This is a genomic window from Nocardioides pocheonensis, from assembly GCF_003725535.1.
GTDB classification, from domain to species: domain Bacteria; phylum Actinomycetota; class Actinomycetes; order Propionibacteriales; family Nocardioidaceae; genus Marmoricola; species Marmoricola pocheonensis.
The window spans coordinates 57,263-113,496 of sequence record NZ_RJSF01000049.1 but is presented as its reverse complement, the minus strand read 5'-3'; the positions used below and the strand labels follow the sequence as shown (position 1 = coordinate 113,496).

56 protein-coding genes and 3 rRNA genes (2 of these 59 running past the window's edge) are annotated in these 56,234 nt (G+C 70.9%); 6 read left to right on the top strand and 53 right to left on the bottom strand.

Going from position 1 to position 56,234, the window contains the following annotated elements:
* On the bottom strand, positions 1–454 hold the 5' portion of the coding sequence (locus EFL26_RS23355) for a lysophospholipid acyltransferase family protein (protein WP_183408349.1). Its footprint begins 284 nt before the window's first position; only the first 454 of its 738 coding nucleotides appear in the window; its start codon is at positions 452–454; its stop codon lies off the left edge, out of view.
* Complete coding sequence (gene cmk, locus EFL26_RS23350; RefSeq protein WP_123225424.1) at positions 451–1,167, bottom strand: (d)CMP kinase; 717 nt, start codon at positions 1,165–1,167, stop codon at positions 451–453. Before cmk ends, EFL26_RS23355 begins: the two co-directional genes overlap by 4 nt.
* Before the next feature lie 222 nt (positions 1,168–1,389).
* Between cmk and EFL26_RS23345 the strand changes: the two genes are divergently transcribed.
* Positions 1,390–3,078 (top strand): ABC1 kinase family protein, encoded by a 1,689-nt coding sequence (locus tag EFL26_RS23345; RefSeq protein WP_246000358.1) that lies wholly within the window; start codon positions 1,390–1,392, stop codon positions 3,076–3,078.
* 2 nt (positions 3,079–3,080) lie between these two features.
* Here EFL26_RS23345 and EFL26_RS23340 read toward each other — a convergent pair whose 3' ends face one another.
* The 26 genes from EFL26_RS23340 to EFL26_RS23220 all read right to left on the bottom strand — a co-directional run bounded on the left by EFL26_RS23340 (position 3,081) and on the right by EFL26_RS23220 (position 31,529).
* Entirely contained in the window at positions 3,081–4,148 is a 1,068-nt protein-coding gene (locus EFL26_RS23340) for a prephenate dehydrogenase (protein ID WP_123225325.1), read from the bottom strand.
* Entirely contained in the window at positions 4,141–4,524 is a 384-nt protein-coding gene (gene aroH / locus EFL26_RS23335; RefSeq protein WP_123225324.1) for a chorismate mutase, read from the bottom strand. Before aroH ends, EFL26_RS23340 begins: the two co-directional genes overlap by 8 nt.
* 43 nt (positions 4,525–4,567) lie before the next feature.
* Complete coding sequence (locus EFL26_RS23330) at positions 4,568–5,308, bottom strand: pseudouridine synthase (protein WP_123225323.1); 741 nt, start codon at positions 5,306–5,308, stop codon at positions 4,568–4,570.
* Positions 5,298–6,077 (bottom strand): SMC-Scp complex subunit ScpB, encoded by a 780-nt coding sequence (gene scpB / locus EFL26_RS23325; RefSeq protein ID WP_123225322.1) that lies wholly within the window; start codon positions 6,075–6,077, stop codon positions 5,298–5,300. Before scpB ends, EFL26_RS23330 begins: the two co-directional genes overlap by 11 nt.
* Positions 6,074–6,970: a segregation and condensation protein A gene (locus EFL26_RS23320; RefSeq protein WP_123225321.1), complete on the bottom strand. Its 897-nt coding sequence runs from the start codon at positions 6,968–6,970 to the stop codon at positions 6,074–6,076. Before EFL26_RS23320 ends, scpB begins: the two co-directional genes overlap by 4 nt.
* A 25-nt stretch (positions 6,971–6,995) precedes the next feature.
* Positions 6,996–7,376 carry a hypothetical protein gene (locus tag EFL26_RS23315; protein ID WP_123225320.1) on the bottom strand — a complete coding sequence of 127 codons (381 nt, stop codon included), beginning with the start codon at positions 7,374–7,376 and terminating at the stop codon, positions 6,996–6,998.
* Positions 7,361–8,272, bottom strand: coding sequence for a ParA family protein (locus EFL26_RS23310; protein ID WP_425464129.1), 912 nt, complete (start codon positions 8,270–8,272; stop codon positions 7,361–7,363). The genes EFL26_RS23315 and EFL26_RS23310 overlap by 16 nt, the downstream gene beginning before the upstream one ends.
* 448 nt (positions 8,273–8,720) lie before the next feature.
* Positions 8,721–9,707, bottom strand: a complete 987-nt coding sequence (locus EFL26_RS23305) for a site-specific tyrosine recombinase XerD (protein ID WP_123225422.1) — start codon at positions 9,705–9,707, stop codon at positions 8,721–8,723.
* A gap of 53 nt (positions 9,708–9,760) precedes the next feature.
* A complete protein-coding gene (gene ald, locus EFL26_RS23300) occupies positions 9,761–10,891 on the bottom strand; it encodes an alanine dehydrogenase (RefSeq protein WP_123225319.1) in 1,131 nt (376 codons plus the stop codon).
* A gap of 123 nt (positions 10,892–11,014) precedes the next feature.
* Positions 11,015–11,620: an NUDIX domain-containing protein gene (locus EFL26_RS23295; RefSeq protein WP_123225318.1), complete on the bottom strand. Its 606-nt coding sequence runs from the start codon at positions 11,618–11,620 to the stop codon at positions 11,015–11,017.
* Positions 11,613–13,304 (bottom strand): CTP synthase, encoded by a 1,692-nt coding sequence (locus EFL26_RS23290; protein WP_123225317.1) that lies wholly within the window; start codon positions 13,302–13,304, stop codon positions 11,613–11,615. The genes EFL26_RS23295 and EFL26_RS23290 overlap by 8 nt, the downstream gene beginning before the upstream one ends.
* A 136-nt stretch (positions 13,305–13,440) precedes the next feature.
* Positions 13,441–14,388, bottom strand: a complete 948-nt coding sequence (locus EFL26_RS23285; RefSeq protein ID WP_183408348.1) for a copper transporter — start codon at positions 14,386–14,388, stop codon at positions 13,441–13,443.
* Positions 14,385–15,542, bottom strand: a complete 1,158-nt coding sequence (gene steA, locus EFL26_RS24425; RefSeq protein ID WP_183408347.1) for a putative cytokinetic ring protein SteA — start codon at positions 15,540–15,542, stop codon at positions 14,385–14,387. Before steA ends, EFL26_RS23285 begins: the two co-directional genes overlap by 4 nt.
* A 183-nt stretch (positions 15,543–15,725) precedes the next feature.
* Positions 15,726–17,453 (bottom strand): DNA repair protein RecN, encoded by a 1,728-nt coding sequence (gene recN / locus EFL26_RS23280; RefSeq protein ID WP_123225315.1) that lies wholly within the window; start codon positions 17,451–17,453, stop codon positions 15,726–15,728.
* Complete coding sequence (locus EFL26_RS23275) at positions 17,450–18,439, bottom strand: NAD kinase (RefSeq protein WP_221177124.1); 990 nt, start codon at positions 18,437–18,439, stop codon at positions 17,450–17,452. Before EFL26_RS23275 ends, recN begins: the two co-directional genes overlap by 4 nt.
* Positions 18,440–18,442: 3 nt before the next feature.
* Positions 18,443–19,300, bottom strand: coding sequence for a TlyA family RNA methyltransferase (locus EFL26_RS23270; RefSeq protein ID WP_183408346.1), 858 nt, complete (start codon positions 19,298–19,300; stop codon positions 18,443–18,445).
* A gap of 3 nt (positions 19,301–19,303) precedes the next feature.
* Positions 19,304–19,654: a hypothetical protein gene (locus EFL26_RS23265; protein WP_123225314.1), complete on the bottom strand. Its 351-nt coding sequence runs from the start codon at positions 19,652–19,654 to the stop codon at positions 19,304–19,306.
* A 10-nt stretch (positions 19,655–19,664) separates the two neighbouring features.
* Entirely contained in the window at positions 19,665–20,663 is a 999-nt protein-coding gene (locus EFL26_RS23260) for an HAD-IIA family hydrolase (RefSeq protein WP_123225419.1), read from the bottom strand.
* On the bottom strand, positions 20,647–21,033 hold the full coding sequence (locus EFL26_RS23255) for a single-stranded DNA-binding protein (protein ID WP_246000357.1): 387 nt from the start codon (positions 21,031–21,033) through the stop codon (positions 20,647–20,649). Before EFL26_RS23255 ends, EFL26_RS23260 begins: the two co-directional genes overlap by 17 nt.
* A 110-nt stretch (positions 21,034–21,143) precedes the next feature.
* Positions 21,144–22,103 carry a tetratricopeptide repeat protein gene (locus EFL26_RS23250; protein WP_123225313.1) on the bottom strand — a complete coding sequence of 320 codons (960 nt, stop codon included), beginning with the start codon at positions 22,101–22,103 and terminating at the stop codon, positions 21,144–21,146.
* A gap of 88 nt (positions 22,104–22,191) precedes the next feature.
* A 5S ribosomal RNA gene (gene rrf, locus EFL26_RS23245) occupies positions 22,192–22,308 on the bottom strand.
* Between the two features lie 83 nt (positions 22,309–22,391).
* Positions 22,392–25,495: ribosomal RNA gene (locus tag EFL26_RS23240) — 23S ribosomal RNA — on the bottom strand.
* A 357-nt stretch (positions 25,496–25,852) separates the two neighbouring features.
* Positions 25,853–27,374 (bottom strand): 16S ribosomal RNA (locus EFL26_RS23235).
* The 16S, 23S and 5S rRNA genes sit together here, the layout of an rRNA operon.
* A 607-nt stretch (positions 27,375–27,981) precedes the next feature.
* On the bottom strand, positions 27,982–29,244 hold the full coding sequence (gene tyrS / locus EFL26_RS23230; RefSeq protein ID WP_123225312.1) for a tyrosine--tRNA ligase: 1,263 nt from the start codon (positions 29,242–29,244) through the stop codon (positions 27,982–27,984).
* Positions 29,245–29,335: 91 nt separating this feature from the next.
* Positions 29,336–30,889, bottom strand: a complete 1,554-nt coding sequence (locus tag EFL26_RS23225; RefSeq protein ID WP_123225311.1) for a succinic semialdehyde dehydrogenase — start codon at positions 30,887–30,889, stop codon at positions 29,336–29,338.
* Positions 30,890–30,920: 31 nt separating this feature from the next.
* Entirely contained in the window at positions 30,921–31,529 is a 609-nt protein-coding gene (locus tag EFL26_RS23220) for a DNA-3-methyladenine glycosylase (protein ID WP_123225310.1), read from the bottom strand.
* 10 nt (positions 31,530–31,539) lie between these two features.
* On the opposite strand from EFL26_RS23220, the gene EFL26_RS23215 reads away from it, so the two are divergent.
* Positions 31,540–31,887 carry an MmcQ/YjbR family DNA-binding protein gene (locus tag EFL26_RS23215; RefSeq protein WP_123225309.1) on the top strand — a complete coding sequence of 116 codons (348 nt, stop codon included), beginning with the start codon at positions 31,540–31,542 and terminating at the stop codon, positions 31,885–31,887.
* 50 nt (positions 31,888–31,937) lie between these two features.
* Here EFL26_RS23215 and argH read toward each other — a convergent pair whose 3' ends face one another.
* The 8 genes from argH to argC form a co-directional block, all read right to left on the bottom strand.
* A complete protein-coding gene (gene argH / locus EFL26_RS23210; RefSeq protein ID WP_123225308.1) occupies positions 31,938–33,377 on the bottom strand; it encodes an argininosuccinate lyase in 1,440 nt (479 codons plus the stop codon).
* A gap of 109 nt (positions 33,378–33,486) precedes the next feature.
* Positions 33,487–34,035, bottom strand: a complete 549-nt coding sequence (locus EFL26_RS23205; RefSeq protein WP_123225307.1) for an arginine repressor — start codon at positions 34,033–34,035, stop codon at positions 33,487–33,489.
* On the bottom strand, positions 34,032–34,943 hold the full coding sequence (gene argF, locus EFL26_RS23200; protein ID WP_123225306.1) for an ornithine carbamoyltransferase: 912 nt from the start codon (positions 34,941–34,943) through the stop codon (positions 34,032–34,034). Before argF ends, EFL26_RS23205 begins: the two co-directional genes overlap by 4 nt.
* Positions 34,940–36,121: an acetylornithine transaminase gene (locus EFL26_RS23195; protein ID WP_123225305.1), complete on the bottom strand. Its 1,182-nt coding sequence runs from the start codon at positions 36,119–36,121 to the stop codon at positions 34,940–34,942. The genes argF and EFL26_RS23195 overlap by 4 nt, the downstream gene beginning before the upstream one ends.
* Entirely contained in the window at positions 36,118–37,041 is a 924-nt protein-coding gene (gene argB, locus EFL26_RS23190; RefSeq protein ID WP_123225304.1) for an acetylglutamate kinase, read from the bottom strand. The genes EFL26_RS23195 and argB overlap by 4 nt, the downstream gene beginning before the upstream one ends.
* Positions 37,038–38,186, bottom strand: coding sequence for a bifunctional glutamate N-acetyltransferase/amino-acid acetyltransferase ArgJ (argJ, locus tag EFL26_RS23185; protein WP_123225303.1), 1,149 nt, complete (start codon positions 38,184–38,186; stop codon positions 37,038–37,040). Before argJ ends, argB begins: the two co-directional genes overlap by 4 nt.
* A 2-nt stretch (positions 38,187–38,188) precedes the next feature.
* Positions 38,189–38,626: an ACT domain-containing protein gene (locus EFL26_RS23180; protein ID WP_183408344.1), complete on the bottom strand. Its 438-nt coding sequence runs from the start codon at positions 38,624–38,626 to the stop codon at positions 38,189–38,191.
* Positions 38,623–39,678 (bottom strand): N-acetyl-gamma-glutamyl-phosphate reductase, encoded by a 1,056-nt coding sequence (gene argC / locus EFL26_RS23175; protein ID WP_123225301.1) that lies wholly within the window; start codon positions 39,676–39,678, stop codon positions 38,623–38,625. Before argC ends, EFL26_RS23180 begins: the two co-directional genes overlap by 4 nt.
* 146 nt (positions 39,679–39,824) lie before the next feature.
* Here argC and EFL26_RS23170 point away from each other — a divergent pair, with 146 nt between their 5' ends.
* Positions 39,825–40,535: a class F sortase gene (locus EFL26_RS23170; protein ID WP_123225300.1), complete on the top strand. Its 711-nt coding sequence runs from the start codon at positions 39,825–39,827 to the stop codon at positions 40,533–40,535.
* Between the two features lie 8 nt (positions 40,536–40,543).
* Here the strand turns inward: EFL26_RS23170 and pheT are convergent, their stop codons facing one another.
* The 10 genes from pheT to EFL26_RS23125 all read right to left on the bottom strand — a co-directional run bounded on the left by pheT (position 40,544) and on the right by EFL26_RS23125 (position 49,335).
* A complete protein-coding gene (pheT, locus tag EFL26_RS23165) occupies positions 40,544–43,039 on the bottom strand; it encodes a phenylalanine--tRNA ligase subunit beta (RefSeq protein ID WP_123225299.1) in 2,496 nt (831 codons plus the stop codon).
* Positions 43,040–43,205: 166 nt separating this feature from the next.
* Positions 43,206–44,342 carry a phenylalanine--tRNA ligase subunit alpha gene (gene pheS / locus EFL26_RS23160; protein ID WP_123225298.1) on the bottom strand — a complete coding sequence of 379 codons (1,137 nt, stop codon included), beginning with the start codon at positions 44,340–44,342 and terminating at the stop codon, positions 43,206–43,208.
* 133 nt (positions 44,343–44,475) lie between these two features.
* Entirely contained in the window at positions 44,476–45,510 is a 1,035-nt protein-coding gene (locus tag EFL26_RS23155; RefSeq protein ID WP_221177123.1) for a sensor histidine kinase, read from the bottom strand.
* Between the two features lie 35 nt (positions 45,511–45,545).
* Positions 45,546–45,686: a hypothetical protein gene (locus EFL26_RS24420; RefSeq protein ID WP_183408343.1), complete on the bottom strand. Its 141-nt coding sequence runs from the start codon at positions 45,684–45,686 to the stop codon at positions 45,546–45,548.
* A 43-nt stretch (positions 45,687–45,729) separates the two neighbouring features.
* The gene (locus EFL26_RS23150; RefSeq protein WP_123225297.1) at positions 45,730–45,918 is read right to left on the bottom strand and encodes a hypothetical protein; all 189 of its coding nucleotides are present in this window, start codon (positions 45,916–45,918) and stop codon (positions 45,730–45,732) included.
* Entirely contained in the window at positions 45,915–46,700 is a 786-nt protein-coding gene (locus tag EFL26_RS23145) for a TrmH family RNA methyltransferase (RefSeq protein WP_123225296.1), read from the bottom strand. Before EFL26_RS23145 ends, EFL26_RS23150 begins: the two co-directional genes overlap by 4 nt.
* A gap of 8 nt (positions 46,701–46,708) precedes the next feature.
* The gene (gene rplT, locus EFL26_RS23140) at positions 46,709–47,092 is read right to left on the bottom strand and encodes a 50S ribosomal protein L20 (RefSeq protein ID WP_123225295.1); all 384 of its coding nucleotides are present in this window, start codon (positions 47,090–47,092) and stop codon (positions 46,709–46,711) included.
* Positions 47,093–47,153: 61 nt separating this feature from the next.
* Entirely contained in the window at positions 47,154–47,348 is a 195-nt protein-coding gene (gene rpmI, locus EFL26_RS23135) for a 50S ribosomal protein L35 (protein ID WP_123225294.1), read from the bottom strand.
* Between the two features lie 100 nt (positions 47,349–47,448).
* Positions 47,449–48,204 carry a translation initiation factor IF-3 gene (gene infC / locus EFL26_RS23130; RefSeq protein ID WP_342773550.1) on the bottom strand — a complete coding sequence of 252 codons (756 nt, stop codon included), beginning with the start codon at positions 48,202–48,204 and terminating at the stop codon, positions 47,449–47,451.
* 618 nt (positions 48,205–48,822) lie between these two features.
* Positions 48,823–49,335 (bottom strand): SseB family protein, encoded by a 513-nt coding sequence (locus tag EFL26_RS23125; RefSeq protein WP_123225293.1) that lies wholly within the window; start codon positions 49,333–49,335, stop codon positions 48,823–48,825.
* Positions 49,336–49,411: 76 nt separating this feature from the next.
* Between EFL26_RS23125 and EFL26_RS23120 the strand changes: the two genes are divergently transcribed.
* Genes EFL26_RS23120 through EFL26_RS23110 form a run of 3 tightly spaced genes read left to right on the top strand, consistent with a single transcriptional unit; the run spans position 49,412 to position 51,619 of the window.
* On the top strand, positions 49,412–49,837 hold the full coding sequence (locus tag EFL26_RS23120) for a cellulose synthase (protein ID WP_123225292.1): 426 nt from the start codon (positions 49,412–49,414) through the stop codon (positions 49,835–49,837).
* A gap of 2 nt (positions 49,838–49,839) precedes the next feature.
* Positions 49,840–51,066: an amino acid deaminase/aldolase gene (locus tag EFL26_RS23115; protein ID WP_123225291.1), complete on the top strand. Its 1,227-nt coding sequence runs from the start codon at positions 49,840–49,842 to the stop codon at positions 51,064–51,066.
* Positions 51,067–51,073: 7 nt separating this feature from the next.
* On the top strand, positions 51,074–51,619 hold the full coding sequence (locus EFL26_RS23110) for a nucleoside/nucleotide kinase family protein (RefSeq protein ID WP_123225290.1): 546 nt from the start codon (positions 51,074–51,076) through the stop codon (positions 51,617–51,619).
* 9 nt (positions 51,620–51,628) lie between these two features.
* On the opposite strand, the gene EFL26_RS23105 is transcribed toward EFL26_RS23110, so the two are convergent.
* The 7 genes in view from EFL26_RS23105 to ribD are tightly spaced (at most 13 nt apart) and all read right to left on the bottom strand, a layout consistent with a single transcriptional unit that may run on beyond the window.
* On the bottom strand, positions 51,629–52,087 hold the full coding sequence (locus tag EFL26_RS23105) for a PH domain-containing protein (protein WP_246000356.1): 459 nt from the start codon (positions 52,085–52,087) through the stop codon (positions 51,629–51,631).
* 13 nt (positions 52,088–52,100) lie between these two features.
* Positions 52,101–53,003 (bottom strand): ATP phosphoribosyltransferase, encoded by a 903-nt coding sequence (hisG, locus tag EFL26_RS23100; protein ID WP_221177122.1) that lies wholly within the window; start codon positions 53,001–53,003, stop codon positions 52,101–52,103.
* A 7-nt stretch (positions 53,004–53,010) separates the two neighbouring features.
* Positions 53,011–53,274, bottom strand: coding sequence for a phosphoribosyl-ATP diphosphatase (locus EFL26_RS23095; RefSeq protein WP_123225288.1), 264 nt, complete (start codon positions 53,272–53,274; stop codon positions 53,011–53,013).
* Positions 53,275–53,278: 4 nt separating this feature from the next.
* Complete coding sequence (gene ribH, locus EFL26_RS23090) at positions 53,279–53,770, bottom strand: 6,7-dimethyl-8-ribityllumazine synthase (protein WP_123225287.1); 492 nt, start codon at positions 53,768–53,770, stop codon at positions 53,279–53,281.
* Complete coding sequence (locus EFL26_RS23085; protein WP_123225286.1) at positions 53,770–55,161, bottom strand: bifunctional 3,4-dihydroxy-2-butanone-4-phosphate synthase/GTP cyclohydrolase II; 1,392 nt, start codon at positions 55,159–55,161, stop codon at positions 53,770–53,772. Before EFL26_RS23085 ends, ribH begins: the two co-directional genes overlap by 1 nt.
* Positions 55,158–55,745, bottom strand: a complete 588-nt coding sequence (locus EFL26_RS23080) for a riboflavin synthase (RefSeq protein WP_123225285.1) — start codon at positions 55,743–55,745, stop codon at positions 55,158–55,160. Before EFL26_RS23080 ends, EFL26_RS23085 begins: the two co-directional genes overlap by 4 nt.
* Positions 55,745–56,234 carry the final stretch of a bifunctional diaminohydroxyphosphoribosylaminopyrimidine deaminase/5-amino-6-(5-phosphoribosylamino)uracil reductase RibD gene (gene ribD, locus EFL26_RS23075; RefSeq protein WP_246000355.1) on the bottom strand. The gene runs 593 nt beyond the window's last position, so only the last 490 of its 1,083 coding nucleotides appear in the window; its start codon lies off the right edge, out of view; it ends in the stop codon at positions 55,745–55,747. The genes EFL26_RS23080 and ribD overlap by 1 nt, the downstream gene beginning before the upstream one ends.

The following is a 56,234-nucleotide window of genomic DNA, read 5'->3' as shown; positions in this document are numbered from 1 at the left end:
GGTAGGCCGCACCCGGCTTGACCCGGTCGACCTCGCCGGTGCCGCGCGTGCCCTCGGGGAAGACGCCGACGGCTCCGCCGTCCCGCAGGACCCGCAGGGCGGTCTTCACCGCCGCCGGGTCGGGGCCGTTGCGCTCCACGGGGATCTGGCCGGAGGCGTTCAGGAACGTGCCGAGGCTGCCGTGGTACATCTCGTGCTTGGCCAGCACGTGGACCGGGCGCGGCGCCACGATCGCCATCAGGGGCCCGTCCACGAAGCCGATGTGGTTCGCAGCGATCACCACAGGGCCTTCCGTCGGCACGTGCTCGGCGCCACGGATCGTCAGGTCCCAGCGGCGGCGGACGATGACCCCGGCGGCGGGGCGCAGCCGGTGCAGCACCAGGTGTGCCGGGTGAGGCACGTCGGCCGAGCGCGGCGGCTCCAGGTGGACCGACGACTGCCGGGCCGTGGTCACGGCGAGGCCCGGTGGCCGCCCGCGTCGGCACCGGCCGTCCTGGCACCGGCTGTTCCGGCGCCCGCGCCTCGCGTGCTCTCGACGATCGCGACGACCCGGTCGACGACCTCCTCGAGCGTCCACGGAGTGGTGTCCAGGTGGGTCGCACCGTCGGGCACCACGAGGGGCGCGGTCGTCCGGCCCGAGTCGATGGCGTCGCGACGCAGCAGGTCCTCCTCCGTGGACCGGACGGACGTGCTGCCGTTCTCGGCGGCGCGTCGTGCGGCGCGCGCACCGGGGTCGGCGGTGAGGTAGAGCTTCACCTCGGCGTCCGGCCACACCACGGACCCGATGTCGCGGCCCTCCACGACGATGCCACCCTCGGCCAGCGCGGCCGCGATCGTGGCGCGCTGGAGCTCGAGCAGCCGGGCCCGCACGGCCGGGACGGTCGCCACGGGGCTGACCGCGGCGGTGGTGTCGGCCGACCGGATCTCCTCCGCGACGTCCTCCCCGTCCAGCGTGATCGTCGGCTCGAGGGGGTCGGTGCCCGACACGATCCGGGGCTCTGCGGCGTGCGCAGCGACGGCCTCCACGTCGTGCACGTCGACCCCGTGGCGCAGCATCCACACGGTCATCGCCCGGAACTGGGCGCCCGTGTCCAGGTAGCGCAGGCCGAGCCGGTCTGCCACGCCTCGGGCGGTACTGGACTTGCCGGAGCCGGAGGGTCCGTCCATCGCGACCACGACCCCTGATCGAGGTGCTGTGCCCACCGTTCGGCTCCCGCTCCTTGTTGCCCGTCCCGTGCCTGCCAGGCGCACTCCGCGCCGGAGAGCAGCCTACCGGTGCAACGGCCGCAACCCCGCTTCGCTCCGGTCGCGAGGAGACCCCCGTCACGTCCGCCGCGCGGGCGGCCGGCGGTCGAGCATGGGCAGAGGTGGATGGGGCACCGTCCCGGGGTGGACTCCCCCGGCTCGTCGACCGCCCGCTACGCCTCGCTCGCCCGACTGCTGCTGCGGTACGGTCGCTCGGACCTCGTCCGCGGCGCCGGCCTCGACGCCCGCGGCACCGGCGTCGGAGACGACGCGTCCCAGGACGACCCCGTCACCGCGGAGGCGTTCGCGGCCGACCTCGAGCGGATGGGTCCGACGTACACCAAGCTCGGGCAGCTGCTCTCGACCCGGTTCGACCTGCTCCCGGCCCCGTACACCGAGGCCCTGAGCCGGCTCCAGGACGAGGTCGAGCCGTTCGGCTACGAGCAGGTCGAGGAGATCATCGCGGCCGAGCTCGGTGCCGACGTGCGCCATCTCTTCGAGCACCTCGACCCCGAGCCGCTCGCCGCCGCCTCGCTCGGGCAGGTGCACCGCGCCCGCATGGTCGGTGGCCGCGAAGTCGTGGTCAAGGTGCAGCGCCCGGACGCCCGGGAGATCGTCCGGGGCGACATGGAGACCCTGCGCAAGCTCGCCGGGCTCGCCGACCGGGGCACGTCCGCGGGGCGCAAGTACGGGTTCGCCGACCTGCTCGACCAGTTCGAGCACTCGTTGACCGCCGAGCTCGACTACGAGCGCGAGGCCCGCAACCTGGTCCGCTTCGGCGAGCTCACCCGCCGCTACGACCGGCTGCTGGTGCCGCAGCCGGTCGACGACCTGACCACGTCGCGGGTCCTCACCATGGACTACGTCGAAGGGCGCAAGGTCACCGACGTCGGCCCCCTCGGGCTGACCGACGTCGACACCGGCCCGATCGTCGAGCAGCTGTTCCGCGCCTACCTGCAGAGCATCCTGCGCGAGGGCTTCCTCCACGCCGACCCTCACCCGGGCAACCTGTTGCTCACCCCGGACGGTCGGCTCGGCATCATCGACCTCGGCATGGTGGCCCACGTGCCGCCACGGATCCAGGGACGCGTGGTCCGGCTCCTGGCGGCGATCAGCGACGACAACGGTGAGCAGGCAGCCCGGGTCCTCGCCGAGATGGGGCAGCCGCTGGAGGAGTACGACGCCGCCGCCTTCCGCGAGGACGTCACCCGGCTCGTCTCCGAGGCCGTCGCGCAGGGTCCCGCGCTCCAGGCCGGCTCGGTGCTGGTCGAGCTCAGCCGGATCTCCGGCGCGCACGGCCTGCGCCCACCCCCCGAGATGTCGATGATCGGCAAGGCGCTGCTCAACCTCGACCAGTCGATCCTGCACCTCGACCCCGATTTCGCCCCCGCCGAGCAGATCCGCGACAACGTCGGCGAGATCCTGCGCGCCGGCCTGAGGACGTCCACCGGGGATCTCGTCGCCGCCGCCCTCGACACCAAGGAGTTCACCTCCCAGCTGCCCCGCCGCGCCAACCGGATCCTGGAGTCCCTCGCCGACGGCACCCTGCAGGTCAAGGTCGACGCCCTGGACGAGGAGCGCCTCCACACGGTGCTGCAGCGGGTCGCCAACCGGCTCACCCTGGGTCTGGTGATCGCGGCGACGATCATCGGGGCCGCGATGCTGATCCAGGTGCCGACCCGGCACCGGTTCCTCGGCTACCCGGTGATCGCGATGGTGCTCTTCGCCGTCGCCGTGCTCGGCGGAGGGGCTCTGGCTGTGTGGATCGTGGTGACCGACCGGAAGGTGGCCAGCACCGAGCGACGTACGCCGCCCCCGGACGCGGGCGCCTGACCCTAGCGGTGGGTGGTCCAGCCCCGCTCGCCGAGCGCGGCGCGCAAGCGCTCCGCGGCGCCGGACTCCACGACCAGCTCGACCAGACCCGCGGGACGTGCCGGGTCGTGGTCGATGTGCAGGTCCTCGACGTTGACGCCGATCTCGCCGATGTCGGTGAAGAGCCGGGCGAGCTCGCCGGGGTGGTCGGGCACCAGCACGTAGACCGCGCCCGTCTCCAGGCTCGGGCCTCCGTGCTTGCCGGGGATCACCTGGGTGCCGGCCACGCCGCGGTTGAGGATCTCGACCAGGGTGTCGGCCGACGGCTCGTCCACGGCGTGGATGAGCTCGTCGAGCTGGCGGCGCACGTCGCGCAGCAGGTCGCCGACGGTCGTGCGGTTCGCCCGGATGATCTGCCCGTACAGATGCGGGTCTCCGCCGGCGACGCGGGTCACGTCGCGCACGCCCTGCCCGGACAGCGTGAGGTGCTCGGGGACGGCGTCGGTCAGCTGGGCGGCCGCGAGCACGGCCAGCAGGTGCGGCAGGTGGGAGGTGCGCGCCACGGCCAGGTCGTGCTCGACCGGCGAGAGCCGCACCGGCGTGGCACCGCAGCTGCGGACCAGGGCCTCGACCAGCGCGACCGCGGCCGGGTCGGCGTGCACGTGCGGCGTGACCGCCCAGGGCCGTCCCTCGAACAGCGCCGCACTCGCCGCCAGCGGCCCCGACCGCTCGCTACCGGCCATCGGGTGGCTGCCGACGTACCGTGCGAGCGCGGACTCGGGTGCCTGGTCGCTGACCTGGTCCAGCGGCAGCGCCTTGACGCTGCCGATGTCGGTCACCACCGCGCCGGTCTCGAGGGCGTCGAGCACGACCTCGGCGATGGTCAGCGGCGGCACCGCGACGACGACCAGCTGCGGCACGCCGCCGCTCGGCGGGTGCTCGCCGGCACCGAGGCTCACCGCGGTGCGCAGGTGCTCGGGGTTCGCGTCGCTCAGCCACACCGGTACGCCGGCCGCCCGCAGCGCGAGTCCGATCGAGGTGCCGAGGAGGCCGGTCCCGATGATCTGGACGGGTCCGGTGAGCTCATTCATCGGGCACCGACCGCACGCGAGTCAGGTCCGTGCGCAGCGCAGCGGCCCCGTGGAGGTAGACGTGGGTGATGTCCGCCCTCGGCAGGTCGGTCTCCACGTGCGCGAGCATCCGCACGACGCGGGGCATCGAGCCCTCGATCTCCAGCTCGCGGGCGCACAGCAGCGGCACCTCGCCGAACCCCAGCTGCCGGGCGGCGTACGCCGGGAACTCCGCCACCAGGTCGGAGGTCGCCGTGAAGACCACGGAGATGAAGTCGTCGACCTCGAGCCGGTTGACCGTCATCACCTCGGTCACCATCTCGGCCACCCGGTCGAGCATCTGGTCCCGGGTGTCGGTCACCAGCTGCGTGGCTCCGCGAACGGCGCGAACGGGCACGAGCTGCTCCTCGGGACGGCGGAAGTTCTGGGACCTTCCGAGCCTACAAGTCGGCGCTGTCGAGCAGCGATCCGACCTCGTCACCGGTGAGCTCGCGGATCGACCCCGCCTTCAGGGTGCCGATCCGCACCGGCCCGATCGCCGTGCGGGTGAGCCGCTTCACCGGGTGGCCGACGTGGTCGAGCAGCCGGCGGACGATCCGGTTGCGGCCCTCGTGGATCACCAGCTCGACGATCCCGCGGTCGGCGGTGCTGGAGACGACCCGCGCCCGGCGCACCTCGACCGGACCGTCGTCCAGGGTCACCCCGGCGAGCAGCGTGCGGACCACGGCCTTGTCGACCCGCCCGGCGACCTCGGCGACGTACGTCTTCTCCACCTCGTACGACGGGTGCGCGAGCCGTTGCGCGAAGTCCCCGTCGTTCGTGAGCAGGATCAGTCCCTCGGTGTCGGTGTCCAGCCGCCCCACGTGGAAGAGCCGCTCGGGCCGATCGGCGACGTAGTCGGTCAGCGTCGGCCGTCCCTCGGGGTCGGACATCGTGGAGACCACGCCACGCGGCTTGTTCAGCACCAGGTACACGTGCGAGCTCACCGGCGGCAGCCGCTTCCCGGACACGCGGATCACGGCCGTCGTCGGGTCGACCTTCGTGCCGAGGCGGGTGACCACCTCGCCGTCGACCTCGACCTCGCCGGCGAGCATGAGCTCCTCGCACTTGCGCCGGCTCGCGATCCCGGACTGGGCCAGCAGCTTCTGCAGCCGGATCAGGCCCTCGTCGTCAGTCTCCATCGGTCCCGAGCGCCGGGCCTGCCTCGGAGACGGGGACCTCGTCGGCGACCGCAGCGACCTCCGCGACCGGCGACGACATGCCCGCGACGGCCTCCTCGAGGTCGGAGTCGTCCATGTCGGGGACGAACGGCGCGAGCTCGGGGAGCTGGTCGAGCGAGGTGATCCCGATCCGCTCCAGGAAGTAGTTGGTCGTCCGGTAGAGGTGCGCCCCGGTCTCCGCGTCGGCACCCGCCTCCTCGACGAGTCCGCGGGTCAGGAGGGTCCGCATCACCCCGTCGACGTTGACCCCGCGGATCGCCGACACCCGGCTCCGGCTGACCGGTTGCTTGTAGGCAACCACCGCCAGCGTCTCGAGCGCCGCCTGGGTGAGCCGCGCCTGCTGGCCCTCGAGCACGAACCGCTCCACCACCGGCGCGAACTCCTCGCGCGTGTAGTAGCGCCAGCCACCGGCCACGTTGCGCAGCTCGAAGCCGCGGCCCGACTCGTCGTACTCGGCGGCGAGAGCTGCCAGGGCCTCGGCCACCTCCCGCACCGGGTAGCCGACCGCCGTGGCCAGGCTGACCTGGTCGAGCGGCTGGTCGGCCACCATCAGCACCGCCTCGAGCGCCGGGCGCAGGTCGGCCAGCGGGATCGCCAGGGTCTCCCCCTCGCTCTCCGTGACGCTCTCGGACTCCACGACGTTCTCGGGTTCGGCGTCGGGCACGGGGTCGGGCGCGGGGTCGGGCGCGGCGTCCGCCACCGGTGCCTGCACGTCGGTGGTCTCGCTCATTCCTGGTCACTCCCTGCGTCGTCGTCGGCGCTCGAACCCTGCTCGATCGGCAGCGGCGTCCCGTCGAACTCGTCGGTGATCTCGATCTCGTCCTCCTCGCCGCCGGTCCAGCGGATGGTCAGCTCGCCGAGCGGGCTGACCTGGTCGAAGGCGACCACACCCTCGCGGAACAGCTCGAGCAGCGCCAGGAACCGGGCGACCCGGGTCATCACGTCGGGTGCGTCGCCGGCAAGCTTGCGGAAGGTCAGGGTGCCCTGCACCTTCAGCCGCTCGACCACGACGTGGGCCTGCTCCCGCACGCTCACCGTCGGCGCGTGGATGTGGGCCAGCGAGAGCTCGGGCTCGGCCTTGGGCTCCAGCGCCTTGGCGGCGAGCCCGGCGAACTCCTCGAGACCGAGCCCGATCAGCACCTCGGGCAGGAGGTTCGCGAACCGCTCGTCGAGGCCGACCGACCGTGGGAACCGCAGCGCCTCCCCCGCCATCCGGTGCTCCAGCACCGAGGCGACCTGCTTGAACGCCTTGTACTGCAGGAGTCGGGCGAACAGCAGGTCCCGGGCCTCCAGGAGGGCGAGGTCGTCCTCGTCCTCGACGTCGCCGGCCGGCAGCAGCCGCGCGGCCTTGAGGTCCAGCAAGGTGGAGGCAACCAGCAGGAACGACGTGGTCTGCTCGAGGTCCCAGCCCTCGGACTCCGCCGATCGTGCCTGCCGGAACCTGATGTGCGCGATGAACTCGTCGGTCACCTGGGACAGCGCCACCTCGGTGACGTCCATCTTGTGCTTGCTGATCAGGCTCAGCAGCAGGTCGAACGGTCCCTCGAAGTTGTCCAGGCGTACGGCGAAGGCGCCGGTCGTGCTCGCCTCCGCCGACTCGAGCTCGCTGGTCGGCGCCGTCATCGGAGCGGGGTCATCGCGCGCCGGCTCATCCGAGCAACCGGCGGATCAGCTCGCTGTCGTCGCCGTTCTCCTCGAGGTCGGCGAGCACGATCGCCAGCGCCTCGCGCACCAGGCGACCGCGGTCGACGGCCAGGCCGTGGTCGCGCCGCAGCGTGAGCCGCGTGTGCTCGATGTCGAGCAGCTCGTTGGCGGTCACGTAGACCGTCATCTTCTCGTCGTGGCGCACGCGCCCGCTGGAGCGACGACCCTGGGGCTGCTCCTCGGCAGGCTCGGGCACGGCCGCCACCGGGCGACGGCGCGGACCGCCGGCGGCCGGTGCGTCCTCGGCCTCGACCCGGTCGCCGTCCGGCGGAGCAGTCGGCCGGAACAGGTCGTCGGCGTTGGGGAGGCTCACTCGTCGAGACACCGAGCGAGCACCTCCTTGGCCAGCTGGCGGTAGGACTCGGCACCGGCCGAGGCGCTGGCGTAGCTCGTGATCGGCTCGCCGGCGACGGTGGAGTCGGAGAACTTGACCGTGCGGCGAATGACGGTGTGGAAGACCGTGTCACCCCAGGCCTCGACGAGCCGCTCCATCACCTCACGACCGTGCAGGGTGCGGCCGTCGTACATCGTGCCGAGGACGCCGTCGATCTTGAGCTTCGGGTTGAGCCGCTCACGGACCTTGTCGATCGTGGTCTTGAGCAGCGCCACGCCACGGAGCGCGAAGTACTCGCACTCCAGCGGCACGATCACGCCGTCGGAGGCGGTCAGCGCGTTGACGGTCAGCAGGCCGAGCGACGGCTGGCAGTCGATCAGGATCACGTCGTACTTCTCGATCGCCGGCGCGAGCACGCGGGTCAGCGTCTGCTCGCGGGCGACCTCGTGGACCAGCTGCACCTCGGCGGCGGAGAGGTCGATGTTCGAGGGCAGCAGGTCCATGCCTGCGACGACGGTCGGCACGATCACGTCGTCGACGGTGATGTCGCGCTGCATCAGCAGGTTGTAGATGGTGAGGTCCATCTGGTGGGGGTTGAGCCCCAGCCCGACGGACAGCGACCCCTGCGGGTCGAAGTCGACCAGGAGCACCTTGCGACCGAACTCGGCCAGCGCTGCGCCGAGGTTGATCGTGGTCGTGGTCTTGCCGACCCCGCCCTTCTGGTTGCACATCGAGACGATCCGGGCGTGGCCGTGGGTGGTCAACGGGGTCGGCTCGGGCAGGACGGGCATCGGACGCCCGGTCGGCCCGAGGACGACCTCGGTCTCCTCGGCGGTGGTCACGGTGGCGGTCTCCTGGCTCAGGTCGGCGTGCTCGGTCTCCTCCAGTGTGACCGCAGCGTCGGCCGAATTCCGGGAGGCGGGGTGCGCGATCACGGTCGCGTCGCCGGCCACCGTACCGGTCGGGTTGACGACCCTCGGCGGCATCTCCGAGGCGGTGGTACCACTCGGACCGAACGACTCCGGACCGCTCATCGGCGTGCTCCCCTGGTTGACTGCCTGTGTTGACTGCCTGCGTTGCCTGGTCGTCTCGTCCGGCACGTGCGTGGCTGGTTTCGTCCCCGCTGGCTGCGGTTTGTCGACTTGCCGCCATGTCGGTCGTGGGCGCGACTCTATGCACGTGGTCTGGCACCCACAAGTCGAACGCAGACTTCGATGGATCCCCGGTGAAATCTGGGGAAACCGTGTGCACGACCTCGCGCTCCGCTGCACAGGCAGGGGGCCGCCTGTGCAAAACCCTGTGCGTTCGAGGGGCCTCTCGAGGTGACTCCGAGACTCAGGCGAGCGCGCGCGGATGGGCGGCGGCATACACCTCGCGCAGGGTGTCGACCGTGACCAGCGTGTAGACCTGGGTCGTGGTCACGGAGGCGTGGCCGAGGAGCTCCTGGACCACGCGGACGTCGGCCCCGCCCTCGAGCAGGTGCGTGGCGAAGGAGTGCCGCATCGTGTGCGGGGAGACGTCGCTGGTGACCCCGGCGCGCTCCGCGGACCGCACGATCACGGTCCAGGCGCTCTGCCGGGAGAGCCGGCCGCCGCGGGCGTTCAGGAACAGCGCGCCCGCGCGCTCGGTGGGCGCGGCCTTCGCGGTGGTTGAGCCCGCCTTCGCGGTGGTTGAGCCTGCCTTCGCGGTGGTTGAGCCTGCCGAAACCAGCTCGGGCCGCGCCCGCACCAGGTACGCCGACAGCGCTTCGCGCGCGTAGCTGCCCAGCGGCACGACCCGCTCCTTGCTGCCCTTGCCGCGCAGCAGCACGGTGCCGCCCGAGCCGTCCGGGTCGCCCAGGTCCACGTCGTCCACGTCGAGCCCGACGGCCTCGGAGATCCGCGCCCCCGTGCCGTAGAGCACCTCGAGCAGAGCCCGGTCGCGCAGCGCCAGCACCGTGCCGGGCGCGCCGGCTGCGTCGAGGATCGCCTCGACGTCCGGCAACGGCAGCGCCTTGGGCAGTCGCTTCGCGGGTGACGGCGGCCTGACCCCGACGGACGGGTCGATCCGCGCCAGGCCGTCCTTGACCGCGAACCGGTGGAAACCACGCACGGCCACCACGGTCCGCCCGGCCGAGGCCGCGCTCAGGGGCGGGTGGTCGCGATCGCCCTCGCGCAGCGCCATGAGGAAACCGACGACGGTCGCCTCCGTCACCGCGTCGAGGTCCCCGATCCCGAGGCCGTCGAGATGCTCGGCGTACCGGCGCAGGTCACGCCGGTAGGACTTGAGCGTGTTGTCGGCCAGGCCGCGCTCGACGGCGAGGTGGTCGAGGTAGGTGCGGATCGCCCGTACCAGCGCACTGGGCGCGGTCCGGGCGCCGGCCTCGCTCTGCTGGGTCAGGACCGCGTCCCCACGCCGAGGACGTCGTCGAGCGACGACGACGGCAGCTCGTGCGCCTCGGCGACCGGGGCGTTGGTCAGCACGCCGGCGTGCGCGTTGAGCCCGAGCGCGAGCGAGTGGTCGTCGCGGCAGGCCTTCTCCCAGCCCTTGTCGGCCAGCGCCATCAGGTAGGGCAGGGTCGCGTTGGTCAGCGCGTAGGTCGAGGTGTTCGGCACCGCACCGGGCATGTTCGCCACGCAGTAGAACGTGGAGTTGTGCACGGTGTAGGTCGGGTCGGCGTGCGTGGTCGGGCGGGTGTCCTCGAAGCAGCCACCCTGGTCGACGGCGATGTCGACGAGCACCGAGCCCGGCTTCATCTCCGCGACCAGGTCGTTGGTGACCAGCTTCGGGGCCTTCGCGCCCGGGATCAGCACGGCCCCGATCACGAGGTCGGCCTCGAGCACCTGCTGGCGGATCGCCAGCTTCGACGACGCGAGCCCGTGGACGCGGTTGTTGTAGCGCCAGAACGACATCCGCAGCTTGTCCAGGTCGGTGTCGAGCAGGGTGACGTCGGCACCCATGCCGAGGGCGATGTTCGCAGCGTTCTGGCCCGCCACGCCGGCGCCGATCACGACGACCTTGGCGTTGGCGACGCCGCCGACGCCGCCCAGGAGGACCCCGCGGCCGCCCTGCGCCTTCATCAGCGAGTGGGCGCCGACCTGGGGCGCCAGGCAGCCGGCGACCTCCGACATCGGGTAGAGCAGCGGCAGTCCGCCCGACGGCAGCTGGACGGTCTCGTACGCGATCGCGGTGACCTTGCGGCTGACCAGCTCGTCGGTCAGCGGCCGGTCGGCGGCCAGGTGGAGGTAGGTGAACAGCACCAGGCCCTCGCGCAGCCGGTGATACTCCTCGGCCACGGGCTCCTTGACCTTGAGCACGGTCTCGGCGTTGCCCCAGACCTCGTCGGCCGAGTCGAGCAGCTTCGCCCCGGCGGCTTCGTACTCGTGGTCGGGGATCGACGACCCCAGCCCGGCTCCGCGCTCGACGAACACCTCGTGCCCGTGCTCGACCAGCTCGTGCACGCCGATCGGCGTGATCGCGACCCGGTACTCGTGGTTCTTGACTTCCTTCGGTACGCCGACCCTCACCGCGGATCCTCCCAGTCACCGGTCGGCACGACCGTGTGCCGACTCCTCCGCGAGTGTATTCCCGGCGTATCCCGCCGATGTGACCTGCCCCACCTTCGCGCGGCGGCCGCCCTCAGTGCCGCCTCAGAGCCGCCCGCGACCCCGCAGCACCTCGTAGGCGAGCACAGCGGTGGCCACCGGGGCGTCCGCGACCCGGCCGTCGAGGACGGCGTCGAGCAGCTCGGCGAAGGGCACCCGCTCGACCGTCATGTCCGCCTCCTCGTGGTGGAGGTCGAAGTCGCGGTCGACGTCCTCGAGCCCGCGCGCGAGGTAGAGGGCGTGGGTCTCGGCGGTGATGCCCGGTGACGCGTAGGTGGTCATCAGGTGCGTCCACTCGCGGGCTCGCACGCCGACCTCCTCGCGCAGCTCCCGGGCCGCGGCGACGAGCGGGTCCTCCCCCTCCATGTCCAGCTTGCCCGCGGGCAGCTCGACCAGCCGCATCTGCACCGGGTGGCGGTACTGGCGGACCACGACCACCCGTTCGTCGTCGTCGATCGCCAGCACGATGGCCGCGCCGGGGTCCTCGACCACCAGGCGCCGGAACTGCTCGTCGGGGTGCTCGGGCCGGTGCATCGTGTCCGCGCGGAAGGCGACCACCCATTCGTCGCGGTGCAGGTCCTGGGAGTCGACGACGGGCCAGCTCTGCGGCTCGTCGGCGAGGGAACGGTCGGGCGGGACGCCCTCACTCATCGTCGGTGGCCGGCCGCCGCAGCGAGGACTCGTCGATCGGGATCAGCAGCTCGCGCTGGCGCTCGAGCGCGGCGCCGACCAGCCCGGCGAACAGCGGGTGCGGCCGGGTCGGACGCGACCGCAGCTCGGGGTGCGCCTGGGTCGCGACGTAGTACGGGTGCACGTCGGTGGGCAGCTCGACGTACTCGACGAGATTGTTGTCCGGAGAGGTCCCGGAGAACACCAGCCCGGCCGACTCCAGCTGCTCGCGGTAGCCGTTGTTGACCTCGTAGCGGTGGCGGTGGCGCTCCTCGACGCGGTCCGAGCCGTACGCCGCCCGCACCACCGACCCTTCCTTGAGCAGCGCCGGGTACATGCCCAGGCGCATGGTGCCGCCGAGGTCGCCGCCGCCGTCGACGTACTGGTGCTGCTCAGCCATGGTCGCGATCACCGGCTCGGGGCAGTCCGGGTCGAACTCGGTCGACGCGGCCTTCTCGAGGCCTGCAACCGAGCGGGCGTACTCGATCACCATGCACTGCAGGCCGAGGCACAGGCCGAGCGTCGGGATGCGGTGGGTGCGCGCGTAGGTGAGCGCACCGAGCTTGCCCTCGATCCCCCGGATGCCGAACCCGCCCGGCACGCAGACGGCGTCGACGTCGGCGAGGTGCTTGGCCGCCCCCTCGGGGGTCTGGCAGTCGTCGGAGGCGATCCACTCGACCTTCACGCGGGCGCGGTGCGCGAACCCGCCGGCCCGCAGCGCCTCGACCACCGACAGGTAGGCGTCGGGCAGGTCGATGTACTTGCCGACGAGCGCGACGGTCACCTCCTCGTCGGGGTGGTGCACCCGCTGGAGCAGGTCGTCCCAGGCGGTCCAGTCGACGTCGTGGAAGGGAAGGTTCAGCCGACGCACCAGGTAGGCGTCCAGGCCCTCGCGGTGGAGCACCTTGGGGATGTCGTAGATCGAGGGCGCGTCGGCCGCGGTCACCACGGCCTCCTCGTCCACGTCGCACATCAGCGAGATCTTCCGCTTCACCGACGCCGGGATCTCCCGGTCGGCGCGGCACACGATCGCGTCGGGCTGGATGCCGATCGAGCGCAGCGCTGCGACGGAGTGCTGCGTCGGCTTGGTCTTGAGCTCACCGGAGGGCCCGATCCACGGCACCAGCGAGACGTGCAGGAAGAAGCAGTTGTCGCGACCCAGGTCGTGGCGGACCTGCCGGGCGGCCTCGAGGAACGGCAGCGACTCGATGTCGCCCACGGTGCCGCCGACCTCGGTGATCACCACGTCGACGTCGGGTCCGCCCATCGCGCGGATCCGGTCCTTGATCTCGTTGGTGATGTGCGGGATCACCTGCACGGTGTCACCGAGGTAGTCGCCGCGGCGCTCCTTGGCGATCACCGTCGAGTAGACCTGGCCGGTCGTGACGTTCGCGATCTGGTTGAGGTCGGTGTCGAGGAACCGCTCGTAGTGACCGATGTCCAGGTCGGTCTCGGCGCCGTCGTTGGTGACGAACACCTCGCCGTGCTGGAACGGGTTCATCGTGCCGGGATCGACGTTGAGGTACGGGTCGAGCTTCTGCATGGTGACCCGCAGGCCGCGCGACTTCAGCAGGCTGCCGAGGCTGGAGGCGGTGAGTCCCTTGCCGAGCGAGGAGGCAACTCCGCCGGTGACGAACACGTGCTTGGTCGGCTGGCTTGATACCAAGGGAGCTCCCGTGGGTGTGGTTCGCGTGAGTGCGGATCCGGCTGACGAGGGACTCGTTCAGTACATCTCCACGGGGTTCAACCCTACCAAGAACACGGGCGGACCGTCGTACGACGCTCCAGGCGCGGGCACACGCTCAGGGCTTGGCCGGCGCCGGCGCCCCGGGGATCGGCCCGTCGGCGGCGTGCACGGCGCCGTACTGGCCGACGGTCCCGCCCGCCCGGGCGGCGAGCGCGAGCACGCCGGCGACCTGTCCGATCGCCGTCTCGCTGCTGTCGACGGTCGAGAGCACCTTGGTCGCCGCCGGGCTGCCCCGGAGGGAGCCGATCACGCCCCGCTCCCCGGCGGCACCGGTGGGGCCGACGACGACCGTCGGCAGCTCCTGACCCAGCGCCTCCAGGAGCGTGACGGGCACCGCGTTGTCGGCTGCCGCCGCGGTCGTCGGGGCCTCCGGGCCGGTGACCACCAGGGCGAGGCCGGCGCGCGCTGTGATCGCCTGGCTGGCCTTGACGAGGTTCGCGCTCTGCAGGCCCGACATGATCCCCACCGCGGTCGCGTCGTACGCCGCCTGCGCCGGCTGGCCGCTCGGACCCGTGCCGATCGCCCGGGCGAGCAGCGCGCCGAAGCGCTCGTAGCCGCTCGCGTCGGCGGGGACGGAGACATCGGGGGCCTGGGTGAGCATCTGGCTGGTGAGCGCCTCGACGAGCTGGCGGCTCGAGGCCCGGGCCATGGGCGCGGCCAGGTCGACCTGGCCGGTGATCTTGCCCTGGGCGGCCTCGACGGCGGCGCGCAGCTTCGCGACGGTGTCGGGATCGGCGCCGGGCAGGGTCACCACTGTCACCGACCGGCCGGCCAGGACGCTCTTGGTCAACGCCGGGCCGGCGGCGGCGCCGAACGCGTTCGCGAACGACACACCGGCCCCGAGGGAGGCGATCCGGTGCTGCCTCCGGGCGAGCTCGGCCTTCTGGGAGGCGAGCTCGCGGTCCCGCTGGCTGTTGCTGTGCTGCAGCGGCCCTGCGCCGAGCGCGATCCCGAGCGCGAGGAGCAGCACGCACACCGCGAGCCGGAGCAGCCCCGGCCTCACTGGCCGCCTCCGGTCAGGTCGGTGATCCGTCCGGCGACGTGGTGGTGCCACCAGTCGTTGCCGATGGGCGTCGCGGCGAGGGTGAAGCCGAGCACCGCGAGCGTCGCCAGCAGCACCACGAGCAGGTGCCAGATCCGCACCCGGCCGGTGTAGAGGAGCGGCACCGACGAGGCCTCCACCACCGAGGTCCCGAGTCGCATCCGGGTCAGGACGGTGCTCGCCTGGTCGCTGCGCTCGCGGTCGATCAGCTGCTCGAGCGTGGCCGGGTCACCGACCGGTACGACGAGCCGCGCGCCGCCGCTGTGCGCGAGCAGGAGCGCGAGGTCGGTGCTCGAGACCCCGGTCGCCACGGTGTGCGCGGGCAGGTCGAGCTTGTCCACGTGCCGGCGGACGGTCTCGGCCGCGCCGTGGAGCACGACCTCGCGCGCGCGCCGGAGCGCACGGTCCGACGGGGTGGCGTCCGCGCTGAGCACCAGCAGGTCGAGCCGTCGCCTGCGCCGTGCCAGCAGCTCGGCCCCGGCGTCGACCCCGACCAGGTACGGACGCTGCTCGCGCAGGAAGCGCCTCAACCGGCGCACGTCCGCGGCGGTGGCCTGCGGCCCGACCACGACCACCGTCCGGCGGGCCAGGTCGGCGCGCAGATCGGGCAGCCCGGTGCCGTTCAGGAGCACGCCGTGCTCCTGCCGGAGGAACTCGCTGGTCGTGTGCGCGAAGGTGTCGAGCTGGCTCGCCATCCCTGCGCGGGCGCGGTCCATGCGCTCACGGACCTGGTCCGCGGTGAGCCGACGGACCTCGAGGACCGGTGCCGTGCCGTCGTACAGCGTGTCGCCGTCCAGACGGAGGCTGGCGCCGGACTTCAGAGCGCGGACCGCGTCGGCGTCGCCCTCCAGCAGCAGGACCCCGGCGTCCAGGAGCATCGACGGGCCGAGGTTGGCGAAGCGCCCGGACACGAACTCCGAGGCGTTGAGCACGGCGAAGGGCTTGCGGTCCACCAGCAGCCGCGCCGCCGCGGCGTCGAGGTCGCGCCGGTCGATCACGACGAGGTCACCCGGCTCGACCCGGGTCAGCAGGGTGCGGAAGTCACGATGGGTGCGCACCGTCACCGTTCCCGCGGACGGCCCGTCCTCCACGTCGCGCCGGCCGGACAGCCTCACGACGCGGCCCCGCAGGACGCGGCAGACCGACCGGCGGAGCGGTCAGCCCGAGGAGGAGGGGTGGGAGCGGTCAGGACAACGTGTGGGCACAGGTACATGACCCCGGCATCGTTGCACGGCGGCGGTGGGCAGCCGCGGAGGTGGGGCTCCTCGGCGTTGCCTGCCCGACACCCCGCACGGTGCTCAGCGAGCTTCTGCCCTGGCCTCGCGGGCCACGTCGAGGAGCTCCTGGGCATGGGCCATCGCGGTCTCGGAGGCCTCCAGACCGGCGAGCATCCGGGACAGCTCGCGCACGCGGCCCTCGGCGTCGAGCACCTCCAGCCCCGAGGTGGTCACGGTGCCGTCGCTGGACTTGGCGACGACCACGTGCCGGTCGGCGAACGCCGCCACCTGCGGGAGGTGGGTCACGACCAGGACCTGCGCGCTGCGGGCGAGGGCCGCGAGCCGGCGGCCGATCTCGACGGCCGCCTTGCCGCCGACGCCGGCATCGACCTCGTCGAACACGAAGGTGGGCACCGGGCTGGTGCCGGCCAGCACCACCTCGATCGCGAGCATCACGCGCGAGAGCTCTCCCCCGGAGGCACCCTTGTGGAGCGGCCGGGCCTCGGAGCCGGTGTTCGCGGCCAGCAGGATCTCCACCTGGTCGATGCCCGAACCGGTGAACCGCCAGGTCTGGCCGTCGACCTCGAGACCGTCAGGATCAGGCGTGCGCCCGATCCGGATCTCGATGCGGGCGTGCGGCATCGCCAGGGCGGTCAGCTCGGCGCTGACCGCCTGCGCGAGCTCGGCGGCCGCCTCCTGGCGGGCCTTGGAGAGCCGGGCGGCGAGCCCGGCGAGCTCGACACGCAGGTCGGCACGCTGGGCGCGCAGCTCGTCGGCGCGACCCTCGGAGTTGTCCAGCTCGAGCAGCCGCGCGGCCGAGACCTGCGCCCAGGCCAGCACCTCGTCGATGGTCTCGCCGTACTTGCGCGTCAGGGCGGTCAGCGCCGCCCTCCGCTCGGAGACCACGGCCAGCCGGGCCGGGTCGGTCTCCAGCCCCGACGCGTACGACGCGACGTCGGCCGCCACGTCGGACAGGAGGTAGCTGATCTCGGCGACCCGGTCACCTAGCCGCCCGGCTTCCTCGTCGTGCTCGCGCACGGAGTCCAGCGCACGCCGTGCCGCCGCGACCGTGCCCAGCGCGTCGGCGGCGTCCCCGTCGGACGAGAGCGCCTCCCGCGCGACCTCCGCGGCCGCCCGCAGCGTGTCGGCGAAGCCGAGCCTGGCTTCCTCGTGCGCCAGGCTGACGTCCTCGCCCGACTGCGGGTCGACCGCCTCGATCTCGGCGAGCCCGAGCCGGAGCACGTCGGCCTCGCGGGCACGCTCCCGCGCGGCACCGACGACCTCGGCGAGCTCGCCCTCGACCTGCTTGAGCAGCGCATGCGCCTGCGCGTAGTCCTGCTTGAGCGCCGCCACGGAGGTCGCCGCGAACCCGTCGACCGCGTCGCGCTGCGCCTCCGCGCGCAGCAGCCGGTGCTGGTCGGACTGTCCGTGGACCGCGACGATGAGGTCGGCCAGCGACTGCAGCGCCGAGACCGGCACGGCCGCTCCGCCGAGGAACGCCCGCGACCTGCCCTCCGCCGACATCTGCCGAGCCAGCACCACGGTGCCGTCCTCGACCTCTCCGCCGAACTCGTCGACCTGCGCGCTCACCGCCTCGTCGACGGCCACCAGTCCCTCGACCCTCGCGGCCTTCGCGCCGCTGCGCACCGCGCCGGCGTCCGCGCGGTCGCCGAGGAGCAGCCCCAGGGCCGTCACGAGCATGGTCTTGCCGGCACCGGTCTCGCCCGTGACGACGTTCAGGCCCGGCCCGAGCTCGAGGACGGACTCCTCGATCACGCCCAGCGAGCTGATCCGGATCTCCTCGATCATGGGGCGTCCGCCTTGTGGGAAGGAGCGTGAGCCGAGGCACGCCGCCGCTCGCTCGACCCGCGCCAGCCCTCGACGGGCAGGTCGAACTTGGCGACCAGCCGGTCGGTGAAGGGTGCCTGGTGCAGGCGTACGAGGTGCAGCGGCTGTCGGCCGCGGCGCACCTCGATGCGCGCGCCGGGCGGCAGGTCGACGGTGCGGCGACCGTCGCACCAGAGCACGCCGGCCCCGACGGTCTGGGCCAGCACCTCGACCGCGAGCACGGAGTCGGGCGCGACCACCATCGGGCGCGCGTACAGGGCATGGGCGCTGATCGGCACCATCAGCAACGCGTCCACGGTGGGCCAGACGACCGGGCCGCCGGCGGAGAAGTTGTACGCCGTGGACCCGGTCGGCGTCGCGCACACGACGCCGTCGCAGCCCCACCGGCTCAACGGCCGGCCGTCGACCTCCACCACGACCTCCAGCATCCGCTGGCGGGCCGCCTTCTCGACGCTGGCCTCGTTGAGCGCCCACGTGGAGGCGACCAGCTCCTTGCCGCGGTAGACCGCCACGTCGAGCGTGAGCCGGTCCTCGCTGGTGTAGCGCCGTGCCACGATGGCGTCGATCGTCGACTCGATGTCCTCGCTCTCCGCCTCGGCGAGGAAGCCGACGTGGCCGAGGTTGACGCCGAGCAGCGGCGTGGAGGTGCCGTGGGTGAGCTCGGCCGCTCGCAGGATCGTGCCGTCGCCACCGAGGACGACGACCAGCTCGCAGTCGTCGACCGCGCTGTCCTCCGCGACCAGCTCGATGCCCTCGCCGGCCTCCACCTGGAGATCCTTCGCCTCGTCGGCGAGCACCCGGACCACGAGCCCGTGGGCGCGCAGCGCGGTGATCACCTGGCGCGCGACCGCGATCGCTCCCTCGCGACCGGTGTGGGCGAGCAGGAGGATCCGACGCACGCCGGCCTCAGCGGGAGGTCCCGCAGCGGTGTCCTGGCTCTGGCTCACGGGTCACAGCCTCTCATCAGCCACCCCCGGGTCCTCGGAACGGCTCGCGTCCGCGCCGAGTGGCCGGCCGATCTCCTCGGCGATGTCCTCCTCGGTCACCGAGGCAGGCCCGTGGCGCAGCCAGAGGAAGTACTCGACGTTCCCCGCCGGCCCCGGCAGCGGGCTGGTCGCGACCCCGACCGCTCCCCACCCCCGGGCGGCTGCCTCCTGGGCCACCTCGACCACCGCCGCGGCCCGGAGCCCCGGATCGCGGACCACCCCACCCTTGCCGAGGCGCTCCTTGCCGACCTCGAACTGGGGCTTGACCATCAGCACGAGGTCGCCGTCGGGCCGGGTCACCCCGATCAACGCGTCCAGGACCAGCCGCAGGGAGATGAACGACAGGTCGCCGACGACCAGGTCGACCGCGCCGCCGATGAGTTCCGTGGTCAGCTCCCGGATGTTCGTGCGGTCGTGGACCTCGACCCGGTCGTCGGACTGCAGCGACCATGCGAGCTGGCCGTAGCCGACGTCGACGGCCACCACCTGCGCGGCTCCGTTGCGCAGGAGCACGTCGGTGAAGCCCCCGGTCGAGGCGCCGGCGTCGAGGCAGCGCCGCCCGGACACGACCAGACCGCGAGGCACGAAGGCGGCCAGCGCGCCGGCCAGCTTGTGCCCTCCCCGGCTGACGAAGTCCGGCCGACCGGGATCGTCGCGGACCACCAGGTCGGCGTCCACCGTCACCGCCGTGGCAGGCTTGACGGCGCGCTGGCCGTTGACCGTGACCCGCCCTTCGGCGATCAGCTCGGCGCCGTGGTCGCGCGAGCGGGCCAGCCCGCGGCGGACCAGCTCCGCGTCCAGCCGGAGCCGTCTCACCGCCATGGCTCAGCCCTCGCGCGACACCGTGTCGTCGCCCGCGTCGGACAGGGCGCGGCGCAGCACGTCGTGGGCCTGCTCGAACGCGGCCACGTGCTCGTCGACGGGCCTGGCGTCGAGCCCCTCGAGCGAGCGCAGCACCTCGTCGACCGCCGGGTGCCCCGTGACCACACCCGTCACCGGAGCGGCGTCCTCGTCGGGCTCGTCGACCGCGGGCTCGTCGACCGCGGGCTCGTCGACCGCGGGCTCGTCGTCGACATGGTCGCCGTCGAGGAGGCCCTCGGACCGGTCGACCGGGTTCGCGTCTGCCGCGTCGTCCGCAGGTTCCACGAAAGTGTCCTCGTCGGGCTGGTCGGTCATGGGCGCCACGCTACCGGGGCTCCACGGCGTCACCGGGATCGGCCGCCTGACCCGCCGCGTCGAGGTGTGTCCACAGCGCCGCGGCCGCAGCGCGCCACCAGTCGTGGCGGTCGCCCTCGCCCTTGACCCGGAGCCGGCCGCCGTCCACGGTGGCGGTCCAGCCTCCGACGTGGCATCCCGACTCGTCCGCGTCGACCGCGGGGACCGGAAGCGCCAGACAGCCCAGGTCGGCGCCCACGTAGGTCGGTCGCGACTCCGGGGCCAGGGACGCCAGGGTCTCCAGGGTCGTGACACCCGTCATCACCAGCAGGCTGTCCCAGCCCATGTGGTGTGCCCCGTCGATGTCGGTGTCGATCCGGTCGCCGACGACCAGGGGGCGTCGACCCCCGACACGCGTGGCCGTCTCCTCGAACAGCGGGCGTTCAGGCTTGCCCGCCACCTGCGGGCGGCGACCGGCGTACTCGGCGACCAGGTTCACCAGCGCGCCGTTGCCGGGTCCCGCGCCGCGGGGCGTCGGCACGGTGAGGTCCATGTTGCTCGCCACCCAGGGCAGGCCCTCCTTGACCAGGATCGCGCCGTCGATCACCTGCCGCCAGGGCATGTCCGGGCCGTAGCCCTGGATCACGGCGGCCGGACGCTCGGGGATCGTCACCGCCGGCTCGAGTCCGTGCTCCTCCAGCGCCTCGTGCAGACCGGCCCCGCCGATCACGTACACCTGGCTCCCGGGCGGCACCTGCTCCGCCACGAGCCGGGCAGCCGCCTGCGCGCTGGTGACGACGTCACCCTCGTCGGCCGGAACGCCCAGCTCCCGGAGATGCTCGGCCACCTGTCCCGGGGGCCGGGACGCGTTGTTGGTGATGAAGGCGAGGTGCAAGCCGTGCGAGCGCGCGGAACGGAGACCCTCGACGGCGCCCGGGACCGCGTGCTCGCCGACGTACACCACGCCGTCGAGGTCCAGGACGGCCAGGTCGTAGGTCTGGTCGAGGGGTTGTTCAGCCGGTGGCAGCACGGACCGATTCTCGCCCACGGCCGGTTGCGCGGCGCACCAGGCGTCCACCGAGCATCTCGACCTCGACACTGCTGCGGCCCTGCTCCCCCGCGCGGAAGAACCGTCGCCGCAGCGAGCCCCTCACCTCGACCTGGTCACCGTCGTGCCAGCTCTGCGCCTGCTTGCGGACGCGCGCACCCCACGCCGCGCACTCGATCCAGTCGGACGGCTGCTTCGACGCCGCCGTCATCGGGGTGCGCTCCCTGGCCAGCACGAGCCGGAACGCCACCAGCACCGTCCCGCTCGGCAGCTCCCGCTGCTGCGGCTCGCCGCTCACCCGGCCCCGCAACGTCACCTCGTTCACCGTGTCCGGTCCTTCGGACTGCTCCACATCGACCACCTCCGCGGCGATCGTCGCAGCGCGGGGCCCGGGCTCGCCGGGTCGCGGGCACCGGCTGGGGATCACCCGGCCCGGCCGGATCCTGTGGACGCGAGCCGGTCTCAGCCGTTGCCGAGGCTCCGCTCGACCTCGGCCGCCCGCTCCGCGGCGTCGGTGATCTCGTCGGTGTCCACCGCCTCGGTGCGGTGGAACCACTCGAGCGCATCCTGGGGACGCCCGGCGGCCAGCAGGGTGTCGGCGTACGCGTAGCGCAGCCGCGCGACCCAGGGCGCGCGCGTCTGGGAGGTGAGCCTCGCGTGCTCGAGGGTCCGGAGCGCGGCGTCGATCTCACCGCGGTCGCGTCGAGCCCCGGCCTCCACGATCACGGTCTCGGCCAGCAGCGGCGGAGCGAAGGTCTCCCGGGGCGCGTTCCGCAGCAGGGTCAACGCCCGGTCCGGCCGCCCGAGGGCGCGCTCGCAGTCGGCCATGATCGCGACGTAGTCGTGGGCACCGTTCATCCGCTTCGCCGCCCGCAGCTCCGCGAGCGCCTCGGCGTACTCACCGGCCGCGTACGCCGCCTCGCCGACAGCTTCCCGCACCACGGCGAGCCGCGAGGCCCGGGCACGGGCGGCGAGGGTGTGCTGGTAAGCGGTCTTCGGGTCCGACTCGAGCAGCTCGCCGGCAGCCACCAGATGCCGCGCGACCCGCTGGCCGAGCTTCTCGGGCAACGACTTCAGCTGCGCCAGGACCGACCGGTCGAGCTCCCGACCGGTGATCGCCTCGGGGATCTCCGGGCCGTCGTAACGCTGCTGGTCGGCACTGCGCGCAGCAGCGGTCTCGCTCTTCTCCCGGCGGTCACGGCTGTACGGCCGGTCCGGTCCGGACTCGGGCTTGCGGCCGCGTCCGGACCCACCTGCCCGCGGAGCCGCACCCCGCGCACCGGTGCCCCGCGAGGAACTGGCTCCGCGCGGCGCGCTCGGGCCGGCGCCTGCGCGACCTCGAGCACCGCCCGGGCCGCCGCTCTTGCCGTCACCCTTGCCCCCGGCCGGCTGGGACTTCCTCGGTCGGCGTTCTTCCGCCACGGCGAGCTCCTGGTCTGCGTTCGTGCTCTGGACTTGCTTGGGAAAAGAGTAAGGGCCGCCCACGAGGGGCGGCCCTTACGAAAAGTATGTCCGGCGACGTCCTACTCTCCCACGACCTCCCGGTCGCAGTACCATCGGCGCTGAAGGGCTTGACTTCCGGGTTCGGAATGGAGCCGGGTATTTCCCCTTCGCTATGGCCGCCGAAACTCTATGGAGTTATGCAAAAGCCTGGTTCTCAGGCTCCCGACCGTAACTCGGGAACCACACAGTGGACGCGCAACATCTTTGAGGGACAAGCCCTCGGCCTATTAGTACCGGTCGGCTGGGCATTACTGCTGTACACCTCCGGCCTATCAACCCAGTCGTCTACTGGGGGCCTTACCCGGTTAACCCGGTGGGAAACCTCATCTTGAAACGTGCTTCCCGCTTAGATGCTTTCAGCGGTTATCACTTCCGAACGTAGCTAACCAGCCGTGCTCTTGGCAGAACAACTGGCACACCAGAGGTTCGTCCATCCCGGTCCTCTCGTACTAGGGACAGCCTTTCTCAAGTTTCCTGCGCGCGCGGCGGATAGGGACCGAACTGTCTCACGACGTTCTAAACCCAGCTCGCGTGCCGCTTTAATGGGCGAACAGCCCAACCCTTGGGACCTACTCCAGCCCCAGGATGCGACGAGCCGACATCGAGGTGCCAAACCATCCCGTCGATATGGACTCTTGGGGAAGATCAGCCTGTTATCCCCGGGGTACCTTTTATCCGTTGAGCGACGCCGCTTCCACATGCCAGCGCCGGATCACTAGTTCCGACTTTCGTCCCTGCTCGAGTTGTCACTCTCACAGTCAAGCTCCCTTGTGCACTTACACTCGAAACCTGATTGCCAACCAGGCTGAGGGAACCTTTGAGCGCCTCCGTTACATTTTAGGAGGCAACCGCCCCAGTTAAACTACCCATCAGGCACTGTCCCTGATCCGGATAACGGACCTAGGTTAGATATCTAGTACGACCAGAGTGGTATTTCAACGTTGACTCCACCCGAACTGGCGTCCGAGCTTCAAAGTCTCCCACCTATCCTACACAAGCCGAACCAAACACCAATACCAAACTATAGTAAAGGTCCCGGGGTCTTTCCGTCCTGCCGCGCGTAACGAGCATCTTTACTCGTACTGCAATTTCGCCGAGTCCACGGTTGAGACAGCGCCCAAGTCGTTACTCCATTCGTGCAGGTCGGAACTTACCCGACAAGGAATTTCGCTACCTTAGGATGGTTATAGTTACCACCGCCGTTTACTGGGGCTTAAGTTCTCCGCTTCGATCCGAAGATCTAACAGGTCCCCTTAACCTTCCAGCACCGGGCAGGAGTCAGTCCGTATACATCGTCTTACGACTTCGCACGGACCTGTGTTTTTAGTAAACAGTCGCTTGGGCCTGGTCTCTGCGGCCATCATCGCTTCGCAGGGAAAACCTGCTCACGAATCCGGCCCCCCTTCTCCCGAAGTTACGGGGGCATTTTGCCGAGTTCCTTAACCATGGTTCACTCGATCGCCTTGGTATTCTCTACCTGATCACCTGAGTCGGTTTGGGGTACGGGCGGCGCATAGCTCGCTAGAGGTTTTTCTCGACAGCATAGGATCACTCACTTCGCCCATAAGGGCTCGGCATCGGGTCTCAGGCACGTGAGAGACGGATTTGCCTATCTCTCGCCCTACATCCTTACCCGCGGACAACCATCGCCGCGGTTGAGCTACCTTCCTGTGTCACCCCATCGCTTGACTACTACCGGTTCGGGTCGTGCGCTCTGCCTGGATCGTTCCCCGAAGGGACTCCACCAGGTTTCGGGCACTTAGCATCACCGGGTTCGTCATGGGCGCTATTTTGCCGGTACGGGAATATCAACCCGTTGTCCATCGACTACGCCTGTCGGCCTCGCCTTAGGTCCCGACTTACCCAGGGCAGATTAGCTTGACCCTGGAACCCTTGATCATTCGGCGGAAGAGTTTCTCACTCTTCATTCGCTACTCATGCCTGCATTCTCACTCGTGTGGCGTCCACGGCTGGATCACTCCGCCGCTTCACTCGCCACACGACGCTCCCCTACCCATCCGTGCAACTGGACCACGAAGGCCTGTCTTGAGCACGAATGCCATAGCTTCGGCGGATAACTTGAGCCCCGCTACATTGTCGGCGCAGAATCACTTGACCAGTGAGCTATTACGCACTCTTTCAAGGGTGGCTGCTTCTAAGCCAACCTCCTGGTTGTCTGTGCGACTCCACATCCTTTTCCACTTAGTTATCGCTTAGGGGCCTTAGCTGATGGTCTGGGCTGTTTCCCTTTCGACTACGGAGCTTATCCCCCGCAGTCTCACTGCCGCGCTCTCACTTACCGGCATTCGGAGTTTGGCTAACTTCGGTAAGCTTGTGGGCCCCCTAGGCTATCCAGTGCTCTACCTCCGGTAAGAAACACGCGACGCTGCACCTAAATGCATTTCGGGGAGAACCAGCTATCACGAAGTTTGATTGGCCTTTCACCCCTATCCACAGGTCATCCCCTCAGTTTTCAACCTAAGTGGGTTCGGTCCTCCACGCGGTCTTACCCGCGCTTCAACCTGCCCATGGATAGATCACTTCGCTTCGGGTCTTGATCGTGCCACTCAGTCGCCCTATTCGGACTCGCTTTCGCTACGGCTTCCCCACACGGGTTAACCTTGCGACACAACGCAAACTCGCAGGCTCATTCTTCAAAAGGCACGCTGTCACAGGACTTGCGTCCCGCTCCAACGGTTTGTAGGCACATGGTTTCAGGTACTATTTCACTCCCCGCCAGGGGTACTTTTCACCTTTCCCTCACGGTACTTGTCCGCTATCGGTCACCAAGGAGTATTTAGGCTTAACGGGTGGTCCCGCCAGATTCACACGGAATTTCAGGGGTTCCGTGTTACTTGGGGTGACGCTTCAGAGCCATCGACTTACGTGTACGGGGGTATCACCCTCTACGCCAGGACTTTCCAGTCCGCTTCGACTTCATCGATGGTTTTTTACTCTGTGCTGGTTCGGCAGAACCAACCAAGCGGCCCCACAACCCTCAAGCAGCAACGCCTGCCGGCTATCACACTGCATGAGTTTGGCCTCTTCCGATTTCGCTCGCCACTACTCTCGGAATCACTTTTGTTTTCTCTTCCTGTGGGTACTGAGATGTTTCACTTCCCCACGTTCCCTCCAACTGCCCTATGTGTTCAGGCAGAGGTAACTGGACATGACTCCAGCTGGGTTTCCCCATTCGGAAATCCCCGGATCACAGCTCGGTTGCCAACTTCCCGGGGCTTATCGCAGGCTCCTACGTCCTTCATCGGCTCTTGGTGCCAAGGCATCCACCATGTGCCCTTAGTAGCTTGTCTTGCTACAAAGATGCTCGCGTCCACTGTGTAGTTCTCAAGGTACGGGCGGTGCCGCCATCGGGTGCTCGCTTGCCGGCGTCGGATACCGACGCAGGTAGTTCGAGGGGATGGTGGCCCGGAGAAATCGATGACTCGATCCCTCAGGACCCAACAGTGTGCCTGATGTGCACCCGATCGCTGCGCTCGAGGTTCCACTCCGTGATCTGCCCGAAGGCAGCGGAAGTACTGACGAGTGCGTTGGTCAGGTGCCTACCAAATAATCGACGTTCCACTAGTGAGCAGTTCCTGCCGTGGAACGTGTGTCCACGTAACAGGAAAGCCTGGACAGCACGATGGCTGCCAGAAGATGCTCCTTAGAAAGGAGGTGATCCAGCCGCACCTTCCGGTACGGCTACCTTGTTACGACTTCGTCCCAATCGCTCGCCCCACCTTCGACAGCTCCCTCCGTAAACGGTTGGGCCACTGGCTTCGGGTGTTGCCAACTTTCGTGACGTGACGGGCGGTGTGTACAAGGCCCGGGAACGTATTCACCGCAGCGTTGCTGATCTGCGATTACTAGCGACTCCGACTTCATGGGGTCGAGTTGCAGACCCCAATCCGAACTGAGACCGGCTTTTTGGGATTCGCTCCATCTTGCGATTTCGCAGCCCTTTGTACCGGCCATTGTAGCATGCGTGAAGCCCTAGGCATAAGGGGCATGATGACTTGACGTCATCCCCACCTTCCTCCGAGTTGACCCCGGCAGTCTCTTATGAGTCCCCACCATGACGTGCTGGCAACATAAGACGAGGGTTGCGCTCGTTGCGGGACTTAACCCAACATCTCACGACACGAGCTGACGACAGCCATGCACCACCTGTATACGAGTGTCCAAAGAGACCTCTATCTCTAGAGGCTTCTCGTATATGTCAAACCTAGGTAAGGTTCTTCGCGTTGCATCGAATTAATCCGCATGCTCCGCCGCTTGTGCGGGCCCCCGTCAATTCCTTTGAGTTTTAGCCTTGCGGCCGTACTCCCCAGGCGGGGCGCTTAATGCGTTAGCTGCGGCACGGAACTCGTGGAATGAGTCCCACACCTAGCGCCCAACGTTTACGGTGTGGACTACCAGGGTATCTAATCCTGTTCGCTCCCCACACTTTCGCTCCTCAGCGTCAGGTAATGCCCAGAGAACCGCCTTCGCCACCGGTGTTCCTCCTGATATCTGCGCATTTCACCGCTACACCAGGAATTCCGTTCTCCCCTGCATACCTCTAGTCTGCCCGTATCGGAAGCAGGCTCAGGGTTAAGCCCTGAGTTTTCACTCCCGACGCAACAGACCGCCTACGAGCCCTTTACGCCCAATAATTCCGGACAACGCTCGCACCCTACGTATTACCGCGGCTGCTGGCACGTAGTTGGCCGGTGCTTCTTCTGCAGGTACCGTCACTTGCGCTTCGTCCCTGCTGAAAGAGGTTTACAACCCGAAGGCCGTCATCCCTCACGCGGCGTTGCTGGATCAGGCTTTCGCCCATTGTCCAATATTCCCCACTGCTGCCTCCCGTAGGAGTCTGGGCCGTGTCTCAGTCCCAGTGTGGCCGGTCACCCTCTCAGGCCGGCTACCCGTCGAAGCCTTGGTGGGCCGTTACCCCACCAACAAGCTGATAGGCCGCGAGCTCATCCTTCACCGCCGGAACTTTCCACCACCATCAGATGCCTGAAGTGGTCGTATTCGGTATTAGCTTCGGTTTCCCGGAGTTATCCCGATGTGAAGGGCAGATTGCTCACGTGTTACTCACCCGTTCGCCGCTCGTGTACCCCCGAAGGGGCCTTACCGCTCGACTTGCATGTGTTAAGCACGCCGCCAGCGTTCGTCCTGAGCCAGGATCAAACTCTCCGTTGAAATCTTGCTGACAGCCCGAGGGCTGCCAAATCTCGTAGATCGTTCTTCCTAGCGGGATCAATCACTGACTAATGTCAGAATTATTGTTCCTACAAAGGAATCCGTACGACTGTTTCTCCCCGAGGGGATCCGTAGTCGGACGGGTATCAAACTAATTCGTCGACTTTTGGCACACTGTTGAGTTCTCAAGGATCAAGCGCGCACCGCAGCGCGGCCTCTCGGCCAGGCTCTCGGGGCAACCTGGTAAAACTTACCGGTCGAGTCCGGCCGAGTCAAATCGGCACCGGATCGTCCAGCTCCCCGGCGCGATCGTAGATCCGAGCTGTCCTGAGGCCGACTGTGCGCGCACTCAGTGCACCTCGGATGAGGTGATCGTTGTGGGGTTCCGCCTCGGGGCCGGCCACCCGGCCTCTCGGCCTTGCGTCCCGCCGCTCCGTGGCGACAGGGAGAACATTATGCGGCCGTCCTGCACTCGTCAAATCGGCCTCGTGTGTCCCGGGCCACATCGTGCATTTGCGCAGGTCAGAGCCCGTTTTGGGGTCCGAATGGGGCCCCTGGGGCAGCCTCGAGAGCCTTCTGGTAGTGCACCGAACGACAGCCCTGGGATTCAGCCGATCTCGACGCCCGCGAGGTGCTTCTTGCCCCGGCGGAGTACGAGCCACCCGCCGCCCACCAGGTCCTCTGCTCCCGGCACGAGGTCAGGGTCGGTCACCCGCTCGTTGTTGAGGTAGGCACCGCCCTCCTGGATCGTGCGCCGGGCCTCCCCCTTGCTCTTCACCAGGCCCGTCTGCACGAGCAGGTCCAAGAACGGCGTGCCGGCCGTGGCCCGGACAGCTCCGGCTTCCCGCAGCGCCGCGGCGAGCGTCGTACCGCTGAGCTCGCGCAGGTCGCCGGACCCGAACAGTGCGGTGGCCGCGGCCTTGGCCTGGCGGGTCTCCTCCTCGCCGTGGACGAGCGTCGTGACCTCGTCGGCCAGGGCCTTCTGGGCGGCCCGCAGGTACGGCTTGTCCGCGGTCTGGGCTTCGAGCTCCTCGATCTGCTCCCGAGGGAGGAAGGTGAAGATCCGCAGCAGCTCGCCGACCTTCTCGTCCTCGACGTTGAGCCAGAACTGGTGGAACGCGTACGGCGACAGCATCTCCGGGTCGAGCCAGAGCGCTCCCCCCTCGGTCTTGCCGTACTTCGTGCCGTCGCTCTTCGTGACCAGCGGCGTCGCGAAGGCGTGCGCCTTGCCGCCGTCCGCACGGCGGATCAGCTCCACGCCGCCGGTGAGGTTGCCCCACTGGTCGGAGCCGCCGAACTGCAGCGTCACGCCGTGGTCGCGGTAGAGGTTGAGGAAGTCCATCGACTGCAGCAGCACGTAGCTGAATTCCGTGTAGCTGATGCCGGCCTCGAGCCGGCTGCGCACGACGTCGCGCGCAAGCATCCGGTTCACCGGGAAGTGCTTGCCGATGTCACGCAGGAAGTCGATCGTCGACAGCGACGCCGTCCAGTCGTAGTTGTTCACCATCGTCGCGGCGTTCGTGCCCTCGAAGGACAGGAAGGGCTCGATCTGCCGACGTACTCGCTCGACCCAGTCCTTGACGGTGTCGAGGGAGTTCAGCGTGCGCTCGCCGGACTCGCGCGGGTCGCCGATCATGCCGGTCGCGCCGCCGACGAGGGCGTACGGCGTGTGCCCGGCCAGCTGGAGCCGGCGGGCCGTGAGGATCTGCACCAGGTTGCCCATGTGCAGGCTCGGCGCGGTCGGGTCGAAGCCCACGTAGAACCGCACGCTCCCCTGCGTCAGCGCGTCGCGCAGGGCGTCGAGGTCCGTCGAGTGGGCGATGAGTCCGCGCCACTCGAGGTCGTCGAGGAGGGTGGGGTCGATGGACACGGCGTGCCTTTCCGCTGGTGGTCGGTGCAGGACAAGCCTGCCCCATCCCCCGCCGTGGCGGTGAAGGTGTTCGGTTCGGCGACCGGCCCGGTCAGCGGATCCCGAGCTTGCGCATGAAGCGCAGCCCCTTGACCGTCTTCTCGACCTGGGCGTTCCAGTCGGTGTCCGGCGGGTTGCTGAGCACCTGCTTCTTCAGCACTGCGACGTTCTGGACGTCGGTGTACTTGAGCATGCCGGCGTCACCGTGGCGGCTGCCCACGCCCGAGGTCTTGAACCCGCCCGAGGTGCTCTTCTTGCTCGCGTAGGAGCAGGCCAGGCCGTCGTTGATGTTGATGTTGCCGGCCTCGATCCGGCGGCCCACCGCCTCGGCGCGGGAGACGTCCTTGCCCCAGACGCTGGCGTTCAGGCCGTAGTCGGTGTCGTTGGCCCGGCGGATGGCGTCCTCCAGGTCCGTGTAGCCGTAGATCGTGGTGACCGGACCGAAGGTCTCCATCGTCGCGTGGATCATGTCCGGCGTGACGTCGGTCAGGACCGTCGGCTCGAAGAACGCCGGCCCCAGGTCGGGTCGGGCCTTGCCGCCGGTGAGCACCGTGGCGCCCTTGGCGACCGCGTCGTCGACGTGCGACTCCACGCGATCCTTCTGGGCGACCGAGACGAGCGAGCCCATCATCGGCGAGAAGTCGTAGGTCGCGCCCAGGTCGATGTCCTGGGCCGCCTGCACGAACCGGCGCGTGAACTCGGCGCGCCGCGACTCCGGGACGTAGATCCGCTCGATGTGCATGCAGGCCTGGCCGGCGTTGAGGAACGTCGCCATGATCGCGCCCGGGATCACCTCGTCGAGGTCCGCGTCGTCGAGGACGATCAGCGGGTTCTTGCCGCCCAGCTCGAGCGTGCAGCCGACGAGGTTCTGCCCCGCCAGCGAGCCGATCACGCGACCGGTCGCGGTGGAGCCGGTGAACATCACGTAGTCCGCGTTCTCGACGATGGTCGGCCCGATGTCGGGACCCTCGCCGCACACGATCTGGACGAGTCCGGCGGGAAGGCCGGCCCGGTAGAGCAGCTCGACGCCGTACGCCACGTTGAGCGTGGACTTGTTGTCCGGCTTGAGGACGATGCCGTTGCCCGCGATCAGCGCCGGCATCGCGTCGGAGAGGCTGGTCGCGAAGGGGAAGTTCCACGGCGAGATCAGCCCGACGACGCCCTTGGCCACGCGCACCTCGGTCGAGGTGGACACGATCGGCACTACACCGCCGTGCTTCTTCTCCTTGAGGATCCGCGGCGCCGCCTTGATGTAGTGGCTCGTGGTCATGACCACGTCGCAGGTCTCCTCGAAGGCCATCCTGCGCGCCTTGCCCGTCTCGGCCTGCATCAGGTCGGTGACGACCAGGTTGTCCTGCAGCAGCAGCTCGTGGAACCGCTTCATCACGTCGATACGGCGGTTCAGCGGCCACGACGCCCAGACCGCCTGGGCCTTGCGCGCCTCGGCGTACGCCGTCACGACGTCCTCGGGAGACGACTGCGGGAGGTCGACGAACGACTCGCCGGTGTAGACCTCGAGCACCGGGACCGAGCGGCCGCTGGTGGAGACCACCATGCCGGTCAGTCGGGCGAGGAGCTCAGGGGTGATCGATGCGGGCAGGCTCATGGCGAAACTGTAACTCGTTCTAGTTCGGCTGTCACCGGCTGCGCGCGCGTTTGCGCACTGGTTTCGCCGGGACGTAGCGGCTCACCGTCGGCTCGTCGGCGAGCCAGAACCGCCACGGGTGGTCGGGTGCCTGCCGCAGGCCCACCCGGGGTCCCGTCGACACCCGATCGGGGTCGGGCGGCGGCCCGAGCACGAGCGCGCCCGAGGTCAGGTCGAGGCCGTTGTCACGCAGGTCGAGGCCCAGTGCGCTGCAGAGCCGGGCAGGGCCCCGGGCGAGATCCCGGTCGGGGTGCGCTCCGCGGCGCTCGCGGGCGATGTCGAGGCCCTCGACGACCTCCCCGGCCCGGAGCAGGACGGCCGAGGCGGTCCCGTCGGGACCGCAGACGACGTTGGCGCAGTGGTGCATCCCGTAGGTGAAGTAGACGTACAGCCTGCCCGGCGGGCCGAACATGACCTCGGTGCGTGGCGTGGGTCCGCGGTAGGCGTGGGAGCCCGGGTCGTTGGAGCCGTCGTACGCCTCGACCTCGGTGAGCCGCACCGCGACGCCGTCGTGGCGGAGCACCGCCCCGAGCAGGCGAGGCGCCGCCTCCAGCACCGGACCGGCGAGGACACCCTCGAGCGTGTCGGTGCGGCCGGGCATGCTCGCCAGTATGCCGGTGACCGCCGAGGACGTCCGTGACGTCGCCCTGTCGCTCCCCCGCGCCTACGAGGCCTGGGTGCGCGAGCACCGCAAGTTCCGGGTCGGCTCGCTGGTGTTCGCGTCGGTCTCGCCCGACGAGACCCTCCTGGGGTTCGGCTTCCCGCGCGAGGAGCGCGAGGCGCTGGTCGCCGGTGAGCCGGAGAAGTTCCTGCTCCCCCGACCGTCCGACATGCGCTACCAGTGGGTGGTGGCGCGGATGGAGGCGCTCGACGTCGAGGAGCTGCGCGAGCTGGTCACCGACGCCTGGGCGATGTGCGTGCCGAAGTCCGTGCGGGAGGCGTGGTTCGGGGACCGTTGACGTCGGGGCCGAGCAGGTGCGCGGTCCCCAGGCCCGCCTGCACGAACGGGCTACTCGACGGTGACGAACTGGCCACTCAACGCGCCGGCGGCCGTGCGGAGCTCGGCGAGCTGCTCACGGACCCGGTCGGGGGCGGTGCCGCCGCGGCCTCGACGGGACGCGACCGAACCCTCCGCGGTGAGCACGTCGCGGACTCCCGGGGTGAGGCGCGGGTCGATCGTGGCGAACTGCTCGTCGGTGAGCTCGTGCAGCTCGATGCCGAGCTCCTCGCAGCGGCGTACGCACGCGCCGGCGAGCTCGTGCGCGACCCGGAACGGCACGCCCTCGCGGACCAGCCACTCGGCGATGTCGGTGGCCAGCGAGAACCCCTGGGGCGCGAGCTCGGCCATGCGGGCGGTGTCGAAGGTCAGCGTCGCGACCTGACCGGTGAACGCCGGCAGCAGCACCTCGAGCGTGTCGACCGAGTCGAAGACCGGCTCCTTGTCCTCCTGGAGGTCACGGTTGTAGGCCAGGGGCAGGGCCTTCAGGGTCGCCAGCAGGCCGGTCAGGTTGCCGATCAGGCGACCCGCCTTGCCGCGGGCGAGCTCGGAGATGTCCGGGTTCTTCTTCTGCGGCATGATGCTCGACCCGGTCGAGAAGCCGTCGTCGAGACGCACGAAGCCGAACTCCCTGGTCGCCCAGAGGATCACCTCCTCGGCGATCCGGCTGACGTCGACGCCGATCATGGCCGTCACGAACGCGAACTCCGCGACGAAGTCGCGTGCGGCCGTGCCGTCGATGGAGTTCGCGGTCGAGCCGGCGAAGCCGAGGTCGTGGGCGACCTGCTCGGGATCGAGGTCGAGGCTGGAGCCGGCGAGCGCGCCGGACCCGTACGGCGAGTCGGCAGCGACCCGCGCGTCCCAGTCGCGCAGGCGCTCGACGTCGCGCAGCAGCGGCCAGGCGTGCGCCAGCAGGTGGTGCGAGAGCAGCACCGGCTGCGCGTGCTGGAGGTGGGTGCGTCCGGGCATGATCGCGCCGAGGTGGGTCTCGGCCTGCCCAGCGAGGGCCTCGACGAGGTCGAGGACCTGCCCGGCGATCATACGACCGTGGTCGCGCAGGAACACCTTGAAGAGGGTGGCGATCTGGTCGTTGCGGCTCCGCCCGGCGCGGATCTTGCCCCCGACCTCGGCGCCGATCTCGGCGAGCAGCATCCGCTCGAGGGCGCCGTGGACATCCTCGTCGGTCGGGTCGGGCTGCAGCGTGCCGGCGGCGAAGCGCTCCCCCAGCGCGTCCAGCCCGCCGAGCAGTGCCGCAAGGTCGGCGTCGCTGACCAGACCGGCGGCGTGCAGGGCCCGGGCGTGCGCGCGGGACCCGGCGAGATCGTAGGGCACCAGGCGCCAGTCGAAGTGCGTGCTGCGGGACAGGGCCTCGAGCTCCGGGCTCGGTCCGCCCGCGAAGCGGCCGCCCCAGAGCTTGCCGGTGCCGGTGGTGCCTGCGTTGGTGTCGGTCATCGTGTTCCTCGGTGCGTCGGGAGGGTGGTTTCGAGGCTCGCTGGCGCTCGCACCTCAACCACCGGCCATCGGGAGTGTGGCGGTTTCGAGGCTCGCTGGCGCTCGCACCTCAACCACCGGAGGGCGGCTCGGTTCCGTTGGCGAGCGCGAGGAGGCGCTGAGCGAGCGGGTCGCCGCCGTCGGGGTCGCGGGAGATGACCAGGACGGTGTCGTCGCCGGCGATCGTGCCCAGCACGTTGCCGAGCTCGGCCTTGTCCAGCGCCGAGGCGAGGAAGTTGGCGGCGCCGGGCGGCGTCCGCAGCACCACCAGGTTGGCCGAGGCGTCGGCCGAGACGAGCAGGTCCGCGCACAGCCTGGCCAGGCGGGCCTCGGACGCGGCCGACTCGTGGGCGAGCACGGGCCGGCGGTCGCCGCCCTCGCCCGGGACGGCGTACACGAGCTGCCCGGAGGGCGCCCGCACCTTCACCGCGTCTAGCTCCACGAGGTCCCGCGACAGCGTCGCCTGGGTGACCGTGACCCCGGCCTGGTGGAGCAGGTCGGCCAGCTCGGTCTGGGAGTGCACCTCCGTGGTGGCCAGCAGCTCGACGATCTTCTGCTGGCGCGCGCTCTTGGTGAGCGGGATCAAGGGGTGGCCCGAGGCAGCCTGCGGGTCGGTCATCGCAGCAGCCACGTCAGGATCGCCTTCTGGGCGTGGCGACGGTTCTCGGCCTCGTCCCAGATCACGCTGCTCGGGCCGTCGAGGACGTCGGCCGTGACCTCCTTGCCGCGGTACGCCGGGAGGCAGTGCATCACGATCGCGTCGCGTCCGAGGCCGAGCAACCTGCTGTCGAGCCGCCACGGCGCAAAGACCTCGGCGCGCTCGGCGGACTCCTGCTCCTTGCCCATCGAGATCCACGTGTCGGTGATCAGCACGTCGGCACCGGTCGCGGCCTCGTCCGCGCCCGGCACGAACTGCGCCGAGCCACCGGTGCTCGCCGCGATCTGCTGGGCACGCGCGAGGATCTCCGGGTCCGGCTGGTACGCCTCCGGCCCGCTGACCCGGACGTGCATGCCAGCCGTCGCGCCGGAGAGCAGGTAGGAGTGGCTCATGTTGCTCGCCGCGTCACCGAGGAAGGCCATGGTCAGCCCCGCCGTGCCGCCCTTGTGCTCGCGCACGGTGAGCAGGTCGGCGAGCGTCTGGCAGGGGTGGAACTGGTCGGTGAGGGCATTGATCACCGGCACGCCGGCGTAGGCCGCCATCTCGTCGATCCGGCTCTGGTCGTGCGTGCGCCAGACGATCATGCTCGCCTGCCGGCCCAGCACCCGGGCGACGTCGGCGATGGACTCGCGCGTCCCGATCTGGGCGAGGTTGCCGTCGACCACCATCGGGTGGCCACCGAGCTCGGCCACCCCGGCGACGAAGGACGCCTGCGTGCGCAGCGTGGGCTTGTCGAAGATGATCGCCACGGTCTTCGGGCCGGCGAGAGGGTTCATCGCGTACGGGTCGGCCTTGAGGTCGGCGGCGAGGTCGAGCACCTCGGCCTGCTCCGCGGGGGTCAGGTCGTCGTCGCGCAGGAAGTGCCTCATGCGTCCGCCTCCAGGATCTCGGCCCACACCGCACCGAACGCGGCAAGGTCGTCCGCCGGCACGGTGAGCGGCGGGGCGAACCGCAGACGGGCCGGGCCGGTGTTGTTGAGCAGGAAGCCACGCTCCTGGGCCCGGGCCACGACCTGTGCCGCCCGCTCGTCGGCGAGCTGCGCACCCAGCAGGAGCCCGCGGCCCTCGACGTCGGTGACCTCCTGCTCGGCGAGCAGGATGCGCGTGAGCTGGTCGCCGCGCTCGACCGCGGCGGCGAGCAGGGACTCCTTCTCGATCGTGTCGAGGACCGCCAAGGCGGCCGCGCAGGCGACCGGGTTGCCGCCGAAGGTGGTGCCGTGGTTGCCGGGCTGCAGGAGGGTCGAGGCCGCGCCCACCGCGATCGCGGCACCGATCGGGACCCCGCCGCCGAGCCCCTTCGCGAGCGTCACGATGTCGGGAACGACACCGTCCCGGGCGTGGGCGAACCAGTCGCCGGTGCGGCCGACGCCGGTCTGCACCTCGTCGACCCAGAGCAGGGCGCCGTGGGCCGAGGTGATCTCGCGCGCTGCTGCCAGGAAGCCCTCGGGCGGGACCACGACGCCGGCCTCGCCCTGGATCGGCTCCACGACGACCGCCGCGGTGGTGTCGTCGACCGCCGCGGCGAGCGCCGCGGCATCGCCGTACGGGACGAAGGTGACCTCGCCGGGAAGCGGCTCGAACGGCTCCCGGTACGCCGCCTTGGCGGTCAGCGCGAGCGCGCCCATCGTCCGGCCGTGGAACGCGCCCTCCATCGCGACCAGCCGGGTCCGGCCGGTGCGGCGGGTCATCTTGAAGGCCGCCTCGTTGGCCTCCGTGCCGGAGTTGGTGAAGAAGACGCGGCCCGATGCGCCGAGGAGGGCGAGCAGGCGCTCGGCGAGCTCGACCTGCGGCCCGCTGGTGAAGAAGTTCGAGACGTGCCCGAGCGTGCGGAGCTGCCCTGCCACGGCGTCGACCAGGGCCGGGTGCGCGTGGCCCAGGGCGTTGACGGCGATGCCGCCGAACAGGTCGACGTACTCCCTGCCGTCCTCGTCCCACACGTGTGCGCCCTCGCCGCGGACGAGCGCGAGCCGCGGCGGGCCGAAGGTGTTCATCAGCGCCGCGGAGTACCGGTCCTTGATGCTCGACGGCTCGTTCACTGGCTCGCTCATTGGGCCGCCCTCGCCTTCCGGGTCTTGGTCTCGACGCCGGGCAGCACCTGCGTGCCGACGCCCTCGTCGGTGAAGATCTCGAGGAGGACCGCGTGCGGCTCGCGGCCGTCGACCACGGTCGTGCGCGGCACGCCGCCCTCGATCGCGGCCAGGCACGCCGTCATCTTCGGCACCATGCCGCTGGCCAGGGTCGGCAGCATCGCGCGCAGCGCCTCCGGGCTGATCTCGCCGATCACGTCGTCGCTGTCGGGCCAGTTCTCGTAGAGGCCCTCGACATCGGTGAGGACGAGCAGCTTCTCGGCACCGAGAGCGACCGCGAGCGCGGCGGCGGCGGTGTCGGCGTTGACGTTGTGGACCGCGCCCTCCGGGTCGGGCGCGACCGACGAGATCACGGGGATGCGACCGGCCTCGATCACGTCCAGCACGGCCTCGGGACGCACCGACGCGACCTCGCCGACGAGGCCGAGGTCGACCTCCTCGCCGTCGATGACCAGGCCGGTGCGGGCCGCGGTGAACAGCCCGCCGTCCTCCCCGGACAGGCCGACGGCGAGCGGGCCGTGCCGGTTGATCAGGCCGACCAGCTCGCGCTGCACCTGGCCGACCAGCACCATCCGGACGACGTCCATCGCCTCGTCGGTGGTGACCCGGAGCCCACCACGGAACTCGCTCTCGATGCCCAGCCGGTCGAGCATCTGGGAGATCTGCGGACCGCCGCCGTGCACGACGACGGGCTTGAACCCGGCCATGCGCAGGAAGACGACGTCCTCGGCGAAGGCCTTCTTCAGGGTGTCGTCGACCATGGCGTTGCCGCCGTACTTCACCACGATGATCTTGCCGTGGTACTTCATCAGCCACGGCAGGGCCGCGGCCAGGGTGGCTGCCTTGGCGGGGTCGGGCCCGCCCTTCTCCGGAGTGGTCATGAGGAGTACGCGCTGTTCTCGTGGACGTAGGCGTGGGTCAGGTCGTTGGTCCAGATCGTGGCCCGTTCGCCGCCGGCCTTGAGGTCGATGGTCACGCTGACCTGGCGTGGGGCGAGGTCCACCAGCGCCGGGTCCTCGGCCGGGGTCGAGGACCGGCACACCCAGACGCCGTTCATCGCGACGTCGAGGTCCGCTGGGTCGAAGGCGGCGGCGGTGGTGCCGATGCTGGCCAGCACCCGGCCCCAGTTGGGATCCTTGCCGAAGACCGCCGCCTTGAAGAGGTTGCTGCGCGCCACGCTCCGGCCCACGTCGACGGCGTCCTGCTCGGTCGCGGCGTTGAGGACGGTGATCGCGATCTCGTGGTCGGCACCCTCGGCGTCGGCGAGCAGCAGCATCGCGAGGTCGGAGCACGCCCGCGTCAGGGCGTGGGTGAAGTCCTCGGGCGTCGGGGTTATCCCGCTCGCGCCGCTGGCCATCAGGGTGACCGTGTCGTTGGTCGACATGCAGCCGTCGGAGTCCAGCCGGTCGAAGCTGACCCGGGTCGCCGCGCGCAGTGCGGTGTCCAGGTCGGCGGCCGGCACGATCGCGTCGGTGGTGAGCACGACCAGCATGGTGGCCAGCTGCGGCGCGAGCATGCCCGCTCCCTTGGCCATGCCGCCGATGCTCCACCCGGCGCCCTCCACCACGACCTGCTTGGGCACGGTGTCCGTGGTCATGATCGCCCGGGCTGCGTCCTCGCCGTACGGCCCGAGGGAGGCGAGCGCCGCGTCGACGCCGTCGAGGAGGTTCTGCCGGGGGTTGGTCAGGCCGATCAGCCCGGTCGAGCAGACCACGACGTCGATCGGGCCGATGCCGAGCCCGGCGGCGACCTGCTCGGCGACGGCGTGCGTGGTCTGGAAGCCTTCCGGCCCGGTGTAGCAGTTCGCACCGCCGGAGTTGAGGACGACGGCGCGGACGGTGCCGTCCTTGACCGCCTCCTGGCTCCACAGAACGGGGTTGGCCTTGCAGCGGTTGGCGGTGAACACGCTGGCGGAGTCGAAGGTCGGGCCCTGGTTGACGACCAGGGCGAGATCGGGTGCACCGGTGCTCTTCAGGCCGGCGGGGACACCGGCCGCGACGAAGCCGGCGGGGTGGGTGACGGACATGCTCAGCTCTTTCGGGGAGAAGCGACGGGGGCGACGGAGACGCTGTGCCCTCGTCGTCGCCACGCCTCGGCCGCCGCGTCGGCCTTCTCGGTCGGCACCAGGATCCAGTCGGTCGGGAAGGTCGAGATCGTGAAGACGCTGATGCCGGCCTCGGCCAGGGGACCGAGAAGCGTGTGCAGGACGCCGGTGAGCGCGAAGTCCAGCGGACCCTCGACGGCGAACGCCGTGAACGGTCCTTCCTGCTTGACCTTCTTCGGCACCGACCGCCCGGCGCAGACGACGGTTGTCTCGGTGGCCGTCGCGCTGATCGAGAACAGCGTGGCCGACTCGGCCCAGGCGGGCACGTCGGACCCGGGGGGCAGCCCGGCGACGATGAGCTTCTCGGGGTAGCGGTGCAGCGAGTACGTCGGAGCGGCGACGTCGTCCGGGGCGTCGCTCACGGGGCGACCCCCACCGCGGTCAGGCCGGTCTCCTCCGGCAGGCCGAGCGCCAGGTTCATGCACTGGACGGCGGCTCCGCCGGTGCCCTTCGCGAGGTTGTCGACGGCGCCGACCGCGACCATCCGGCCCGCGGCGGCGTCGAGCGTGACCTGGAGGTGGACGGCGTTGGAGCCGAGCACCGCCTTGGTCGTCGGCCACTGGCCCTCCGGCAGCAGGTGCACGAACGGCTCGTCGGCGTACGCCTTCTGGTACGCCGCCCGGACCTCCTCGGCGCCGACGCCCGCGACCACCGACGCGGTGCAGGTCGCCAGGATGCCCCGGGGCATCGGCACGAGGAGCGGCGTGAAGCTGACCTTCACCTGCTCCCCCGTCAGGCCCGAGAGGTTCTGGACGATCTCGGGGGTGTGCCGGTGCACGCCGCCGACGCCGTACGCCGAGACGCTGCCCATCACCTCGCTCCCGAGCAGGTGCGGCTTGCTGGCCTTGCCGGCTCCGCTCGTGCCCGAGGCCGCGACGACGACCAGGTCGTCGGGCTCGACGATGCCCGCCGCGACGGCGGGTGCGAGCGCGAGCGTGGACACCGTCGGGTAGCAGCCCGGGACCGCGATCCGCCGCGCGCCACGCAGCACCTCGCGCTGGCCGGGGAGCTCCGGCAGGCCGTAGGGCCAGGAGCCCGCGTGCGGCGAGCCGTAGAACCGCTCCCAGGCGGCCGGGTCGGTCAGCCGGAAGTCGGCGCCGCAGTCGATCACCACGGTGTCCTCGCCGCCGTCGAGCGCGGCCAGCGCGTCGGCGTACCGGGCGGACTCGCCGTGCGGGAGGGCGAGGAACACCACGTCGTGGCCGGCGAGCACCTCGACCGTCGTCTCCTCGAGCACCCGCTCGGCGAGCGGGACGAGGTGCGGCTGCAGAGCTCCCAGCGGCTGCCCGGCGTTGGACGAGCCGGTCACCGCCCCGATCGTGACCGCGGGATGTCCGAGCAACAGGCGCAGCACCTCACCGCCGGCGTACCCGCTGGCTCCGGCCACCGCCACCCTGATCGGCTTCATGTGCATGACTATACATACCTCTGCATGTTTGCGCGATGCCGGTCCGGGCGCGGGAGGCCGAAAACGACGGCACGGGGCGAGACCCCCACACTAGACTCCGGCCAGCAGCAGCCCGTCCTCTCGAACCGATCTCGGAGCACAGGTCAGGAACCGTGGCCGGCAGCCATCGCGCCCAGAAGACCCAGCGGACCCGGGAGCGCCCCGGGCGCCGACAGGGCTGGGCGGTCGCGGTGGCGGTGGTGCTCGCGCTGGTGCCGGCGACCTGGTTCGGCGTGCACCGCCTCGTCGCCTCACCGACGAGCGCACCGGACCAGACCGCGACCGACCTGCCGATCCCGTCGGTCTCCCCGCGAGCGACGACGCCGGCACCGCAGCCTCCCGCGACCTCCGCGCCCCCGGCCACCCCGCGGCCGCACCTGGCGAAGGTCGCTCCCGAGGCACCCCGTCGCCTGCAGGCCGGCCCCCTGCTCGACACCGGGTTCGACAGCGCCGTCAGCACGATCGAGCCCGCCTCCACCGCCGAGGTCGCCCGTCTGGCGCCGCGGGGCTCCCCCGGCAGCCCCGGCACCGACACGGTCGTGGTGGTCGGCAAGGTGCTGACGGGGGGCGAGGGGGCCTTCGGCCACCTGCCCCAGCTGCGCACCGGCGCGACCGTGAGCATCCGCACCGATGCCGGGACGCTGACCTACACCGTGGTCGCCTCCGCGCGGATGCCCGTGTCGGGCCTCGCGTCTTCGCAGCAGATCACCCGGCACGTCCGGGGTCGCCTGGTGATGGTCGGCATCCGGTACGCCGCGACCGGCGAGCGACTCGCGGACGCAGTCGTCGTGACCGCCGACCTGAGCGGCGCCCGCCCCTCCTGAGCCGAGGCTCAAGTGCGCTGCTCGGCGCCGTGCCGCTCGGCCGCGAGCGCCACGGCGGCGTTGCGCGCGGCCGCGGTCTCGGCTTCGGTGAGCGTGCGGTCAGGAGCCCGGAAGCGCAGGGCGAAGGCGAGCGACTTGCGGCCCGCACCGATCTGCTCGCCGGTGTAGACGTCGAACAGCCGCACCGACTCGCAGAGCTCCCCCGCCCCCTCGCGCAGCGTGCGGGCCAGCGTCTCGGCCGGCACGGACTCGTCGACGACCAGGGCGACATCCTCCTTGGCGACCGGGTAGGACGACAGCGAGGGCGCCGGCACGACCTCGACCGCCAGGTCGAGGAGCGCCGAGAGGTCGATCTCGGCGACCGCCGTGCGCGCCGGCACGCCGAACGCCTTGCAGACCCGCGGGTGCAGCTCACCGGCGTACCCGAGGGCACGCTGGGCCCCCATGCCGTCGGTGACGGTGATCTCCGCGCACCGGCCCGGGTGCCACGGGGCCTGGTGCGCGGCGCGCACGTCGACCGTCACGCCGAGAGCCGCGGCAACGTCGCGTACTCCTGCGACGGCGTCGCTCCACGTGGCCGCACGTCCCGGGCCCCACCAGCCGCTGAGTTCGCGGTCGCCGGCGAGCGCGAGCGCCAGGTGCAGCGGCTGGTCGGGCAGGGCCTTCTGGAGGTCGTCCCACTCACCGTCGGTCGGCCTGCGGTCGACCGGCAGGATCGGCGCCGCGACGCCGACGTTGGGGAGCGTGACCGTCGCGATCTCGAACAGGGCCAGGTCGGTGGTCCCGCGGCCCAGGTTGCGGGCGACGGTCTCGAGCAGGCCCGGAAGCAGCGTCGTGGTCATCAGCGGCGCTTCGGCGGACAGCGGGTTGGCCAGCCGGAGCGCCGTACGACGCGGGTCGCCGGCGTCGAGCCCGAGCGCGTCGAACGCCTCGGAGCCCACGAAGGGGAAGGTGAGCACCTCGACGAACCCGTCGCCGGCGAGCGTGCGACCGACCCGCCGTCGCAGCAGCTGGCCCTGCGTCAGCCCGCGGCCTGCCGGTGCGACCGGGACCACCGACGGGACCTGGTCGTAGCCGACGATCCGGGCGACCTCCTCCACGAGGTCGAACGGGTCGGTGAGGTCGCGACGCCACGGCGGCGGGACGACGACGAGGTGCTCCTCGCCGTCGACGTTGCAGCCGATCGCCTCCAGGCAGCTGATCACGGTGGCCGGCTCGATCGGCATGCCCGTCACGCGCGCGGGGAGGTCGGCCGCGATCTGGATCGCGGGCGTCGCCGGCGCCTCGCCGACCTTGGTGACACCCGGATCGGCCGTGGCCCCTCCGTGCGCGACCAGCAGCTCGACCACGCGGTCGGCCGCCGCCTCGGGGATGGTCGGGTCGACGCCGCGCTCGTTGCGCTTGCCGGCCTCGGAGGTGAGCTTGTGGCGCTTGCCGGTGCGGAACATCGACACGGGGTCCCAGGACGCGACCTCGACCAGGATCCGGGTCGTGGCCTCCGACATCTCGGTGGTCTCGCCGCCCATCACCCCACCCAGCCCGATCGGGCCGGAGTCGTCGGTCACGACCAGGTCCTCGGCCGACAGCACCCGGCGCGCGCCGTCGAGCGTGGTCAGGCGCTCGCCCTCGGTGGCCCGACGGACCCGGATCGGCCCGGCCAGCCGGTCCGCGTCGTACCCGTGGATCGGGTGGCCGAGCTCGAGCATCACGTAGTTGGTGACGTCGACGCCCAGCGAGATCGGGCGCATGCCCGCCTGCTGCAGCCGTCGCGCCATCCAGTCAGGCGTCGGAGCGGACGGGTCGAACCCCGAGACCGTGCGGGCCACGAAGACAGGGCAGCCGGTCGGGTCGTCGATGATCACCGGGTAGCCCTGGTCGTTCGGCTCGGGCGTCACTCGCGCCGCCGGGTCGACGTACGGCGCGTCGTAGGCGAGCGCCGCCTCGCGTGCGACACCTCGCAACGAGAGGGCGTACGCACGGTCGGGGTTGATCTCGAACTCGATCACTTCCTCGCGCAGCCCCAGCACGTCGAACGCGTCGTCGCCCGGCTGACCGGCTCCAGCCGGCAGCACGATGATGCCTGCGTGGTCGTCCCCGAGGCCGAGCTCGCGGGCGGAGCAGATCATGCCCGCCGAGACGTGCCCGTAGGTCTTGCGCTCGGAGATCTCGAACCCGCCGGGCAGCACTCCCCCGGGCAGGACCACGACCACGAGGTCGCCCGGCGCGAAGTTGTGCGCGCCGCAGACGATGCCCTGGGGCTCGCCGGTGCCGTTGGCCGAGCCGACGTCGACCGTGCACCAGTTGATCGTCTTGCCGTTCTTCTGCGGCTCGGGCTCCATCGTGAGCACGCGACCCACGACCAGGGGGCCGGTGATGTCACCGCCGGCGCGCTCGATCGCCTCGAGCTTGAGCCCGAGCGCCGTGAGCCGGTGGGCGAGCTCGTCGGTCGTCACGTCGGCGGGCAGGTCGACGTACTCCTTGATCCAGGAGACAGGTGCCTTCATGAGGTCGCGTCGCTCTCGTCTCGGCCGTCGCGAGCGGCGTCGCGCGGAGTGCCTGGCAAGGCGGAGGAGGGAGCCGATGCGGAGCATCGGCGACTGACGACAACGAAGTCCAGGCGCCCGCGCGGCGTCGCGCAGCAGGCCATGGACGAGAGTGTCGCGGCCATGCTCAGATCTCCGTTCCGAAGGCGCGGCTGAAGCGGACGTCACCCTCGAAGAAGCTGCGCAGGTCCTCCACCCCGTGGCGGAACATCAGGGTGCGGTCGATGCCCATGCCGAAGGCGAACCCGGTGTAGCGGTCGGGGTCGACGCCGCACGCGACCAGCACGCTCGGGTTGACCACGCCGCAGCCACCCCACTCGATCCAGCCCTCGCCACGGCAGGTGCGGCAGGTGACGGACTGACCGGTGCCCCCGTCGGCGTCCGGTGCGGGCACCTCGCCGGTGCCCCGGCACACGAAGCAGACCAGGTCGACCTCGGCGCTCGGCTCGGTGAACGGGAAGTACGACGGCCGGAACCGGGTCGTGATGCCTTCGCCGAACACCGCCTGGGCGAAGTGGTCCAGCGAGCCCTTCAGGTGGGCCATGGTGATGCCCTCGTCGACCACGAGGCCCTCGACCTGGTGGAACATCGGGCTGTGCGTGGCGTCGTACTCGTCGGTGCGGAAGACGCGCCCCGGGCAGACCACGTAGATCGGTGGCTCACGTGTCAGCATCGTGCGCGCCTGCACCGGTGAGGTGTGGGTGCGGAGCACCACGTGGTTCTCGGCCGGCTCGGTCCAGAACGTGTCCTGCATCGTGCGTGCGGGGTGGTCGGCCCCGAGGTTGAGCGCGTCGAAGTTCAGCCACTCGGCCTCGACCAGCGGGCCCTCGGCGACCTCCCAGCCCATCGCGACGAAGATGTCGGCGATCCGGTCGGACATCATCGTGATCGGGTGCCGGGCTCCTCGCGGCATCCGGTCCCACGGCAGCGTGACGTCGACGGTCTCCTCGGCCAGCATGCGGTCCTCGGCCTCGGCCTCGAGCTCCTCCGACCGCGCCGCCAGGGCCTGGTTCACGGCGCCGCGGGCCTGGCCGACACGGAGGCCGGCCTCCTTGCGCGCCTGCGGGGGCAGCGCGCCGATCTCGCGGTTCGCCAGCCCGAGCGGCGAGCGGTCACCCGCGTGCTCGGTGCGCACCCGCTTGAGCTCGTCGAGGTCGGCCGCCGCGGCGATCGCGGCCAGGGCCGCGTCGCGCATCGCAAAGACCTGCTCCTCCCCGAGCGGGGTCACCTGCACGGGGTCGTAGGAGCTGTTCGGTCCGGACATGAGTGCCTCTCGTTGCGGTTGCGCGTGCGCCGGGTGGCGACATCGTGTCGCCTCGGTGCGACCTGGTGTCGCCTCGCGGCTGCAGTCTAGGAAGTCGCCGCGGTGGGCGACGAACCAGTTCCCGCGAACGCGGTCAGGAGCGACGATCCTGCGCCGGCCAGTCGATGACGATCCGGGCGCCGCCCGCCGGTGCGTCGAGAATGGCGAGCTCGCCGCCGTGGACCCTGACCAGGCCGTTGACGATGTACATGCCCAGGCCGGATCCGCCCCGCGTGCCGTGCTTCCAGAACTTCGTGAAGACCCGATCGCGCAGCGCCTCGGGGATCCCCTCCCCCTGGTCGTCGACCGTGATCCTCAGCCCCAGCGGGCCGGGCTCCGAGGTGAGCGTGACCTCGCCCTCACCGTGCCGGACCGCGTTGTCGACCAGGTTCGTGACCACCTGCACGAACTTGTCCGGGTCGGCAAAGGCAGCAGCGGACGGCGTCGCGTGGCGGATGGTGATCGTCCGGCTCGTGCCGGCACGCACGGACTCCGCGACCCGGTCCAGGACCGGGATCGCGTCGATCTCGCGGGGGTACAGCGGCAACCTCCCGGTGTCGATCCGGGCGACGTCGAGGAGCTCGGTGATCAGGCGCGAGAGCCGCTCCGCGTCGGTGCTCACCGTGGTGAGCATGAGCTTCTTCTGCTCGTCGTTGAGCCGGTCCCACTTGCTCAGCAGCGTCGTGACGAAGCCCTTCACGCCGGTGAGCGGGGAGCGCAGCTCGTGGGCCACGGTCGCCACGAGGTCGGAGCGGTCGCGGTCCAGCCGCGCGCGCCCGCGACCGCTGCGCAGCACGACGGCGACCCGCTCGACCGGCCCGTGGCGGCCGCTGCGGCCGATCCGCGCGGTGACCAGCACCTCGCTGCCGTCGGGCAGCAACCAGGACTGCTCCGGGATCCCCGTGCGACTGTCGAGCCCGCGGTAGGGCTGGTTCGACGAGTACCAGTCGCGGGCGTCCTGGTCCTGCAGCGCCAGGACGTCGGTCAGGGCTGCGCCGGGCACCGCCCCGTCGCCGAGCATCCGCCGAGCGGGCGCGTTGACCAGACGGACGACGGCCTCGGCATCGGCGATCACGACGCCGTCGGGCAGCGCGTCCCAGAGCTCCTGGTCGTGGTCGAGGTCGGGCACGTTCCGACCCTAGCGGCGCGAGGTCGGTCGACCGCTCAGCCGCCGGCCTCCAGCGCGTTGGCGGCGTCGCGGTTGATGCCCGCATCGGGGTCGGGCACCGGACGGGTGTCCACCTCGGCGACCATGTCCTCCGGCCGCACGGGCTCGGGGAGGTGCCGGTAGTCCTCGCTCTTCACGCCTCGAGCGTACGCCGCTGGGGCCGTGGCGCCGTGACTTCGCTCAGCCGCGTCGGCGTACGCCGGCGTAGGCCAGCGCCGCGCCCGCCAGGGCGAGCAGCGGCCCGAGGACCGCCCACAACGTCTTCCCGGTCATCGGGCTGCCGCCGAGCCAGCCGATCCCCTGCGCGGTCCACACGAGGCCGACCAGCACGAGCACCAGGCCGAGCGGAGTCAGCAGCGACGACCTCATCGGCCCATCCTCGTGGCCGCCGCTGCCGACGCATAGAGGCACACCGCCGCGGCGGTGGCGAGGTTGAGGCTCTCGGCCCGTCCGAGGATCGGGATCGCCACCCGGTGGTCGGCGAGCGCGGCCAGGTCGGCCGGCAGGCCCCAGGCCTCGTTGCCGAAGAGCCAGGCGACCTTGCCGGTGAGGAGCTCGTCGGCGTCGAAGAGGTCGACCTCACCGGCACCGTCGGCGGCGAGGACGCGGTAGCCGGCACCTTGGAGCCGGGCGACGACGCTCGCCGTGTCGCCGTCGATCGTGAGGCCCACGTGGAACAGCGAGCCCACCGTCGCCCGGACGGTCTTCTCGTTGTACGCGTCGACGCTGTTGCCGGCCAGCACGACCCCGGCGGCGGCCACCGCGTCGGCGGTGCGGATGATCGTGCCGGCGTTGCCGGGATCCCGTACGTCGGCGCACACCACGACCGGGCCGGAGCCACCGGTGAGCGCGCCGAGGTCCACGTCGAGGAAGCGGCACACCGCGACGAGTCCGGCGGGGGTCACGCTGTCGCTCAACGAGGCCAGCGCCCGGTCGTCGACCAGGGTCACGGGCGCGTCCGTGAGCAGCCCGGCGTACGCGCGGGCGGCGTCCGGGGTGGCGAAGACCTCGACCACTCGACCCGCCTCGAGGGCGCCCTCGACCGCCTTGGGGCCGTCGGCAAGGAAGAGCCGCCGCTCGGTACGAACCGAGCGGCGGCTGAGCTTCCGCGCTTCCTTGACCCGGCTGTTACCGACGGTCAGGGGAAGCATCAGGTCGGTCAGGCCGAGACCGGGGCGTTGACGTCCTCCGGCAGGGCGGCCTTGGCGACCTCGACGAGCGCCACGAACGCGGGCAGGTCGTTCACGGCCAGGTCGGCGAGGATCTTGCGGTCGACCTCGACGCCCGCCAGGCCGAGGCCCTGGATGAAGCGGTTGTAGGTCAGCCCGTTGGCGCGCGCGCCGGCGTTGATCCGCTGGATCCAGAGCTTGCGGAACTCGCCCTTCTTCTTGCGCCGGTCGTTGTAGCTGTAGACCAGCGAGTGGGTGACCTGCTCCTTGGCCTTGCGGTAGAGCCGCGAACGCTGACCCCGGTAGCCGGAGGCGCGCTCGAGGACGACCCGGCGCTTCTTCTGGGCGTTGACCGCCCGCTTGACGCGTGCCATGTGGTGTTACTCCTTGTTCAAGATCGGGTCCGGGGTCTCGACCACCGGAGGGATGCCAGGGTCAGAGACCGAGCAGCTTCTTCGCGCGGGGGACGTCGGCCTTGGCGACCTCGGTGGTGCCGGTCATGCGCCGCGTGACCTTGGAGGCCTTCTTCTCCAGGTTGTGGCGCTTGCCCGCCTTCTCGCGCAGGATCTTGCCCGATCCCGTCACCCGGAAGCGCTTGCCGGCTCCGGAGTGCGACTTGTTCTTCGGCATCAGTTTCTCTTTCTCACGTCGGTGCTTCTCTGTCGGCGGTCGTGGTGCTCGGTGCTGTCACCCGGGGCTCCTGCTCCGGGCACCTCACCCACCGTGTCGGTCAGGCTTCGATCTCGGGATCGAGGTTCTCCGAACGCTTGCGTTCCTTCTTCGGGGCGGCCGGTCCGGTGTGGGCGGCGCGCTGCTCGGCGCGCTCGGCCTCACGCTCGGCCTGGAGCGCGGCGGCCTGCTCCTCCTTGGCCGCCTTCACCTCCGCCTTGGCCTCGGCCTTCTTCTTGTGCGGGCCGATGACCATGGTCATGTTGCGGCCGTCCTGCTTCGGGGAGGACTCCACGAAACCGAGCTCGGTGACGTCCTCCGCGAGCTTCTGCAGCAGCCGGAACCCGAGCTCGGGGCGGTGCTGCTCACGACCGCGGAACATGATGGTGATCTTGACCTTGTCGCCCTGGCGGAGGAACCGCACGACGTGACCCTTCTTGGTCTCGTAGTCGTGCTGGTCGATCTTCGGCCGGAGCTTCATCTCCTTGATCACCGTGTTGGTCTGGTTGCGTCGAGCCTCACGGGCCTTCTGGGCGTTCTCGTACTTGAACTTCCCGTAGTCCATGAGCTTGCAGACCGGCGGGCGGCCCTGGGGGGCGATCTCGACGAGGTCGAGGTCGGCTTCCTGGGCCAGCTTGAGGGCCTGGTCGGTCGGCACGATGCCGACGGTCTCGCCGTTGGGGCCAACGAGTCGGACCTCGGGAACCCGAATCCGGTCGTTGATGCGCAGCTCGGTGCTGATGTGTCCTCCTGGGTCGGAACTCTCGGTCTGACCGTTGAGGACCCCGGTGAATGCAAAGAGGGCCCCCGCCGACACGCGGAAGCCCCTGATGCAACGCCACGACGCGTACGCCGTGCCGCTGGACCGGACCCGACGACCTGGTGTCCCTGACGGATCAGGGGCGGTGCGGTCGGTGCGGGTGGGAGGAGGCCTCCACTTGTCGGACCGAGCACCCGGGAATCTCACCCGGCCACCCGATCGGTCGTTCACAAGGGTACAGGCTCCGAGCGCTCAGGTCACATCGGCGGGCGCGCGTGGGTTCCGCGGCTCGCCGGCGTGGTTCCTGAGCCTCCGAAGGCTTGCACCTCAGCCAACGATGGTTGAGGTGCGGTTGCGCAGCAACCGCCTCGAAACCCGGTGAGTCGATGGTTGAGGTGCGGTTGCGCAGCAGCCGCCTCGAAACCCGGTGAGCCAGGTCGCCAAGGGTGGTTTCGAGGCTCCCTGGCGCTCGCACCTCAACCACCCGGGGGCCTGCGCCCCAACCACCCGATGGTTGAGGTGCGATTGCGCAGCAACCGCCTCGAAACCCGGTGAGCCAGGTCGCCAAGGGTGGTTTCGAGGCTCGCTGACGCTCGCACCTCAACCACCGGCGTGAGCCCGAGAGGTTTCGCGGCTCGCCGGCGTGGCTCCTGAGCCTGCCGAAGGGCTCGCAGCTCAACCACCGAGCGGGCGGGTCCAGCCCCAGCCGCCCTCGACCGGCCGGAGCACGAGCCCGTCGGCGAGGTCGTGGAGGTCCTGGCCCTCGATCGGGAAGAGCGCGGGGCCGGTGATGTCGACGACGACCGCGGCCGCGTCGTCGTGCAGCGCCGAGCGTGCCGCCTCCCGCGCCGGCACCGCCACGGGCCGGGCCTCGGGGTTCCAGGCGCGCATCGTGTCGACGGAGGTGAAGGCGAGCAGCGCCGTGCGGCCGTCGCGGCCGGTGACCAGCACCGCGGCCATCTCGCTCGACTTGTCGCGGGCGCGTCCGTCGTCGTCGTGCTCGACCTCGGTGAGGACGGCGACGACCGGCACGAGGAGACGCGCGTCCTGGAGTGCAGCGAGGGCGGCCCGGTGGCCCGCCGCGGGGTCGGCGTCGTACGCCGCGAGCGCGGCCGCGACCTCGGGGTCGGCGCTGCCGTCGTCGTCGGGAAAGGCCGGCTCCTGGAGGGAAGCGCCGTGGAAGCTCATCGGCCCATCCTCTCAGGCGGCCGTCCCCCCAGAGCGTCGCGGTGGACCTGTGCCCGGGGCTCCGTAGGCTGGACCCATGACCTACGACTCCGCCGCGTGGGGTGCCCTGGCGTTCGCGCTCTCCGTCCTGCTCGGCGTGGTCACGTTCTTCCGCTGGCGCGCCCGAGGGCTGGCCGCGGGGCTGCGTGGCTCTGCCTGGACGATCCTCCCCGTGGCCGCGTGGCTGACCGGCGTGCTCGAGCTGGCCTTCGACATCGGCGACAGCGTGGGGCGCTGGGCGCTGCACCTCGTCTTCAGCCCCGTGGTCTGGCTGGGCATCGTGCTCGTCGGCGTCTCGGTGGTGCTGTTCGGGGCCTCGGCGGTGCTGGGGGGCCGCGGCGGCCGCGAGGTCGACGCGAAGGGCACTCCCGCGGTGGTCGACCGGCGCCGTTCCGGTCCTCCGGCGATCGACGAGGACCTCGGCGACATCGAGGCGATCCTGCGCAAGCACGGGATCTCCTGAGCATGGAGGAACGTCCCGCCGAGCGCCACCGGCTGGCCCGCCGGCTCACCGATGCGGTCGCGGGCCTGGAGGACCCGGCGACGCCGCTCGTCGTCGTCGACCTCGAGGCCTTCGACGCGAACGCGGCGGACCTCGCGCGACGTGCCGCCGGTACGCCGATCCGGGTCGCGTCGAAGTCGTTGCGCGTCCCGGCGCTGCTCGAGCGGGCCCTCGCCCGTGACGGCTTCTCCGGCGTGCTCGCCTACGCACTGCGCGAGGCGCTCTGGCTCTGCGACCAGGAGATCAGCGACGACGTCGTCCTCGGCTACCCCTCCGTCGACCGAGGCGCCCTGCGCCGGCTGCTCGGCGACGAGCGGGCGCTGGCCACCGTGACCCTCATGGTCGACGACCCGGTGCACCTGGACCTGGTCGACGAGCAACGGCGCGGCTTGGGACGGTCGGCCGACCGTCCGGTCCGGGTCGCGATCGACGTCGACGCCGGCCTCCGTCTGGGCCGCTCGCACGTCGGGCCGAAGCGGTCACCGCTGCACGACCCGGCCGAGGTGCTCCGGTTCGCCCGGCACGTGGTCGACCGTCCCGGTTTCGCGCTGGTCGGGGTGATGACCTACGAGGGCCAGGTCGCCGGAGTGCCGGACGACGTACCGGGTCAGCGGGCGAAGTCGATGGTGGTGCGCCGGCTGAAGTCGGCCTCGATGACCCAGCTCGCCGACCGCCGCGGCGCGATCGCCCGCGCGCTGAGCGAGGTGGTCGACCTGGAGTTCTGGAACGGCGGGGGCTCGGGCAGCGTCGAGGCGACCGCCGCCGACGCCGCCGTCACCGAGGTCGCCGCCGGCTCGGGCCTGCTGGTGCCGACGCTGTTCGACCACTACGAGAGCTTCGACCCGCGACCCGCGGCGTTCTACGGGCTCCCCGTCGTGCGCCGGCCCGCGGACGGGATCGTGACGGTCGCGGGCGGCGGGTTCGTCGCGAGCGGTCCGACCGGCAAGGACCGGGCGCCGACCCCGTGGGCGCCGCCGGGCCTGCACCTCACCGGGCTCGAGGGCGCCGGCGAGGTCCAGACCCCGCTGACCGGGCCGGGAGTGCCCGAGCTCTCCATCGGCGACTGGGTGTGGTTCCGGCACGCCAAGTCGGGCGAGCTCGCCGAGCACACGAACGTCGTGCACCTGGTCTCGGACGACCGAGTGGTGGAGACCGTCCCGACCTACCGCGGCCTCGGCTGCGCCTGGTGATCGCTCGGTGACCGGTCGTGCGGCCGAGGTCCTCGCGCTGGCCCGGTCGCGCCCGCCGACCCTGGGCGCCGGGCGCCTGGTCGCCGTCGACGGCCCCGCCGGCTCGGGGAAGACCACCCTGGCCGCCGAGGTCGGCTCGCTCGCGGGTGCTCCGGTGCTCCATCTCGACGACCTCTACCCCGGCTGGGGCGGCCTGCCGGAGGTCGACCCGATGGTGCTGGGGGTGCTCGAGCCCCTGGCGGCGGGACGGCGCGGACGCTACCGCCGCTACGACTGGTGCGCCGGGGCGTACGCCGAGGCCCGCGAGGTCGAGCCCGTGCCGCTGCTCGTGCTCGAGGGCGTGGGCGCCGGCAACCGCGCGTGGGCGCCCCTGATCACGACCCTGGTCTGGGTCGAGGCAGCGCCGGACCTCCGGCAGGCCCGTGCGCTGGCCCGGGACGGCGACGCCCTGCGCGACCACTGGGACGCGTGGACCCGCGACGAGGCGCGTCTGTTCGCGGAGCAGGACACCCGGGCACGCGCCGACCTCGTCGTGCGCACCGACGCGGACTGAACCTCGCGCTCAGTCGTCGCGGTCGGTCGGCGTCTGCGCCGCCACGAGAGCGCGCAGCTCACGGACCGCGCGCACGGCCCGGTCGCCGTCGGACCCCTGGATCGCGAACAGGGCGATCGACGTGCCGTCGGAGAGGTCGAGGCCGGCCCACGGGGCTCCGCGGCGCAGGTTGACCGACAGCACCTGCGACCACTCGAGCACCCGGCGGCTGTAGCCGTTCACGACCGTCACGCCGGACGCGTCCGCGGTGACGCGGGACCGCACCAGGGCGTACCAGCCGACGAAGGCGAGCACGCCGAGCCCGACCAGCGTCGAACGCTGCAGCAGCGTGAACCGCGAGCGCACCTCGGCGCCCCACGCGATCCACACCGCGACGACCAGCACCAGGAGCAGTCCTCCGAGCACGGTGCCGACCAGGCGGGCGCCGTACGGGCGCCAAGTGTGCGGGAGCGTGGGCTGGTCGGGCACGGACGCGGCCACCTCAGAGCCGGCAGGCGTGGATGTCGGTGAGCAGGATCGCCCGGGCGCCGATGCCGTAGAGATCGTCCATCAGCCGCTGTGCCCCCGCGCTCGGGACCATCGAGCGCACCGCGACCCAGCCCTCGCGATGAAGCGGCGAGACCGTGGGGCTCTCGAGGCCGGGCGTCAGGGCGACCGCCTCCTCGACGCGGTCGGCGGGGATGTCGTAGTCCATCATCAGGTAGGACCGCGCCACCAGGACGCCGTCGAGACGGCGCTTGAACACCTCGAAGCTGTCGGGCTCGTCGGCCCCGCTGCGCGTGATCAGCACGGCCTCGGACTCCAGCAGCACGTCGCCGATGATCTCCAGGCCCGCCTGCTTGAGGGTGCTGCCGGTCTCGACGACGTCGGCGATCACGTCGGCGACGCCGAGCTGGATGCTCGTCTCGACGGCTCCGTCGAGGCGGACGACGGACGCGTCGATGCCGTGCTCCTCGAGGTGGCGGCGCACCAGCCCGACGTACGAGGTCGCGATCCGCTTGCCGGCGAGGTCACCGAGCGAGCCGAGAACCCCCGGACGGGCGGCGAACCGGAAGCTGGACCGGCCGAACCCGAGGCTCATCACCTCCTCGGCCTTGGCCCCCGAGTCGAGCAGGAGGTCGCGTCCGGTGATGCCGATGTCGAGGGTGCCCTCGCCGACGTACAGGGCGATGTCACGAGGGCGCAGGTAGAAGAACTCCACGCCGTTGGCGGCGTCGAGGAGGGCGAGCTCCTTGGAGTCCGAGCGTTGCCGGTAGCCGGCCTCGCGGAGCATCTCCGAGGCCGAGGTGGCGAGCGAGCCCTTGTTGGGCAGCGCGATCCGGAGCAGCCGGCCGTTGCCGTTGGTGGCGGCCGGCCCGGAGGTGGGGTCTGGGGTGGAAGGCATGGGGGTCCTAGAGGTGTGCGTAGACGTCGTCGAGGGTGATTCCGGCGGCGAGCATCAGCACCTGCGTGTGGTAGAGCAGCTGGCTGATCTCCTCGGCCGCCCGGTCATGGCCCTCGTGCTCGGCGGCCATCCAGGACTCGGCGGCCTCCTCGACCACCTTCTTGCCGATCGCGTGCACGCCGGCGTCGAGCGCCTGCACCGTGCCGGAGCCCGCCGGGCGCGTCTCAGCCTTCTCGCTGAGCTCTTGCCACAGCTCCTCGAACGTCTTCACGCGCCTAGCCTAGATGTTCGCGACGCCTGATCCGCTTCAAGGTCACTGCGGTGAGAAGCGCCGCGCTGGTCGCCTCGTAGCCCTTGTCCTCGCTGGATCCCTCGAGGCCGGCCCGGTCGAGGGCCTGCTGCTCGTTGTCGCAGGTGAGCAGCCCGAAGCCGATCGCGATGTTGTGGTCCAGGGCGACCCGGGCCAGTCCGTCCGTGGCGGCCGAGGAGACGTACTCGAAGTGCGGGGTGCCGCCGCGGATGATCACGCCCAGGGCGATCACCGCGTCGAAGCCCTGGGCGGCCAGGGCGCTCGCGACGACCGGGAGCTCGAACGAGCCGGGCACGCGCACCACGACGGGCGACTCGACCTGGTGCCGCCGCAGGGCGTCGAGGGCCCCGTCGAGCAGGCCGGTCATCACGCGCTCGTGCCAGCTCGCCGCGACGACGGCGACGCGCAGGTCGTGGCAGTCGAAGGGCCGGTCCTGGGGGCTGCCGTCTCCGCTCATCAGCTCGCTCCTCGCGTCGGGGTGGTTTCGGCAGGCTCAACCACCGGGGGCTGGTCGACCACCGGGGGCTGGTCGACCACCGGGGCGTGGTCGGTTTCGGCAGGCTCAACCAACAAGGGCTCGTGCGTCGACGCCAGGTCGGGCAGGTCGTGGCCCATCCGGTCGCGCTTGGTGCGCAGGTAGGTCAGGTTGTGGTCGTTGGGCCGGGGCGTCAGCGGGACCCGCTCGGCGACCGGGATGCCGTAGGACTCCAGGCTGGAGGTCTTGTCGGGGTTGTTCGTCAGCAGCCGCACCGTGTCGATGCCGAGGTCCCGCAGGATCTGGGTCGCGGCGCCGTAGTGGCGGGCGTCGGCCGGGAGGCCGAGGTCGAGGTTCGCGTCGACGGTGTCGCGTCCGCCGTCCTGGAGCTGGTAGGCCTGCAGCTTCGCCAGCAGCCCGATCCCGCGGCCCTCGTGCCCGCGCAGGTAGATCACCACCCCGCGGCCCTCCTCCGCGATCCGCTCCAGCGCCTCCTCGAGCTGCGGGCCGCAGTCGCAGCGCGCGGAGCCGAACACGTCTCCGGTGAGGCACTCGCTGTGCACCCGGGTGAGCACCGGCTCCCCCGGCAGGTCGGCCGGGTCGCCGTACACGAGGGCGATGTGCTCGGAGTCGTCGACCGTGATCCGGTAGCCGAACGCGGTGAAGTCGCCGTACTTGGTCGGGAGCCGGGTCTCGGCCACCCGCTCGACGTGGGTCTCGGTCCGGCGCCGGTGGTGGACCATCTGCTCGATCGAGATCAGCTTGAGGCCGTGCTCGTCGGCGAACTCGCGCAGCTCGGGCCCGCGCTTCATCGTGCCGTCGTCGTTGACGACCTCGACCAGGACGCCGGCCGGCGTGAGGCCGGCCATGCGGGCCAGGTCGACGGCCGCCTCGGTGTGCCCACGCCGGACCAGCACGCCGCCCTCGCGGTAGCGCAGCGGGAACACGTGCCCGGGCCGGGTGATCTCCCAGGGTTCGGTCGCGGAGTCGGCCAGCACGCGGGCGGTGTGCGCGCGGTCGGCGGCCGAGATGCCCGTCGACACGCCGTCGCGGGCGTCGACGGAGATCGTGTACGCCGTCCGCAGCCGGTCCTTGTTGTGCGGTGTCATCAACGGGATCTCGAGGCGGTCGAGCATCTCGGCCGGCATCGGGACGCAGATCACGCCGCTGGAGTGGCGGATGGTGAACGCCATCAGCTCGGGGGTCGCCTTCGAGGCCGCGAAGATGATGTCGCCCTCGTTCTCGCGGTCCTCGTCGTCGACCACCACGACGGCCTTGCCGGCCGCGATGTCCGCGATCGCCTCCTCGACGCTGTCCAGCGGGATGCCGGCGCGATGGGGAGTGCTGGTGGGGTCAGTGAGGGGGTCGGTCATCGGGTCACCATCTTCTCGACGTACTTGGCGATGACGTCGACCTCGAGGTTCACGACGTCACCGGGCTGCTTGAAGCCCAGCGTGGTGCGGGCCAGGGTCTCGGGGATCAGGCTCACGGTGAACGAGTCGGCGCGGACCTCCACGACGGTCAGCGAGATCCCGTCGACGGTGATCGAGCCCTTGTCGACGAGGTAGCGGTTCAGCTCGACGGGCAGCGAGATCTCCACGACCTCCCAGTGCTCGCTCGGCGTGCGGCTGACGATCGTGCCGGTCCCGTCCACGTGTCCCTGGACGATGTGGCCGCCCAGCCGGGTCGTCGGGGTCACCGCGCGCTCCAGGTTGACCGGCGCGCCGACGCGGAGAGCACCCAGCGAGGTGTGGGCGAGGGTCTGCAGCATGACGTCCGCGGTGAACACGCCCTTCTCCTTGGTCACCACGGTGAGGCACACGCCGTTGACCGCGATCGAGTCGCCCGCGCGGGCGTCACGGGCGACCTCGGGGCCCTTCACGGAGAGGCGGACCGCCTCGTTGAGCGGCTCGATGTGTGCCACTTGGCCGAGCTCCTCGACGATTCCGGTGAACATCAGGCTGTCTCCTCGTTGCGGTGGTGGCGGTCCGGGTCCGCCTGGATCGGCCTCATCGTGAGGCGCACGTTGGTCTCGGGCCCGTTGCCGAGCGGGGTCACGTCGGTGATCTGCAGGTGCAACGCGTCGCCGATCGTGGTGATGCCCAGGTCGCCGACGGCGGCGGCCCCGGCCCCCAGCAGCATCGGCGCGACGTAGGCGACCACCTCGTCGACCAGCCCGGCCCGCAGGAAGGCCGCGGCCAGGGTCGGCCCGCCCTCGAGGAACACGTGCCGCTTGCCGAGCGAGAACAGCTCCGCGAGCGCCGCCCGGGGGTCGTGCGTGCGCAGTCGCACGGTCTCGGCCCGGTCGTTGAAGACGCGCTTGTCCTCGGGGAGCTCACGCAGGCCCACCACGGCTCGCAGTGGTTGGTGGGCGAGCGGCAGGTCGTACTCGTCGCGCACCGTGAGCTCGGGGTCGTCGATCGCGACGGTGGAGGAGCCCACCATC

Coding starts and splice junctions, on each gene's coding strand:
- cmk (WP_123225424.1), bottom strand. CDS start 1,167: ATGGACGGACCCTCCGGCTCCGGCAAGTCCAGTACCGCCCGAGGCGTG.
- EFL26_RS23340 (WP_123225325.1), bottom strand. CDS start 4,148: ATGAATGAGCTCACCGGACCCGTCCAGATCATCGGGACCGGCCTCCTC.
- EFL26_RS23330 (WP_123225323.1), bottom strand. CDS start 5,308: ATGGAGACTGACGACGAGGGCCTGATCCGGCTGCAGAAGCTGCTGGCC.
- scpB (WP_123225322.1), bottom strand. CDS start 6,077: ATGAGCGAGACCACCGACGTGCAGGCACCGGTGGCGGACGCCGCGCCC.
- EFL26_RS23320 (WP_123225321.1), bottom strand. CDS start 6,970: ATGACGGCGCCGACCAGCGAGCTCGAGTCGGCGGAGGCGAGCACGACC.
- EFL26_RS23295 (WP_123225318.1), bottom strand. CDS start 11,620: ATGAGTGAGGGCGTCCCGCCCGACCGTTCCCTCGCCGACGAGCCGCAG.
- recN (WP_123225315.1), bottom strand. CDS start 17,453: ATGATCGAGGAGATCCGGATCAGCTCGCTGGGCGTGATCGAGGAGTCC.
- EFL26_RS23270 (WP_183408346.1), bottom strand. CDS start 19,300: ATGGCGGTGAGACGGCTCCGGCTGGACGCGGAGCTGGTCCGCCGCGGG.
- EFL26_RS23265 (WP_123225314.1), bottom strand. CDS start 19,654: ATGACCGACCAGCCCGACGAGGACACTTTCGTGGAACCTGCGGACGAC.
- EFL26_RS23225 (WP_123225311.1), bottom strand. CDS start 30,889: ATGAGCCTGCCCGCATCGATCACCCCTGAGCTCCTCGCCCGACTGACC.
- EFL26_RS23220 (WP_123225310.1), bottom strand. CDS start 31,529: ATGCCCGGCCGCACCGACACGCTCGAGGGTGTCCTCGCCGGTCCGGTG.
- EFL26_RS23215 (WP_123225309.1), top strand. CDS start 31,540: ATGCCGGTGACCGCCGAGGACGTCCGTGACGTCGCCCTGTCGCTCCCC.
- argH (WP_123225308.1), bottom strand. CDS start 33,377: ATGACCGACACCAACGCAGGCACCACCGGCACCGGCAAGCTCTGGGGC.
- EFL26_RS23205 (WP_123225307.1), bottom strand. CDS start 34,035: ATGACCGACCCGCAGGCTGCCTCGGGCCACCCCTTGATCCCGCTCACC.
- argF (WP_123225306.1), bottom strand. CDS start 34,943: ATGAGGCACTTCCTGCGCGACGACGACCTGACCCCCGCGGAGCAGGCC.
- EFL26_RS23195 (WP_123225305.1), bottom strand. CDS start 36,121: ATGAGCGAGCCAGTGAACGAGCCGTCGAGCATCAAGGACCGGTACTCC.
- argB (WP_123225304.1), bottom strand. CDS start 37,041: ATGACCACTCCGGAGAAGGGCGGGCCCGACCCCGCCAAGGCAGCCACC.
- argJ (WP_123225303.1), bottom strand. CDS start 38,186: ATGTCCGTCACCCACCCCGCCGGCTTCGTCGCGGCCGGTGTCCCCGCC.
- argC (WP_123225301.1), bottom strand. CDS start 39,678: ATGCACATGAAGCCGATCAGGGTGGCGGTGGCCGGAGCCAGCGGGTAC.
- pheT (WP_123225299.1), bottom strand. CDS start 43,039: ATGAAGGCACCTGTCTCCTGGATCAAGGAGTACGTCGACCTGCCCGCC.
- pheS (WP_123225298.1), bottom strand. CDS start 44,342: ATGTCCGGACCGAACAGCTCCTACGACCCCGTGCAGGTGACCCCGCTC.
- EFL26_RS23150 (WP_123225297.1), bottom strand. CDS start 45,918: ATGAGGTCGTCGCTGCTGACTCCGCTCGGCCTGGTGCTCGTGCTGGTC.
- EFL26_RS23145 (WP_123225296.1), bottom strand. CDS start 46,700: ATGCTTCCCCTGACCGTCGGTAACAGCCGGGTCAAGGAAGCGCGGAAG.
- rplT (WP_123225295.1), bottom strand. CDS start 47,092: ATGGCACGCGTCAAGCGGGCGGTCAACGCCCAGAAGAAGCGCCGGGTC.
- rpmI (WP_123225294.1), bottom strand. CDS start 47,348: ATGCCGAAGAACAAGTCGCACTCCGGAGCCGGCAAGCGCTTCCGGGTG.
- EFL26_RS23125 (WP_123225293.1), bottom strand. CDS start 49,335: ATGAGCTTCCACGGCGCTTCCCTCCAGGAGCCGGCCTTTCCCGACGAC.
- EFL26_RS23120 (WP_123225292.1), top strand. CDS start 49,412: ATGACCTACGACTCCGCCGCGTGGGGTGCCCTGGCGTTCGCGCTCTCC.
- EFL26_RS23115 (WP_123225291.1), top strand. CDS start 49,840: ATGGAGGAACGTCCCGCCGAGCGCCACCGGCTGGCCCGCCGGCTCACC.
- hisG (WP_221177122.1), bottom strand. CDS start 53,003: ATGCCTTCCACCCCAGACCCCACCTCCGGGCCGGCCGCCACCAACGGC.
- ribH (WP_123225287.1), bottom strand. CDS start 53,770: ATGAGCGGAGACGGCAGCCCCCAGGACCGGCCCTTCGACTGCCACGAC.
- EFL26_RS23085 (WP_123225286.1), bottom strand. CDS start 55,161: ATGACCGACCCCCTCACTGACCCCACCAGCACTCCCCATCGCGCCGGC.
- EFL26_RS23080 (WP_123225285.1), bottom strand. CDS start 55,745: ATGTTCACCGGAATCGTCGAGGAGCTCGGCCAAGTGGCACACATCGAG.